Raw genomic sequence first — 57,671 nt, 5'->3', positions numbered from 1 at the left:
GCGCACGTTCTTCACGCGTTCCATCGCGTCGTGGCGGCGCCGGAGCGTGGTGTGGCAGCTGAGCATGCTGCTGTTCGCCATCGGGTACGTGGGCGTGCTGAGCGCCGCGGTGGGTCTGTACGCGGCCGGTGCGGTCACGCTGGGCACCGCGTTTCTGATGTACCAGTACATGACGCTGGTGGAAGAACCCATTGATCAGCTCACGCAGCAGCTGCAGGACCTGCAGAAGGCCGGCGCGAGCCTGGGCCGCGTGTCGGAACTGCTGGCGCTGCGCAGCGCCGTGCTGGACGGCCGCACGCCTCTCCCGGCAGGCCCGCTGGCGCTGGCCTTCCAGAACGTGAGTTTTACGTACGTGCCCGAGGTCGAGCAGGCGCGCGGCGTGCTGCGTGGCGTGAGCTTCGACCTGCCGGCCGGGCAGACCGTGGGCCTGCTGGGCCGCACCGGCAGCGGCAAGACCACCCTGACGCGCCTGATCTCCCGGCTGTACGACGCGACGGGCGGCGCCATCACGCTGGGGGGCGTGAACGTGCAGGACGCACCGCTGCACGTCCTGCGCCAGCGGGTGGCGGTCGTGACGCAGGACGTCCAGCTGTTCCAGGCGAGCGTGCGCGACAACCTGAGCTTCTTCGATCCGCGCGTCACGGACGCGCAGGTGGAAGCCGCGCTGCGCGAGGTGGGGCTGGGCCCCTGGCTTGAACGGCTGCCTGAGGGGGTCCGCACGCCGCTGCCCACCGGGAGCCTGTCGGCCGGGGAGGCGCAGCTGCTGGCGTTCGCACGCGTGATGCTGCGCGACCCCAGCCTGATCATCCTGGACGAGCCGAGCAGCCGCCTGGACCCCGCCACGGAGGCCCTGCTGACTGCCGCCATGACCCGGCTGCTCTCCGGGCGCACGGCGATCATCATCGCGCACCGTCTGGACACCGTGGCGCGCGCCGACCGCATTCTGGTCCTCGGCGACGGCGAGGTGCTCGAGAACGGGCGCCGTGAAGACCTCGCGCGCGATCCGCGCAGTCACTACGCGGCGCTGCTGCGCGCCGGGCAGCTCACTGAAAGTGAAGGAGTGCTTGCATGACCACCTCTCCCCTCCCCCAGACCCCCGTGAAGGAACGCACCTTCGCGCTTTCCCGGGAGCTGTTCCGGTACAGGCCCGGCCTGTTCGCGTTCAACCTGCTGATGTGGAGCATGGTGCACGCCAGTCCGGCCCTGCTGACCCTGGCGATCAGCGGCGTCTTCCGGGCGCTGGAACAGGCCGATACTTTCAGAACCGGCGGGGCGCCCGTAAACCCAGCCCTGGCCGCAGCGTGGGTGTCCGTGGCGTGGTTCGCGTTCGTGCGCCTGAGCCGCTTCGGGATCTTCTACGGCGCGTTCCGCGCCTGGATTGAACTGTGGTACACCCTGGACGCCCTGGTGCGCCGCAACCTGCTGGGCTACCTGCTCACCGCGCGGCGGTCCCGCCGCCTGCCCGACACGCCCGCCGAAGCGGTCAGCCGCTTCCGGGACGATGTGGAGGACGTCGCCGGCTACACCGAGGTGTGGGTGGACGGCGCAGGCTTCGTGCTGTACTCCCTGGTGGCGATCACCCTGATGGCCCGCGTGGACCCGCTGATCACGGCGCTGGTGTGCGCGCCGCTGCTGCTGATGGTGGTGTTCGTGCAGCGCCTGTCCCCCACCATCCGCACCTACCGCCGCCGCATGCGGGAGGCCACGGCGCGCGTCACGGACTTTATCGGCGAGACCTTCGGGGCGGTCAGCGCCGTGAAACTGGCCGCGCAGGAACCCAGCATGGTCGCGCACCTGCGGGCCCTGGGCGAAACGCGCCGGCACGCGGCGCTGCGTGACGTGCTGCTCACGGAACTGATTCGCGGGGTGAACACCAACATGGTGAACCTCGCCGTGGGTCTGGTGCTGCTGCTGGGCGCCAGCAAGGTCCGGGGCGGCACCCTGGACGTCGGCGACTTCGTGCTGTTCATCGGGCTGCTGCCGCGCCTGACCGGCAGCATGGGCTTCTTCGGGGACGCCATCGCCCGGCACCGCCGCACCGGCGTGAGTTACGACCGCATGACCCGCCTGCTGCAGGACGCGCCGGACACCACCATCGTGGCGCACCACGACGTGCACCTGCAGGCCGACCCGCCACCTGCCCCGGCGGCACCGGCGGCCGTCCCCCTGCAGGAACTGCGCGTGGAGGGCCTCACGGCGCTGCACCCGGGTGGACTGGGTGTTCATGACGCCAGTTTCCACGTGCGCCGCGGTGAGTTCGTGGTGATCACCGGCCGGATCGGCAGCGGGAAAAGTACCCTGCTGCGCGCCGTGCTGGGCCTGATTCCCTCGCAGTCAGGCTGCGTCTGCTGGAACGGCGAACGGCTGGAGGACCCCGCCACGTTCCTGGTGCCGCCCCGCACGGCCTATACGGCGCAGTTGCCGAACCTGTTCAGTGACACGCTGCGGGAGAACATCACCAGCGGCCAGACAGAAGCGCACCTGAACCGGGCCGTGCAGCTGGCCGTGCTGGAACCTGACCTGCAGGCCCTCCCGGGCGGGCTGGACACGCCGGTGGGGGCGCGCGGGGTGAAACTCAGCGGCGGGCAGATCCAGCGGGCGGCCGTGGCACGCATGCTCGCCCGGCCGGCCGACCTGCTGGTGTTTGATGACGTGTCGAGCGCGCTCGACGCCCGCACCGAGGCGCAGCTGTGGCGGGGCCTGGCGCAGACGGACGCCACGTGCCTGGTCGTCAGTCACCGCCGCGCGGCGCTGCTGCGGGCCGACCGGATTGTGCTGATGCAGGCGGGGCGCATCGTGGACGGCGGAACCCTGCCGGAACTGCTGGAACGCCACGAGGAGATGAGGGCCCTGTGGGCCGAGGAGGACGCCGGGGCCCTCGCGTAGGCCGGGTGCGTACGGGGCAGTCAGGCCAGGCCTGACCGCCCCGCGTTCACACTGGGCTGCGGCTCAGCGTTCCGTGTCGGCGGTGTACGTGCCGTCGGCCTGGCCGCGGAAAGTAATGGTCCCCTGGCGGTCAGTGCGGTAGACACGCGCCGCGGCCTGCTTGTACAGGTTCAGCGCCTTGCTTGTCGGGTGCCCGTAGGAATTGGGGGTGCCGACGCTGATCACCACGTTCTGCGGGCGGACGTTCGCGAGCCACGCGGCGCTGTCCCCATTGGCGGCGCCATGGTGAATGCTTTTGTACACCTGGAACGGGCCGCGCAGGTCGTCCCGGTCCTGCGCGAGCCACCCTTCGGTTTCCGGGGTTTCGCTGTCGCCGGTCATCAGCGCGCGGAACTCCCCGAACTGCAGGGCCACCCCCACGCTGTTCTCGTTCTGATCGTCACCCATGCCGGGCGGGGGGGCAATCAGGCGCAGTTTCACGCTGCCCAGGTTCACGGTCTGGTTGCTGGCCTTGGTGAAGGTGGCGTCCACATCCTGCAGGGCCTTGACCAGGCGCTCCCAGGTTTGCGTGGTGCCGCCCAGGCCGTTGTTCACGAACACCCGGGGTTTCAGGGCGGCGGCGGGCACGAGACCGGCGATGTGGTCGGCGTCGGCGTGCGAGGCGATCATCAGGTCGAGCTTCTCGAGGCCCAGCTCGGCAATATGGTCGCGCATGCGTTCCGTGCTGCGGCCCCCGTCGATCAGGGCCGTTTTTCCTTCGGGGCTCTGGATCAGGACCGAGTCGCCCTGCCCGACGTCCAGGAAGCGGATCACGACCTCCCCCCCGGGCGCGGCGGGTTTCGTGCTGGTCGCGCTGCCGCTGTCGCTGCCCCCCTGCCGCATCCAGCCGCACGCGGCGAGACTGGCCGTTCCGATCAGGACCAGCACGCCCAGCAGGTCCGAGGGGGTGGGCCCGCGCCGCGGCGCGGGCCGTTTCGGTCCGGGCCGAGCCGCACTTTTCACGCGGGGCCCGGACTCGGCGCTGCCGCGGCTGGCCTTCGCGCCGGCGTTCGGGGGGGTTTTCCGGGCCGGTGCTTTCTTTGCGGCGGGCTTGGGAGTGGCTTTGCGTTTCGGGCCGCTCATAGGTCGATCTCCCCCTCAGGCTGGGTGAGCAGCCGCTCCCGGCCGTGGGCGTTGAGGGCGTCGAGTTGCGCCTGCGCCTGGGCACGGCGTTCGGCGCTCTCGCGGGGAAGGGAGCGCAGGGTCAAGCCGTCGGGGCCGTCGTCCACGGCGAGCAGGTCGCCTTCGCGGGTGCCTGCGGGCAGGTCGCGCAGGGGACGGGTGAGGGTGCGGCCGTCCGGGCGTTCCAGCCGGGCGACGGGGCCGTGTGGGGTGTCCTCCAGGGCGTCCACCGTCCAGTGTTCCGCAGCCGGGCGGGGTTCTGTTCCAGCACGAAGCTGCTCTTCGCTCATGTCCTTAGCGTACCGCACCGCGCCCCTGAACGCGCGGCCACTCACGTTTCCTCACCTTCAAGCAGGTGCAGGCGGCGGCGTTTTGCGGCGTACATCCGCGAGTCGGCCCGGCGCACCCACTCGCTCAGGGCTTCCCCGCGGTCCGCAGCCGCCAGACCCACGTTCAGGAACGGCGCCACCGGCCATACCCGCCCCGCCACGCCCGCCAGCGCATCCCGCACGCGCGCCGTGGCCTCCGCCAGCGGGCCGGGCAGCAGCAGCGCAAACTCGTCGCCGCCCAGCCGGAACGCCTCGCCGCGGGTGGCAGTCAGGTCCAGCAGCACGTCCGCCACGCCGCGCAGCACCGCGTCGCCCACGCCGTGCCCCCACTCGTCGTTGATGGCCTTGAAATCCTGCACGTCCAGCACCGCCAGTGCCTGCGGGCCCGGCGCGCGCAGCGCCGCCTCAGCGCGCAGCGTGAACTGCCGGCGGTTCAGGAGGCCCGTCAGCGGGTCGGTGCTGGCCTCCAGTGCCAGCCGCTCGTGCAGCGCCGCGTTCTCCAGCGCGATGCCCAGGTGCACCGCCAGCAGGTCCAGGAACTCCAGGTCCTCGGGCGTGAAGGCGTTCAGTTCGTAACTCTGCACGGACAGCACGCCCGCCACCTCGCCCGACACGTGCAGCGGCACGCCCATCCACGAGAGGGTATGCGGCAGGTCCGCGCGGTAGTGCACGCGCACCACCGTGAGCCGCTCGCGCGCCAGGTACTCGGGCAGGTTGTTCTCGAGCCGCAGCCGCCCGGCCAGCACGCGCTCCAGCAGACCGTCCTCCCGGGGGCCCAGCCACTGCTCGAAGGCGTGGTGACTTTCCAGCGTCTGGCAGGTCCAGCCGCCGCCGGGCGTCAGGCGCGCGAGCAGCGTGACCGGCGAGGCGAACAGCGCCTGCACCTGCACATGCATGGTGCGCAGAAGCTCCTCGGTCCGCACATGACGGGCGAGCGCGGCCGTCACCTGAACGAGGGAACGGTAGCGGGCAATCTGCCGCTGCGCATCGGTGGTGGAAAAGGTCACCCTGACCAGATTGTGTCACACCCGCCGGCGCCGCCCGGCCGCCCCCTCCACCGGGGGCACAGGCAGTCAGGCAATTCCGGCAGAGGGACATTCCCGTGCAGGGTGCGGGCGTATCCTGCACGTATGAAATGGCTCTCGGACCCGGCGCTTGCGCCCATCGCCCAGAAGGTCGAGGCCGGGCAGCGCCTCACGTTCGAAGAAGGCATGCAGCTGTTCAGAACCCGCGACCTGAACGGCCTGATGCGCCTGGCGAACCTGCGCAAGACCGCGCTGCACGGCGACAAGGTGTACTTCGTGCACTCCATGCGCCTGGAGTTCACGAACATCTGCTACGTGGGCTGCACCTTCTGCGCTTTCGCCGCGCACAAGACCGAGGCGCGCGCCTGGGATTACAGCCCCGAGGAGGTGGTCGCGCAGGTGGGCCGCCGGTACCTGCCGGGCATCACCGAACTGCACATGAGCAGCGGCCACCACCCGAACCACCCGTGGGCGTACTACCCCGCCATGGTCCGCGCCCTGCGTGAAGCGTACCCGGACCTGCAGGTCAAGGCGTTCACCGCCGCGGAGATCGAGCACCTCAGCCGGATCAGCAAGAAACCCACCCTGGAGGTCCTGCAGGACCTGCAGGCCGCGGGCCTGAGCGCCATGCCGGGCGGCGGCGCGGAGATCTTCGCTGACCGCGTGCGCCGTCAGGTGGCGAAGAACAAGGTCAAGGCCGAGAAGTGGCTGCAGATTCACAGCGAGGCGCACTCGCTGGGCATGCGCACGAACGCCACCATGCTGTACGGGCACATCGAAACCCTGGAAGAACGCCTGGATCACATGCACCGCCTGCGTGTCGTGCAGGACGACTCACTGGCCCGTTTCGGCGGCGGCTTCCACGCGTTCATTCCGCTGGCGTTCCAGCCGCTGGGCAACACCCTCGCGCAGAACCTCGGAAAGACCGAGTACACGACCGGCCTGGACGACCTGCGCAACCTCGCCGTGGCCCGCATCTACCTTGATAACTTCCCGCACATCAAGGGGTACTGGGTGATGATCGGCTCGGAACTCACGCAGGTGAGCCTCGACTGGGGCGTGTCCGACATTGACGGCACCATCCAGGAGGAGCACATCGCGCACGCCGCCGGCGCGACCAGCCCCATGAAACTCAGCGAGCAGGGCATGATCCGCATGATCCAGCACGCCGGGCGGCTCCCGGTGCTGCGCGACGCGTACTACCACGAACTCGCCACCTTTCCCGCCACGCCCGAAGCGGCCGACTGAAGCCCCGTGACGGACCTGGACGCCCTGCTGCATGTCGACGACCGATGGAACGCCGCGTACCACCGCGGCGACCCCGACCTGCTCGGCGGCGTCCTGGCCCCCGACTGGCTGGGGTTCTTCCCCGACGGCACCGCCGTGACCCGCCCGCAGCTGCTGACGCACTTCCCCCGCGACCCCAGCCCCACCCTGCTGTTCGAGCGGCACGCCGCGCGCGTGCATGGCCACACGGGCGTCACCCGCGTGAGCCTCTACGACGGTGCCCGGCGCGTGCAGTCCGTACTGCGCGTGTACGCCTGCCGGGACGGACAGTGGCAGGCGGTCAGCGCGCAGGTCGTCGGGTGAGCGCGCCCCACCCGCAGGGGTGAGTCCTCAATCCTGAGCTCCTTCTTCCGAAAGGCTGTGCCCGCATGACGTACCGCGCCGGTTGGATTCACTTCACGAATGTCGCCCCGATTCTGGATTCCCTGGTGCTGCCGCCCGGCGTGACGGCCATCACGGGTGTGCCGACCGAGATGAACGCCGCGCTGCTGTCCGGGCAGGTGGACATCGCGAACATCAGCGCGGTGGAGTTCATCCGCCACGCGGACGTGCTCGAAGCCCTGCCGGATTTCAGTGTGGCGGTGCTGGGGCCCGTGTACTCCGTGAATCTGTTTCACACGCGTCCGCTGGAGCAGGTGAGGCGCGTGGCCCTGACCAGCCAGTCCGCGATGAGCGTGGCGCTGCTGGAGGTGCTGCTGCGCGAGCGGGGCCTGACCCCCACCCTGGAGCGGGCCGAGGGGGAAGCGCAGGTGCTGCTTTCCCGCCCGCACGAGGACGGCGGGTTCGACGGAGTGCTGCGCATCGGGGACAGCGCGCTGCGCGAGTGGTACGGCGTGGTTGGTCCCCTGACGCCGCAGACGACCATGACCAGCCTGCCGCACACGGCGCGCGGCATCACGGTCACGGACCTTGCCGAGGAGTGGTTCCGCCTGACTGGCCATCCCTTCACGTTTGCCGTGTGGGCCTACCGCAAGGCCGCGCCGCCGCCGGCGGCATTGGTGCAGGCCATGCGGGAAGCGCGCCGTGACGGGCTCGGGCACCTGGCAGCGGTCGCGGCGCGGCACGCGCAGAAGCTGGGCCTGCCGGAGCGGGTGGTGCAGCACTACCTGTGGAACTTCCGGTACCACCTTGAGGCACCGGACCGGCTGGGTCTGCACGAGTTCGCCGCAAAAGCCGTGCCTGGACATGCGCCCCTGACGTTTGGTCCCAGGCCCGGGTGAGGTCCGGGCGTCAACGGATCAGGCACGGGCAGCCCGGACCCGATGCTGGGGCTGCTCCGGGTGATCGCCTCGCTCTTCCCCGCTTGATTAATTACAGCAAGTGGGTTTACTCTAGTTAAGACATGGCCCTGACCGACACCGAAGCCGCCCTCCTCGCCCTGATCCGCGAGGCGCCCCTGTCCACCCCGGAGGAACTGGCGCGGCGACTCGGCTCCACCCGCGCGGCCGTGAACGTCCACGTCAGCAACCTCGTGAAGAAAGGCGCCCTGCTGGGCCGCGGCTACGTCCTGCCGCCCGAACGGGGCCCCGGACGGATCGTGGTGGTGGGCGGCGCGAACGTGGACGTCAAGGCCCGCACCCTGGCGCCCGCCGTACCCGGCACCAGCAACCCCGGCCTGAACACCCAGGCGCCGGGCGGCGTGGCCCGCAACGTCGCGGAGAATCTCGCCCGGCTCGGCGTGCCCACCGCCCTGATCAGCGCCGTGGGCCGCGACACGCTGGGCGACTGGCTCCTGCGGGAAACCGAAGCGGCCGGCGTGGACATCCGCGCGGTCCTGCGCACCCCGGACGTCGCGACCGGCACGTACACCGCCGTCCTGGACGACCGGGGCGAACTGCTGGTCGCAGTGGCCGCCATGAGTGCCACAGACGCCCTCACCCCGGCCGCGCTGCAGGAACGGCGCGGCGCACTCCGGGGAGCCGCGTGGGTCGTCGCCGACGGCAACCTGCCCGAGGCGACCCTCTCGCACCTCCTGACCCTGGCGGCCGAGGCGAACGCCCCCGTGGTGTTCGAGCCGGTCAGCGTGCCGAAGGCGGCGCGCCTGCGGGCCGCGCTGAACGCCGGACTCGCCCCGCACACCGTCACACCGAACGTGCCGGAACTCTCAGCCTTACTGGGCCGGGACGTGCCCGATACGCCCCACGCCCTGCGCGCCGCGGCAGCCGAGCTGCACGCCCAGGGCGTCCAGCTGGTGTGGGTGCGGCGCGGCACGCGTGGCAGCCTGCTCTCCACGCCCGGGGGCACGCACGACCTCGACGCCCTGCACGCCCGCGTGCGGGACGTCACCGGTGCCGGTGACGCGATGCTGGCGGCGTTCCTCGCCGCCCTCGGGGCGGGCCTGTCACCCGTCGACGCCGCCCGGCACGGACACGCGGCAGCGGCCCTCACGGTCGAAAGCGACCACGCCGTCTCCCCCACCCTCACCCCGGCGGCCATTCAGGCCCGACTGACCCCCCAGCCCTGAACGGCCCCCGCCGCCGCATTCGCCCTTCCCCGACCCACAGAGAGGTTCACCCATGACACAGCACATCACCCCCGCCGTCGCCGCTCACCTTGACCTGCACCCGGAAGTGGCCGCGGCCCTCCAGGCCGGGCAGGCGGTCGTGGCACTCGAAAGCACCATCATCAGCCACGGCATGCCCTTCCCGCAGAACGTGGAGATGGCGCGCGGCGTGGAAGACGTCGTGCGCGCCCACGGCGCGGTCCCCGCCACCATTGCCGTGCTGGGCGGCCGCCTGAAGGTGGGCCTCACGCCGGACGAACTGCACCTGCTTGCCACGGACAAGGGCGTGGAAAAGATCAGCACCCGCGATCTGCCCGTCACGGTCGCGCTGGGCCGGCACGGGGCGACCACCGTGGCCAGCACCATGCGCATCGCCGCGCTCGCCGGGATTCGCGTGTTCGCCACCGGCGGCACCGGCGGCGTGCACCGCGGCGCAGACCGCAGCATGGACGTCAGCGCGGACCTGCTGGAACTCGCCCGCACGGACGTGTGCGTCGTGAGTGCCGGCGTGAAAAGCATCCTGGACATCGGCCTGACGCTGGAGGTGCTCGAAACGCATGGCGTGCCGGCCATCACGCTGGGCGAAACGGAATTCCCGGCGTTCTACTCCCGTCAGAGTGGCTTCCGTGCTCCGCTGACCGTGCAGACCCCGGACGAAGCCGCGCGCGTCCTGAAGGCGAAATGGGACCTGGGCCTGTCCGGCGGCGTGATGCTCGCCAATCCGATTCCCGCGGACGCCGAAATCCCGGCCGGTGACATCACCCCGCACATCGAGCAGGCCCTGCGCGACATGGACGCTCTCGGCCTGACCGGCAAGGACACCACCCCGTACCTGCTCGGCCGCATCGTGGAGATCACCGGCGGACGCAGCCTGGAGGCGAACATCGCACTCGTGCGGCACAACGCCATGGTGGCCGCCCAGGTGGCCGTCACCTACGCCCAGCTGAACTGAAAGCGGCAGCGAGTCGTGACCCCGAACCGCTCAACGTGGTTCTGGGTCTCCTGTCACGCCCACCTCAGGCGTGGGTTCCGCTTCGGCAGCTCACAGCGCCAGTCAAGGCGAGACTCACCAGCCGGCCTTTTTTGAGCGCCAGAACATCGGGTCTGCTGGCGACCACGCCCACCAGCCCCATCGGGACACAGCGGCCACGGCCATTCAGGTCCGGAACGGTGGTGCGGCCCCGCACCGCGCCGGTCAGAGCAGGCCTGAGAGTGTCAGTGAAGGCCCTGCCTTCGCCCAGTACACCCTGCGCGGGATGGCGTTATGACGGGGCAGGTCGGCCCAGCCGATCAGATTCAGGGCGTCGTGACCGGTCTGCTCGCATTTGCTGTTCACGGGCGGCGGCCCGCAGTGTTGTGCACCAACCGGTCGTCACTGATCTTCCAGGCGCCACGTGCACTCACGTGACTGCCGCGGCTGTGGGGCAGCACGACCCCTCAAGTGCTGTCGGTGACTGGGCCGGGTTCGCCGGGCACCATCACACCCAATACGATGCCAATGGACCGTTAAGTTTGGTCTGTCAGCACTTCAGTACGCTTCATCTGAAGCGTATAGGTTTACCTCGAATGCCCTCATCATTGAGGTCAATGATTTTTTGCCTGGATTCCAGTAAACTCGATCAACGATTCGACGAGCGAATCTACAATTCTGGAGGCAGTTGCATGGTCTCCCTCATCCTCAAAATAGATCTGTAATCCACCCATTTCGTCATTGATTTCGACGACAGATCCACTCACGTTTAAACGCACCATTCCTTGACCTTCAACTTTATGGAAGGGCAGGCGCTTTGGCCTGAATGCCTTGCCCAGGTCGCCGGCTTTGAGGTCATAGAGCTCGCCATCAGCGGTCTGAACAAGAAATTCCATAATCGGAATATGTCACGATTGCCATCCCAGGCAGAACGGACAGACCAAAGTTGACGCTCTACTAGTCCACTGTCCAGCTCACTCTGACGAATCATCCGGCTCAGCAGCATGTGCATAACGTGGTGGCCCATCCGACAGAAAGCACTGGACAGCGGACTAGCCGCCTTGGCCGGGTCGCCCGGCTGTGCGCAATGACCTGACAGTGTCCTGCGGCATGGGGGCTGGGGCCGGTGCTCAGGGTGGCCTTGCTTTCAGCAGGGAGGCCCAGGGCTGGTTCTGCCGGACCAGCGGGTCTCCCGGGAATTGGGAAGGGGGGTAACAGGACTGCTCCCTGCTACCCCCTTCCTTCAGGGGTTACGCGGGCTGCGCGCTGCTCAGTGGGCGGCCTTCACCGTGCTCCTCGGCCTCCACGTCGGCGTTCACGGGCGGCAGCTGCTCTCCGTTCAGGACGCGGGTGAGGCGGAGTGTATCCAGGGCGTTCTCGCTGCGGGCGACGACCAGGGTGGCGACGCCGTTGCCGATGATGTTGGTGATGGCGCGGCCTTCGCTCATGAACCGGTCGATGCCGAGGATCAGGGCGAGCCCTGCGACGGGCACGCTGCCCAGTGCGGCGAGCGTCCCGGCCAGAACCACGAAGCCGCTGCCTGTGACGCCGGCGGCGCCTTTGCTGGTAAGGAGCAGGATGCCCAGCAGCGCGGTCTCCTGCGCGAAGCTGAGGTTGGTGTTGGTGGCCTGCGCGATGAACACCGCAGCCATGGTGAGGTAGATGCTGGTGCCGTCCAGGTTGAAGGAGTACCCGGTGGGCACGACGAGGCCCACGACGCTCTTGTTCGCGCCGGCATGCTCGAGTTTGGTCATCAGGCGCGGCAGGGCGCTCTCGCTGGAGCTGGTGCCGAGCACGAGCAGCAGCTCTTCTTTGATGTACCGCAGGAACTTCACGAGGCTGAACCCGGCCAGGCGCGCAATGACGTTCAGGACCACGAACACGAACAGGAAGCACGTGATGTAGAAAGTCCCCATCAGGTACGCGAGCTGCTGGAGGCTGCCCACGCCGTACTTGCCGATCGTGAAGGCCATGGCGCCGAACGCGCCGATGGGGGCGAGTTTCATGATGAAGCCCAGAATCTGGAAGACCAGCACGCTGAGCGCGTCGACGCCTTTGAGGAGGCGCTGACCCAGGTCACCCATGCGGATCAGGGCGAAGCCGCTCAGCAGGGCGATCAGCAGAACCTGCAGCAGGTCCCCTTCCGTGAATGCGCTGACGAAGGTGGTGGGAATGACGTGCAGCACGAAGTCGGCGACGGTCTGTTCGCCGGCCGCCTCGGTGTACTTCGTGATGCCGCTGGTGTCCAGCGTGGCGGGGTTGACGTTCATGCCGCGCCCGGGGCCCACGAGATTCACGACCGCCAGCCCGATCAGCAGGGCGAGGGTGGTGACCACTTCGAAGTACAGCAGGGCCTTGCCGCCCACCCGGCCGATCTTCTTCGTGTCGCGCATGCTGGCCACACCGCTGACGACCGTACAGAAGATGATGGGGCCGATCACGACCTTGATCAGTTTGATGAACCCGTCCCCGAGGGGCTTGAGCTGCTCACCCACGCCGGGGAAGAAATGGCCGACCGCCACGCCGATGACGATGGCCGTGAGAACCTGCACGTAGAGACTGCGGAACACTTTGGGCATGGGTTTCGCCTCCTGGGCGCTGACGGTGGGGGTGCGGGGAAATGATGCACTGGGCACTGGGGTCGGGACCTGCGCGGTTGCAGGGCAGACAGGAAGTTGTGGTGCCGGTCAGCATGCCAGCCTCCAGGGACGCCCGTCCTCCCCCGCCTGGTGGCGGCCCGGGCGGCCGCGTGATGCAGTGCGTGCCAGCGCAGTCGGCCTAGCGTTGAAAGCGCGGCGGGTATCGTGCATGGCGTGAACACAAGCCCGGATCGGCGCGCCGTACACTGGGGGGACCGTGGCGTTTCGGCTGTCTTCCGCTCCTCGCGCGCCGGCCCTGGCGCGCGAGGTGGCGCTGCCGCATACCCCGCGCCTGCTGCGCGTGCAGTCCCGGCTGTTCCTGACCACCCTGGGGGCGTTCGTGCTGCTGGGCCTGCCGGTCGCGGGCCTGGTGAGTCAGGGGGTGTACGGCGGTATCCACCGGTCCTTCGCGGAGCGGTCCCTGCGGGAGTCGCGGCTGGTGGCCAGCCTGCCGCCGGTGGTGGCGGCGCTGGAGGGCGACACGGGGCAGCGCATGAACCTCAGCCCGCTGCTCAACCGGTACCGGGAGCAGCTGGGCGCGGATTACGTGGTGATCACGGACCGGTCGGCGCGGCGTCTCACGCATCCGAACCCCGCCCGCATCGGGGAGCGGATGCAGGGGGGCGACTTCACGGCGTTCCTGCGTGGCCGGAGCGTCACGGAAACGGTGGAGGGCACGCTGGGCCGCTCGGTCCGGTCGAAAGTGCCGGTCCTGGACGGGCGGGGGCGGGTGCTGGGGCTGGCCAGCGTGGGCTTCCTGCTGCCGCGGTTGCGGGACGTGTTCCGGGACGTGCTGCGCGCCGCGCTGCCCTGGTACCTGGGGTCGCTGCTGCTGGCCCTGACGCTCGCACTGCTGGTGGCGCGGCGCGCGCGTGACGAGATGCTGGGCCTGGAACCGGAACAGATCGCCGGGGGCCTGCGGCAGTACCGCGCGGTGCTGAACACCCTGGAAGAGGGCGTGCTGGTGGCCCGGGCGGGGCAGGTGTTCGTCATGAACCCGCAGGCGCGCGCGCTGCTGGGCACGCCCGCCGAGGCGCTGCCCCTGCCGTGGCCCGCGGACCTGCCCCTGCCCCGCCCGGAGCAGGGCACCCTCACGGCGGAACTCCGCGGCCGTCCGGTGCTGCTGGCCGCGCAGGACGCCGGGGAGGGCGCGCTGGTGGTCACCCTGCGTGACCTGGCGCGCGTGCGGGCCCTAGCGGACGAACTGACGCAGTCCCAGCGGTACGCGGAGCTGCTGCGCGCGCAGACACATGAGTTCACGAACCGCCTGCACACCCTGGCGGGGCTCCTTCACCTGGGCGAGACGGCTGAGGCGCTGCGCCTGATTCACGCGCAGGCCGAGCGGCACACCGAGCACGCCGGGGCGGTCCGCAACCTGCGGCACGTGCGGCTCTCGGCGCTGCTGCTCGGCAAGTTCGACCGCGCCGCGGAACTCGGGGTGACCCTCACGCTCGATCCGCTCTCGGCCTTGGCGTCAGAGCTGCCGCCCGGCGCGCTGGACCTCCTGGAACTTGCGGCCGGCAACCTGATCGAGAACGCCCTGGAGGCCGTGATCAGCGCCCCGGGGGAGCGGCAGGTGCGGGTCCTGATTGCCGCGGACCCGGAAGGACTGGTCCTTGAGGTCCGGGACACCGGCGCGGGAGTACCACCGGACCTCGCAGTCACGCTCACCACTCGCGGCGTGAGCAGCAAGGGCCCCGGGCGGGGGGTGGGCCTCGCCCTGGTGGCCGACCGCGCGCAGGCGCTCGGGGCGCACCTGACGCACGACCGCGTCACGGACCCGGCCGGGCTCAGCTGGACGCGCTTCACCCTCGACCTGCCCCTGGAGGCCGCGCACCCATGACGTCTTCCCCGCTCTCCCCGCCCCTGCGGGTCCTGATCGTGGAGGACGATCCGCAGATTGCCGCGCTGCACTGGCGGCTGCTGGACCGCGCCGGCGGGTTCACCGTGCTGGGCCAGGCGGAGTCACTGCGCGTGGCGCGCGCCATGATCCGCACGCTGCGCCCGGACCTGCTGCTGCTGGACGTGCACCTGCCCGATGGGCGCGGCCTGGACCTGCTGCGCGAAGCGCGCGTGAGCGGTGAGCGCGTGGACGCCATCCTCGTCACCGCTGCCAGCGACGCACCCAGCGTTCAGGACGCCCTGCTGCACGGCGCGGCCGACTACCTCGTCAAGCCCGTCACGCCCGAACGGTTTCTGCTCGCCCTCGACCGTGCGCGGGAACGCGCGGCCCTCTGGGCGCAGGGCCACGTGCACCAGGGGCACCTGGACGCCCTGTTCACCCCGCCCACCCCGGACGCCGCCGGCCTGGACGGCGACACGCTGCGCCGCGTCCGCGTGGCCCTGCGCGACCACGGAGAGGTCAGTGCCGCCGAGCTCGGCGCGCAGCTCGGCCTGAGCCGCGTGACCGCCTGGCGGTACCTGGAGCACCTCGTGGACACCGGCGAGGCCAGCGTGAGCACCGCCGCGCCCACCGGGGGCCGGCCCGCCAAACGCTACCGCCGCCGCTAGGTGCCTGGTTGCGTGCATTGCGTTCCGCTGCGCCCTGTCCCTGACGGGGGAACGCGTCACGTCCGGCTTTGTGGGGCGGTGGTACGCTCAAAGCGTTATGGATTCTTACGACGTACTGGTGATCGGTGGGGGCCCGGCGGGGTATGTGGCCGCCATTCGCGCGGCGCAGCTCGGGTTCAGGACCGCCTGCGTGGACGCCTTCGAGCGGAACGGCAAAGCGTCCCTGGGCGGCACCTGCCTCAACGTGGGCTGCATTCCCAGCAAGGCCATGCTGGACTCCAGCGAGAAGTTCGAGATGATGCAGCACGATTTCGCCGAGCACGGCATCAACGTGCAGGGCGCCAGCGTGGACCTCACGAAGATGCTCGCGCGCAAAAGCACTGTCGTGGATAAACTCACGGGCGGCGTGGCGTTCCTGTTCCGCAAGAACAAGATCACCAGCTTCCACGGCCTGGGCCGCCTCGTGCGGCAGGACGGCGACAGCTGGATTGTCGACGCCGCTGGCACCGAAGTGAACGCCAAGCACGTGATCGTCGCCACTGGCAGCAGCCCCCGCGCGCTCCCCCTCGCTCCCTTCGGCGGGCATATTGTGGAGAACAGCGGCGCGCTGACCTTCACCGAGGTGCCCACCAAGCTCGGCGTGATTGGTGCGGGCGTCATCGGCCTGGAACTCGGCAGCGTCTGGCGGCGCCTGGGCGCCCAGGTGACCGTCCTGGAGGCCCTGCCGGGCTTCCTGATGGCCGCGGACGACGCCATTGCCAAGGAAGGTCTCAAGCAGTTCCAGAAGCAGGGCCTGGACTTCCACTTCGGCGTGCAGATCAGCAGAGTTGAGCAGGACGACACCGGTGTGAGCGTCACCTACACCGAGAAGGAACAGGAAGTCACGGTGCGCTTTGACAAACTCATCGTCTCCATCGGCCGTGTGCCCCACACCGCGGGCCTGGGTGCCGACGCGGTCGGGCTCGCCCTGGATGAGCGCGGCTTCGTGAAGGTCGACCATCACTACCGCACGAACCTGCCCGGCATCTACGCCATCGGGGACGTGATCGGCGGGGCGATGCTCGCCCACAAGGCCGAAGAGGAAGGTGTCGCGCTGGCGGAAATGATCGCCGGACAGGCCGGTCACGTGAACTACGACGTGATCCCCTGGGTGATCTACACCAGCCCCGAGATTGCCTGGGCCGGCGTGACCGAGAAGCAGGCCAAGGAGAAGGGCCTCCAGGTGAAGACCGGGCAGTTCCCGTTCAGCGCCAACGGCCGCGCCCTGGGTCACGGCGACACGCGCGGCTTCGTGAAGATCATCGCGGACGCCCAGACCGACAAACTGCTCGGCGTGCACATGATCGGCGGCGGCGTAAGCGAACTGATCGGCGAGGTGGTCGCGATCATGGAATTCGGCGGCAGCAGCGAGGACCTCGCCCGCACCGTGCACGCCCACCCCACCCTCTCCGAGGTCGTGAAGGAAGCCGCCCTGGCCGCCGATAAACGCGCCCTGCACATGTAATTCCAATTTTAAGGCGGGGTGTGGCCGTCCTGGCTTACCCCGCCTCAATCTTTCCTCCCACGCTCCGCTTGACGAAATCATCCTAACCCTGTATCTTTCTCTGCGTGCCGGAAACGGCGCCCCTTGAAAGGCAGGAAGCGAAGGCGCAAGCCAACGACAACTGAAGTGGTGTGGCCCCATCGTCTAACGGTTAGGACACTACCCTTTCAAGGTAGCGATACGGGTTCGAATCCCGTTGGGGTCACCACGAACGCTCGCCTCCGCCCACGCGGAGGCGAGTGCTTTTTCAAGCCCTGAGGTGGCTGCGTCCACATCTACTGATCTGTGCATAAGTGGGTAACATAAGGTGTGTCCCTCGCTCCCTGGCGGCCCAGCCGTCTGACCCGTGCCCAACAGGAAGAATGACGTCTCGCAGTCCAACCCTTGCTCGCTGATCCAACCCGGACCAATCGTGACCTCGCACAGCAGTTTGGGGTCGCAGAGGTCACCGTTCGGGTCTGGCGTGCTCGGCTTCGCCACTGAGGCGAGGAAGCGCTGCGCGCTTCCCGTTCCACTGGCCGCCCGCATCACCTGAGTGCTGAGCAGCAAGCGGTGATTCAGTCGATCATCGAAGGTGATCCCCGCGAGCATGGCTTTGAAACCAGTGCCTGGACCACCCTGCGTATTCGGGAGGTGATCGGCCTGAAGTTCGGGGTCTGGCTCAATCGTGGGCATCTCTCGCGCACACTCAGACGCTGGGGGTTCTCGTATCAGCGGCCCGCGGTGCGGGCCGTGGAACGTAACGAAGAAGAAGTGGCCACCTGGGTTCGAGTACACGGTGAGGCGCTGGGGAAAAAAAATCGCTGAGGGCGACACCGTGGCTTTCCTGGACGAGCGCGGGTTCAGGTTAAAAACGACCAGGGTGCGCACCTGGGGCCGCTGTGGGCAGACGCCAGTGGTGTCCACTCGGCTGCGGTGGGAACACCTCTCGGTCATCGGAGCGATCACCACGGTAGGACAGTTTTTCCAGCACACCCATCACGGCGCGGTTCGTTCGCCTCAGGTTGTCGCCTTCCTGAAGCACCTGTTGCGTCATATCGTGGGAGAGGTCGTCGTGGTCCTGGACCGGGCCATGATTCACCGCGCCAAAGTCGTTCAGGCGTTCGTGGCTCGTCACGAACGCCTGTCGCTGGTCCCTCTCCCGGGAGACGCGCCAGAACTCAATCCCATTGAGTTGGTCTGGGCGGACATCAAACGGAATGTCTTGAGGAACTTCTGCGCCCCGACGGTCCGTACGTTGAAAGCTCCCCTGACCTTGGGTTGGCAACAGATTCGCCGTAAATACCGCCCGCTGGCATTCATCCGGGCCACGCCTTTGACCGCTTCGTTACTGACTTAAGCACAGATGAGTAATGCCCAGCAACTCTACCGATCAGGTGTGAATTGAATGCGGTCCAGGAAGAGGTTGCGGTACCGAACCTTGCGTGCGGCAAAATTAGTGACTGAAAGCTGGACTGCGGCCGTATTGTTTAAAGGCAACCGCACTGACACGCGGCTGCGGATTTCCCGGTCTAGTAGCGTCCGGCCTCCCTGAGTTAGATGGAGCCTCGGTCCAGCCCCCTCAACCACTGGTCCACTTAATGTCATGTACAACATGCCTGTTGTGCAGGGTTCTAGCCGCTGTCCTCTCTGGTCGTACACCGCGCCGGTGGCAACATCCTGAAACTCAACACGTTCATCGCGCACTAGAGCTGATGTGCAAGTTCTGGAGCCTGAAAGTGTTAGACGTTCGATCGTCAGAATGCGGTAGAGCGCGTCAGTTTCATCATTAGGGAAAGCCAAAATCACGCGGCCACTGTGTCCAACAGGTACGGTTAACATGCGGGAGGTCCCGACCAGCATTTCAGTTTGGCCCTGATCGGTCCGCACGAACAGCAAAGGGGCGCCGCCATTATTTGATAGGTCCCCGTGCGCCTGAATCTGTAACTGCCCGGAACGGCAGTACTCCAGTTCCAGCGTTCCAGGAATGGCAAAGAAGCCATGGCTCCCGTGCCATTCTCCTGGCAACGCTGGCGGCTGCGCACTTGTGAAGTGAGCCCTGCCAGGCTGACAGCCGCCGGTCGATAGCGAGTACGCCAGTGTAGGAGCGGCAGGTAGATACACCATGGCGCTCCCCAGGAGGGCCAGTGTAGCGGCCATACCCAGCAATGGCGCCGCTGAACGACTCATGGATTCACCGTGACCTTCCAGCTTATGCTGGCCAGGGCGCGGGTCCGCCAAGGAGTGCTACGACCCGGCCAGAGTCTCAGCTCAAGTTCGTAGGGTTGACCGTCTGCCCCACCCACCTGACGGCTACTGGGTAGGGGACCCAGCAACCACTGCCACGCCCCGGCTTCACCAGTACTGGAAAACGAGTGTGAGGCGACAGTCACACAGCTCTGACGACAGGAACGCAGCTGCACTCGGTACGGGCCAGGGGGAATCCTAAACTGAGCGGCTGCTGTATAGGGTTCGTCAGAACGCCACGAGGTAGGAGAGATCAGCCCGGTCAATCTGATCTGGCGGTCCAGGTTAGACGGCAGGAAATGTGTCCAAATCGGGAACGCCATCACCAGGAGCAGCGCACCGCCCCACTTGCCGGCCGCTGACCATCTAGGGGGGTTCCTCGCTAGGGCGCCGCCAGCCGCCAGCCAGAATACGGCGCAGAAGAAGGGACCAGGCACCAGCGTAACGTTGTCCGTCAAGTCCCCCACCAGTAGGCCGCCCACCAGTGTCAGGATCAGCGGGGGGCCACCTGACGCAGCAGCCAGGACGGCGCCCAGAAGTAGGAAAAGCCCCGCCGTACCTATCAGCCCGGTTTCACCCAGCGCTTGCACCACACCGTTATGCGCGAATACCCAGGCGTTGTTCACCTGTTCTACAGCGGCTGGGCAGCCCACCCCTCGGACCTCAAGCGCTTCAAACCAAGTACAGCTGTCCCCGGGCGGCGCAATCCGCGGACCCAACAACAGCGTACCGGTGCCGGCCCAGGGGAGCGTCTGAGCTACGCTCAAGCCATCTTCCCAGATCAGGTCGCGTCCGGTCAGGTCCAGGGTAAACAGACGCTCCAGTGGCCGTTGCTGGCTGCGCTCGCCCAGCAGCAGTGCGCCCAGCGCCACAGTGCTCAAGAGCGTAATAACCAGCACTCGCCACCGCCTGCCCCTGTGCCAGCCCAACAGAAGTAACGTGCCCAGGAAGGCCACAGCGAGTGGTCCGCGGCTTCCACTGAGAACAGCAGTGAGCAAGCCCAATACGCCCAGCACCAGGCGCCAGGGGAAACCTTGGCGCCACTGTTCTTCTGGTCGCGTTTCCAGCGACAACCACAACCCCAGGGCTCCGGCCATCCCCAGCGACACAGGCGTGACATAGGGATGACTAAGCCGCAGCTGCGTAAGGTCCCATCCCTGGAGCGCCAGGCCATTGATCAGGGCTGTTAGGTACACGATTAGCAGACCCCAACGTAGAGCACGCAGCGTTGCAGGCTCGCCCAGCTGTACCCCCAGGCACAGCAGCCCGACCATCAGGGTCGTACGCAGCGCAGTGGTCGCCAAAGCCAGTAGCGGACTTGGACTGAGTAGAGCGGCAAGCAGCTGCGTGCTCAGGAAAACACCTAATAGTGCCTGCACCACACGTGGCAACCTATGCCACTGCCGCAGGCCCACGAGGCCTAACAGGAGGATGGGAGGCAAAGCCGGAAGTAAGGCCAGCCACACCAACCAGCGCCGTGGCGCCGCATTCCCCGAATCAGGAAAAGCTCTCATGCTGCACCATGCTACGAGAGATGAGTTTGGAACAATCCACGCGGCGGCAGATCACCTGTTCATGTCAGTCCACCTGACTGGCTACGAGGGGCGATTGGCATTCATCCGCACGCCGTTGCCCAGCTACCTCATCGATCATCGTCTGCCAGGTGGGCGGCTGATAGTTGAATTCCTGACGGAAACGGCTGGAATCCAGGCTACGGTCAATCACCAACTGATCGTTCGGCACGATATCAATCGGCAGCTGATAAGCTTCACGGATTAGCAATAGTAGCTGGTATTTATCGATCGGCTCACTCGAGACCTGATACAGGCCAGATGCGTCAGGATGCTGGAGCAGTAGCTTCTCAATAATGCGTGAAAGTTCCAGGGTAGTGAAACCACTGAAAATGGCTCTCTGAAAGCCTGATACCGATCCTTTCTGAGCCAGCACCCACTCCAGCAGGCTGGTCTTGCGTGAGAGTTCAGGACCGATAATCGATGTGCGCAGGGTCAGGGTGTGGCTGTCCGCCACCTCCCCCAGGTACTTGCTTCTACCGTACAGATCATCAGCGTCAGGGAAGTCAGTTTCTTGATACAGACCCTTGCGCCCGGAAAAAACACAATCGGTGCTGAGATGCACTAGCCGCGCGCCACACAGGCGGGTTAGCTCAGTTAGGCGGTGAGGTAGGAGGGCGTTGATTTCCAGACTGGGAATGCTTTCTTTGGCAGTGTGGCGCTGCTTGACGATTCCCACTGCGTTAATTACGGCCTCGGGGTGGAAATCGGCCATCACTTCCATCAGGCGGTCAGTCGAGCGGACGTCAATGCCAGTGTAAGTACGCCGCGGATCAAATAGGCCAAATGGTGCGTAGGCGCTGAAGTCTTGCCGGACGGTCACGCGAACGTCGTGCTTGTCACGCATATGGCGATAAAACTGGTGTCCGAACATGCCATCGCCGCCGAGAATCAGAAGTTTCATGCTTTGGGCTCCTTCGTGATGCCGCGTGTAGCTACGCTGCCAAGCAGCTCGATCAGTTGGTGTAGCAGGTATCCCCGCTCAAAGTTACGCAGGAAGTAACGTCTCCCTCTCTCACCCATTTCTTCACGTTGAGTTGGAGACAGCCGGATAAACTCAAGCACTGCCCTCGCCAGTTCATCTGGCCGCTCGGCGGCTACAGTGAGGCCAGCGCCAGCATCGAGAGTGACACGAGCGCCCTCACCATTGAGCGCCGCCAGCACTGGGCGTCCGCATGCCAGATAAGACTGTAGCTTAGACGGAATGGTGGCGCGAAACGCCGGATCGTCCTTAAGGCTGACCAGCAATATATCTGCCAGCGCGAAGAAGCGAGGCATGGTTTCCGCCGGGTAGCTACCAAGCAGGTGGATGCAGCTCTGCAGTTCCCGACGCCGGATCTCCTCCTCCAGCCAGGGGCGCTGACGACCATCTCCCAAAATTAGCCAGCGGACCGGCTCGTGCCGTAACTGCGCTGCAGCGTCCACTAGTGTTTCTAGATCCTGACTGACTCCCAGGTTTCCTGCGAACATCAAGTTCACGATGCCGTCCTGCGGCACCAGTTGCCGTTCAGGTGCGTCGGCCGGAATCGCTACTGGACGGTAGAACGCCTCAGCACTGTTGGGGAGATATTCGATCTTTGAGAGGCTCACGCCGTGTTTTACTAATGAACGGGAGAAGGCCCTAGACTGAACCAGAAGCAGATCACAGTGACGGTAAATCCAACGCACTATCCGGCTCACCAACGCCAGTGCGCGGCGGTTACGCAGACTGCCAGTGGCCACCAGACTCTCCGGCCAGAGATCCTGCACCCAGAAGGCTACCGGCACCTGAAACACCCGGCGCAGGACCGCAGCTGGAAAGCCCACAGTGACCGGCGACGGCTCAAAAACCAAAATGACGTCAGGCCGACGTACAAGAAAAGGGCCGAACATAGCTGCGCTCACCGCAAAGGACAAGTAGTTCAGCAATAGCCTAAGGCCTTTGCCGTTCCTGCGAGCCAGGAGTGGCACACGGTGAATCCTGACCTTACCCAGCACATCTCTGGCAGGGCGGCGCGCCTCATAACCTGCAAAGAACTGCCCGAAGGGGTAGTTCGGAAAGCCCGTCAGTACCTCAACCTGATGCCCTTGCTCCTGCAGACCCTGTGCGACATCATTAATGCGGAAACTTTCTGGCCAGAAATACTGGCTGAGAATTAACACCTTCAAAACGACGGCCAACGCTGAGACAAGTGCCACTGGACCATGGTCCTAATCTACCTGCGCGGGACTGTCAGGTACAGACCTGAAAACCGTCAAGGTCGGCCTTTTGCCAAGCGGCGGACCATCACTTCGTCGACGAGGTTCTCTGCTGTTTCGACCAGCGCCTCGTCATCTTTGGCCATGCGCCTGGATTCGCCCAGCCAGGCAGCGGTGCGCTCCACGACCCAGCGACGCCCTTGCAACACGAAACCCGTCGGCACCTCCACGGGTCGTGGAGGTGCGTCCTTTGGCGCCCAGGTGCCTTGCCAGCTTGACCAGGGATGCTTCGCGATCTCCAACGTCCAACCCAGAGACGTGTTGATGTCGCCCGCCAGTGTGCCGGTGGACCCCGCGTCGGCTCACACGAGTTACATGCGGGGAAACACGCTCGTCAAGTCCTGGTCTGCTTCCCAAAAACTGGACGGCGTGCCGGAGAGAGTCAGGCTCGCCTGCGCTGAGTCCAAAAACCTGTCCGGGTCAGGATAGAGTCTCCGGCGGGGGTGAGGTCGATGCAATCCTCGCTCGGAACGCGCCGGGCGAGAGATTTTCCAGCGAGGAATGCGGCCTGAGATCATTCGAGTCGGTCCTCCATTCTTCGATCTTCCGTGCCGCGTCATCCAGCGACAGAAACGAGTGGGTATTCAGGCATTCGTCCCTAAAGCGGTAGTTGGCTGGAACTATGGCCGACAGGGGACGCCCTGCGGCGGTGATAGCCCGTCCCGCACCTTGCAGACGTGATCGGTCAGGCCGATCGTCATGGCCGGTGTGCGCTGGAGATACTGCTGACGTCCCTTCGGGACGTCAAGCTGCCTGCGCAGACCCCGCTGAACTCGGCACCAGGTGTAGATCCCCTGCACCAGATGAGCCAGGCTCTCCCGGTGAATCCTCAGCCTCGCGAACGCGAGGCTTTTCCTCGCCAGGTGCGAGTTCGTCCGCCTCGCCGTGGCATTCTGACGCTCCACCGCCGAGGTGTTGGACTTGTGGTAGCCCAACCGCTGCAGTTCCTCGTCTACACGTGCCCGAGTCCCAGCCGCGCTCTCGGTTCGGACGCTCACGACCCGCTTCCCGGCGTACTCCTTGATGATCCGGACGTGGGCTGAGGATCGCGGGATCCGGTATGCCGTCTTCGGGAATTGCCCCCGCGTCCCCTTTCTCGCAGGCCGATACGGCTTCCCGAACACTTCTGGGAACAACGTCTGGTAGGACAGAAACCCATCGGTGAACAGCGCCAGTCCATGCGGATCGGTGAGGCGTTCTCGGGCACGCACGAGGAGCGACTGGGCCAGGGTGGCGGTGCGCTCGCCGACCTCGCCCTGCATCAGGAACTTGCTGCTGGGATCGATGACGATCGCGTCCCACACCGACTCCTTCTTGCGCCCGACACATCCGTAGCGCTCGTCTGCCTGAATGCTCGTGACCTGAAGGTCACGAGCATTCAGGTCATGGAGGTGTCGCGCGTGGCTTCCGGCAGCGCGGACGATCCGCGCGACCGTGGTTCGGTGGCACCCGACCAGGTGGGCTGTGGTGACGAAGCTGTTGCCGTGAGTGACGTGCTCGACGACGGCGTCAACGGTGTCCTGTGAGCAGCGGGCATTCCAGGAGGGCGTGCCTTTGAGTTCACTGAATTCCGCACCGCATACGGTGCACTTGAGGAGTCGTCGGCGGTGAGGGTCGTATCGTCTGCGGAGCTTGATGGTGCCTTGTTGCGCGTGATGCTGGGCTGGACAGGCGGGGTTCTGACAGACGAAACTCTCGAGTGGGCGCTCTTTTGACACGTCCGGGGATCGGCCCCGGACGCTCCCATTTCAGTGGTGTCGGGCATAGTTCCAGCCAACTACCGACACGAGCAACAAGGTCGCTATCGCCAGGACCAGCGTCAGGCGCTCTAGACAGAGCGCGTCACGAAGTTTGGAATCCTCCAGACCGAAGAGGCCGCTTTTGTCGTCCAGGAAGCCCTCTTCGATCTGGAAGCGCTCACCATACTCGTCAAAAGTGTTGATGCTTGTTGGTTCGTCGCTGACCACCTGCCACTGCTCTGGGCCGTCCGACGGACGGCCCAGAGCGACATGAACCGGGCCAAAGTGTTGCCCAGTGAGGGTGACGTTGTGAAAGCAGCGAACTTCTCGTGGATCGAGCTTGACCTCGCCGACCTTGCACAGTCGATGCCCATCGGGCGAGGCCAGGATCAGGTTGGATTTGATGCGGATCCGGTAATGCCAGTCGCAGAACCGTAGCCAGGCCATCAGGTCCGTGTCGCAGAATCCTCGGTCCGCCAGCACGCGGACCTCGCGGATCCGCAAGAAATCGAGCAACCCTTTGACCCTGGCTAGGACGGAAAGCAAGTGAGCAGTGCTGACTTGGGCGCTGGAAGGTTCAATGACACGAGAGACGAGCGGTCCCGCTCGTCCCCGAAAGAGGACAGCGACGCGGATCAAGCAGAATTTCTCGAACAGGACGCTGGTATCGAGTGCCAGGATCAGCGTGTGTTTGCCCCAGTTCCGCAAGGCGCGGGTGATCAGAGGACCATAAATCCTGATGGGGTCGATAGCTGGATTCTCCAACCATCGACGGAATCGGCGTTCCGTACTTTGCGCCAGCGTCTCTCCAGCGTTGATGTGGGAGAGCCAGTCAGAGAACGTGCTGCGCTGGGACAGCAGCGCTCAACTGACCATCCAGGCTAGGGTCCGCGCATTGCGGATGTCGTTCCAGAGCCCAGTGTGGAGATGGGCTAGCACGGCTTGGTAGAGTCGAGACGCGTCCCCGGTGGCATGTTCTGTCGTCACAAACAGAAAGTGTCCCCTACCGGGGACGCTTTCTCATAAAATTTGTCAGGCCGTCAGGGGCAGACCACTATCCCAGGCTGCCGAACTTGTTCTCTGGAATCAATCGTGCTAGAACGGCGCGGATTGCCGTATGATCCTGCTGCTCAGCATATTGCTTGAGGACCGCTAGATCGTGCTCTAACTCTGTTGGGTCCACGCTAGCCAAGCGCGCACTAAAGATCTCATAATGGCTGGTGGATTCGGTACCTTCACTGCTGGTAAGCAGTTCCTCATATAGCTTCTCCCCTGGTCGCACGCCGCTGTAGACGATACCAACGTGTTGAGCGCCTGAGAGCTGAATCACGTCATGAGCCAAGTCGGCAATCTTAACCGGCTGTCCCATGTTCAGCACATAAACTTTACCATTCTCGGCCAAGCCACCTGCCTGCAACACCAACCTGGCCGCTTCAGGAATAGTCATGAAATAACGCACCATGTCTGGGTGGGTAACTGTAATCGGTCCACCCGCCCTGATCTGATGCATGAATGTAGGAACCACACTGCCACGGCTGCCCAACACATTCCCGAAGCGAACGGATACAAACGCCTGGGCAGAAGTAGCGCGCGACGCACCAGCGGAGACAATCATCTCTGCTATGCGTTTGGAAGCTCCCATGACACTTGTGGGATTTACCGCCTTGTCAGTCGAAATGTTGACCAGACGCTTCACACCATACTTCAGGCAGAGTTCAGTGACGTTCTGCGTGCTCATAACGTTGTTCATGATGGCTTCCGAGGGAGCCATTTCCATCAGCGGCACATGCTTATGTGCTGCTGCATGAAAGACCACATCTGGACGGTAGTCATGAAATATTGCCTCCAGCCTATTTGGATCGCGGACGTCACAGATGAGACCGATGTGCTTAATGTCAATCAGCGTGTGATTCAGCTCTTGCTGAATACCGAAAATACTGTTTTCGCCACGCCCGACGAGAAGAATCAGGCGCGGTTGGTAAAGGCAGATCTGCCGAACAATTTCCGAACCGATGCTTCCACCGGCACCGGTGACAAGTATCACCTGTTCTCTGAGATACCCAGCAATCTCGGCTGTATTGAGTTGTACAGGAGGTCGGCGCAGTAGATCCTCAAGGTTGACATCACGAATCTGGTTGATCGTGACATTCCCTGAGAGGATCTCAAAAACGCCTGGAATGATACGATACCGCAACTTGGCTGCCTGTGACAGTTCAACTACACGGCGAATAAATCTACCTTCAGCTGAGGGAATCGCAATCAAGATCTCATGAGCACCTTCACGTTGTGCTACCTCAACAAGGTTGCCCACGTTGCCGAAGACTGGAAAGCCCATCAGTGACTGCCGTTGTTTGGTCGGTTCGTCATCGAGGAATCCAATCACCTGCAAACCGGATTCTGGATGCCGTTGAATCTCGCGGGCAATCAGTGCACCTGCCTCACCGGCACCAACTATCAAAACCCGTTGTCTCGCGGGCACTTGCTGCTGACGGATCCGATCCTGAAACATTCGGAACAGCAGGCGCGCACCGCCCATTAGCAGGAAGCCGAGCGCGCCTGCCAATAGGGGTACGCTGCGCGCGAGTTGAAGCCACTCACGCAGGATGAACCCTAAGGCGAACATAATAAACGTGGCTGTAGCAGCTGCACGTGCCAGCGTCAGCAGGTCAGTTACACTTACCCGTTGCCACAGTTGACGGTGTAGCCGATACTGCCGGATCACGAGCCCCATTACACTCAGGTTCAGCAGAGCATAAAGCCAAATGGTGCTTGGCGCGCCGCCCTGAATCACTGAAGGTGTACGAAAAGTATAAGCCAGCAGGGCCGCCATGAGCCACAGGACGAGATCAATCACGAACTTAATTAGGGTAGATGTCATAGATATTTCACTTCCCAATGGACCTTGATGACCTGCCTGCCCAGGCGGGGCGCACTTCCAGGGGGCTCTACTGAAGCAGGGCTCCATGATCGTCCTGGCCTCAGCGGCTTCATTCTAGAAACCCTAGTTTGCGGCTTTTGGCTTCTGCTATCCGATGTATGCCTCTGCAGAATCGTAAACCGCACACCAGCCGCAGGTGCACGGTCATGATTCTAGGCTGAGCAAGGCACCTATGATGATGGATGAATCAAACACCAGACGAGCGGCAATACACCACACCTATCTGTGCCTACCTCTCCTACCATGTGCTTTAGGACAAACCTGGAATTTCAGTGGCCCCAGAACGGCATCCAAGTGTGGTGTCAACGGTCAGCGCTCAGCACCTGACACTTTGGGGAATTGACGTGCTGGTGAGTGGAAATGGCGTACTCAGCAGCTCAAGGCAGTTCCAGAAGGCGTCGCCGCCCCACCGCACTGCCTGACTGAGGATCTGCCAACCGATCCGCACCAGACTCACCACGGCCCGCCCCCGCTTGTCCCGCCTGGGAGGGTCTTCCTGCACGGTCTGCGTGCCGACCCGTGCCATCCATGCCAGCGCAATACACAGCAGCCCGAACAGCCGGGAGATTCGTTCGGGTGCCGTCATGTGTGTAGCCTCCAGGCCCAACCCGCGGGCCTTCAACGAAGAGAATGCCGACTCGATCCCCCACCGGAGTCGATAGGTGTTCAGAACGGCCAGAACGGGCAAATCCGAAGCAACGATCACCCTATCCCCCGCGGGGGATAGGGTGATCACCACGTGCATCCACCCGCCATACACCCACGTTCGCTCAAACAGGGTTCGGATCTCTCCAGGTTGCAGGCCAGCGAACAGGTCACGGACGAGTTCGTCATCGATGCGAGTGTTTTCCCGGATGCGCAGACAATGCCGGATCCGCTTCCAGCGCAGGAAAGAACACCACTCATTCCCGATAAACTCGCGGTCGGCGATCAACACGGCCCACCGGCGGGCAGGCAGCACCTTGAGGAGACGGGCGACCAGGAGGATGCGGGCGGCGGTGCTGCTGTTGCCCTGATGCGGAAGAATTGACCAGACCAGCGGGATCACGGCCCCACCGAGGAGGGCGCCCAGAACCAAAATGTTCAGTGGGATTTGACCGTCGTGCCAGGTCGTGCGGTCCATGATCAGGGTGAGCTTGCTGTCAGGGAGCAGCGGAAGCAGGACGTCGGTGACGTCCTGCTGTGTGAGCTGAGCATCGTGGAAGACTCGGGCCACGGTCCGAGTCTTGGATTCAAGACTGGCGTCTCGGGGTAGATGGAGCGCAAGCTTGCGGTGGAGGGTGGATTCGGCCTGGAGCAGTGCCAGAAGCACTTCAGCCAGCCGCTGCAGGGCGTCTATTCGCCGTTGAGGGAGATGGGTTTTCAGATGGATGGCCAGCGTGTCAGCAGGCAGTCGGGCAGTCTCGGGGGTCGTCACAGACCCAGATACCGCCCTTTGTCATGCCCCACTGCGTTCAGGACGCCATTTCACTCAAAGTGTCAGGTGCTGAGCGGTCAGCCATTCCGTCCCTGATGGTGAGGATTAGTAGAGTGGGACCTAGTAGGTTCCATGTCCGCCCATAACGCTGCGCAGGGTGGCACGGATAATAAACAGGTCAGTCAGGGGGCCGAGATTACGCAGGTATGTGGCATCCCGCCGAACTTTCTCTTCGTCGCTCAGGTCGTCACGCCCTGTCACCTGCGCCAGACCGGTAATACCTGGTGGTAGTTGATCTACACCTTTGGCAGCACGCCCGTGAAGCACAGGGGCTTGTGTCATAAGAGCAGGTCTGGGCCCGACAAAACTCATTTCCCCGCGGAGTACGTTCAAAAGCTGTGGAAGCTCATCCAAACTGCTTCTGCGGAGGAACGCACCTAGGGGTGTAACTGCACTGATGCCCTGACGCCGCATGTCCTCCGTCGACAATTGCGGTGCGTTAGAACGCATAGTGCGGAATTTGAAAATTGTGTAGGGCTGATGCCCCTGGCCAGCCCGCAGTTGAGTGAAGAGGACAGGTCCAGAGCTGGTCAGCCGGATGGCTAGAGCCGTCAAGAGAAGAACGGGCAGAAGCAACAACAGCAGAACTCCTGCCAAGGGCCGCTCCAGACAGCGCCGCATGCGCAAGTAATGACGCTGCCTGATCGTTAGACGCCAAGGGCGCCCGTCGGTCTCCTGGTTCTGAGCTGCCACCGTCGCAGCCAGACCTGCCTGGGTGGTGAAGGGGGGCGACCAGCCTGCTTCACGCAGACGGTGTGTATCAATCTGCAGGGAACCAGTCAGGCGTCGCACCATTCCTTCGCAGCGCAGCAGTCGGCCAGCAGTGTGAAGTACTGCAGTCGGGACCGGCCATAGGCGTGGTGAGCGGCCCAGGGCGTGGGCTACCTCTTGTATCAGTCTAGGCGTGCAGAGGTCCTCGCGGTCTGCCACAAAAAAAGTCTTCCCTATAACCACAGACGAGCGCAGCGTAAACACAATTGCATCGGTCAAGTTGCCCACGTAGACCATGCTCCTGCGGTTGCGGACGGAAGCCAGTGGCAGTGGAATACCGTGCCGCACTGCAGTAATCAGCTGGAGGAAGTTTGCCTTGACTCCCGGACCGTAGACTAGCGGGGGCCGCAACACAACAACACCCAGCCCGGTCCTTACCCCTATCTGTGTGAGCGCTTGTTCTGCTTCCCACTTGGAGATGCCATAGGGGTCCGTCGGGGTAGGCAGGTCACGCTCAGTTAGCGGCTGGTCGCTCTGCTCACCGTTGACCTTGACAGAGCTCAAATAGATAAAACGTGACACTCCAGCTGCTGCGGCAGCGTGCGCCAGTGCTACAGGGGCATCAGTATTCACTGCACGGTAGGCAGCCAGCGGATCGGCATGTGTGTCGTTCATTACATGGACGCGCGCTGCAAGATATACCACGTACGTAACACCACGCAGAGCAGAACTCCAGTCGACTTCCTCGCTTAGGTTCCCGAGAAGGTGGTGACGTACGCCAAGTGGCAGCTGTTGAGGCGAGCGGGAAGCGGCCACCACATGGTAACCGTGGTCAAGCAGCACCTGACAGAGCATCTGGCCCACGAACCCAGAGGCGCCGACCACTAACACAGTTGCTTGAGTCGTCACGGCTGCTTAACCCTGATGCCACACGTATCGATTGACGTAATCAGTGTAGCTCAGGATCAGGCGCAGCACCTTGTCGGAAACGTTGGGCATGCTGTAGTCAGCAGCGAGACGAAGCTGACGCTGTTCACCGCGGGGCTGCTGATCGAGCACTGCGATCGCCTGTAGGACACGGTCAGGACTCAGGCCTGTCATAATGACTGCAGTTTCCTCCATGCCTTCGGGACGCTCATGGGTGTCACGTAGCGTCAGGGCCGGGAAATTAAGAATGGACGACTCTTCACTGATAGTGCCACTGTCGGATAGCACTGCCCTCGCCTGCATCTGCAGGTGTACGTACGCAAAGAATCCTAGCGGCTTCATGAACTCCACCAGGGGGTGGAAGCTCAACCCCGCGGCGGCGATGCGTTTCTGTGTCCGGGGATGTGTGGAGAAGATGATGCGCTGCCCGTACTGCTGCGCCAGAGCGTTCAGGGTGACGGCAAGCGCAGCCAGCCTCTCCGGAGCGTCCACGTTCTCTTCCCGATGAGCGCTTACCACGAAGTATCCACCGCGCTCTAGGCCCAGCTCGGCCAGGATGGCGGACCGCTCGATCTGCTTACGGTAATGGGCCAGCACCTCGAACATAGGGCTTCCGGTCTTGATGACGCGCGCCGGGTCAAAATTTTCTCTCAGGAGATTCTCGCGGGCGATATCACTGTAGGGTAGATTGACATCGCTCGTGTGGTCTACGATTTTGCGGTTTGTTTCTTCCGGAACGCGCTGATCGTAGCAGCGGTTACCAGCCTCCATGTGGAAGATCGGGATTCTGCGGCGCTTAGCCGGGATGGCTGCCAGGCAACTGTTGGTGTCGCCCAGCAGCAGCAACGCCTCGGGCTGGTGCTCTTGCAGCTGGAGGTCAACCTTGATCAGGACCTGCCCGATGGTCTCAGCGGCGCTGCTCCCAGCAGCGTTCAAAAACGCATCGGGCCGCCGCATGCCGAGCTCCTTGAAGAAGATGTCGTTGAGTTCATAATCGAAGTTCTGTCCCGTGTGAACCAAGACATGCTCAGTGTGTTCATCCAGCTTGGCGATCACCCGTGACAGTCGAATGATCTCGGGGCGGGTGCCCACCACGGTCATGACTTTCATGCGTTTCATCGCTGGCCTGCCAACTTAAGTTCACGCTGGACATCGGGCAGCAGGAGCAGCAGCTGCTCGATTTCGGGCACAGTTAAGCGTCGCGTATTATGCGAGGTGTAATCTTCACGAGTCTTCTCTTCCTGCTGTCCTTCCGTGAAGTACTTGGCGTAGTTGAGGTCGCGGTCGTCCATAAAGACCCGCAGGTAATCGCCCATGTCCTCAGCGCGCACCAGCTCACCAGCGGTGGTAAGGGTCTCGAAAAGTTTCTCCGCGTGCCGGGTGCCGATCACTTCAATGGGCACGTCGGAATGGAAGAGGTTCTTCAGCGCCTGAGCGAGATCCTGCACGGTACTGGCCGGCGCCTTACGCACGAAGATATCGCCCTGACGGGCGTTTTCAAAAGCAAAGAGCACCAAGTCAATTGCGCTGCGCAGCGAGAGAAGAAAGCGCGTCATATCAGGGTCGGTCACAGTCAGCGCCTGGCCCTGCTTGATTTGGTTAATGAAAAGCGGAATTACGGAGCCCCGCGAGTACATGACGTTGCCGTAGCGGACGGAACTGATTTTGGTATCACCTTCACTCAGTCCGCGTGCGGCAGCCTGCGCTACCTTCTCCATCAGGCCCTTGGTCATCCCCATGGCATTCACTGGAAGAACTGCCTTGTCAGTGCTCAGACACACCAGCGATTCAATCTGGTGGTTGATAGCGGATTCCACGACGTTATGGGAACCAATGACATTGGTCATCAGTGCCTGCATGGGAAAGAATTCGCAGGAGGGCACCTGTTTAAGCGCAGCCGCATGGAAGGCCAAGTTTACGCCCCGCATAGCCTGATCTACACTGTCCCGGTCGCGAATATCGCCGATATAGAACCGTACACGCTGGTCCTTAAGTTTCAGGCGCATCATCTCCTGCTTCAGTTCATCACGGCTGAAAACTCGGATTTCCTTCACATCGGTCTCGCGAATTACATCGAGAAGCTCATGTCCGAAAGAACCAGTACCACCGGTAATCAAGACGGTTTTGCCTGCAAAATCTTGAGTGTTCATAATTGACCTCGCTTAAAGGGTTGAGTAAAGAGGGCAATGTTCTGCTGCCGCACTTGCGGCTGCTGCTCTATAGCTTGTGCGTAAGCTTGACAGCGCGCTCCTATAGCCTCCCGCTCCTGCGGAGAATGGCCCACCAGCACTTCCACGGCAGCGACAAAGCTTTCTGGCGCCTCCAGCGGCAGCACGTATCCGACCCCAGCTTCTTCGAAGTCACGCCAGGGGGTGCGGTCGCTGAGAATGACAGGCGTTCCAGCGGACAGTGCCTCTGGAATCACGTGACCATAATTTTCTCCACCGGTCGGGAACAGAAAAGCACCGTAATGACTAAATGTGGTACGCACCTGCTCATGCGCCAGTACGCCACAATACTGTACTTGAACATGAGACGGCAGGGTCTTGATGTGAGCCTGACACTCTTCCCAGTAGCTGGTGTCCTCGATAGGTCCGTAGATGTCGAGGCTGACTGGAAAGCGAACCTTTGCCAGGCACTGCAGCGCATAATGCAGATTCTTGTTGCGGCAAATGCGTGAGAGGTAGATCAGGTCCCTGTCATGTGTCCAGGTCTTGTGGCTTTGACTCACTGAGAAAGGGTCAGGGGCCACCATGACATCGTTGCGTTCGCCGAGAATCTGCTTCAGTTCCTGAGCCTCGTAAGCGCTGGACACCTGCCAGCGCAGGCCACGCAGCAGACCCATGCGGTCGACGAGTTGCCGGTAGAGTTCTTTCTTCGCACCCTTCAAAACATAGGCAGCTCGAGAGAATTCACCACGCGGTGCAAGAATCACGTCCATCTTTATCTGTCCCAGGCGGCGCAGTAAAAGGAAACTGAAACTAAGTGGGGAGAAGAAAGAGTTAAGATAAAGGGTAGTCGCTCCCGACAGCTGCGCGTACTGTGTGAGATCGCGCAACGTGAGCTTCGAGTCGTCAAGGTAGATCACATCCGCTTTGCCGACGCGCATGATCCGACCGGCCGGCATGTGATCGTAAACCTTGCCGTCAATATCCCTGCGCCGCGTCAAGATCAGGAAGCGCATTTCGTCACCTAGTAGTTCGGTCAGGTTGACGATAGTTGTAACTGGTCCACCCGCCTTACGACTAGGGAGGTAATAGTCCAAGATGACCAGAACGTCATAGTTCAGTTGGGGCGTCATAAAATGGTGGTCTCCAAAAAGCTCAGGATACGCCGACCCTGAAATGCCCAGCTTTTATTCATCTGGGCGAATTCCTGACCCCGCTGTGCCCTTGACCGCGCGGCAGGCAGCGTACTCATCACCTGCTCAATACCGGTCGCTAGTGCGCGAGGTGACTCATCCAGCAGGAGCTCTAAAAATGGCAGGTATTCTTCAGGCAGACTGCGAAAACGGGTGGAGACCACAGGTATCCCTGCAGCGAGGTACTCGATCAGTTTCGATGGAAAAACGTACCGGCTGTCGAGTCGCTGATCACTGCGGTGATTGACTAGAAGGTCACCTTTCGCATATAGACGTCGCAGTCCGTCCATGTCCAGAAGGCCGTGGTACACGATGCGGTCATCTGCGGCTGCATAGGCCTGCACTGCCGAGCACATACGCCCCTGGCCAGCGATGTGCAAGCGAACGTGGTCGGGCAGCCAAGCCATAGCGTCCATCAGGACATCCACGCCGTTGTACTTTTCCAGCGCACCCGCAAAAACGATGTCGAAGGTCGTATCGGATGTGAAGGCCGTTGGGGCGTAAGTTTGCTGCTCCTTATTCAACCCTCCTTCGACAATCAGGGTAGGCCGACCTGGCATAAGATCGCGACCGATCAAGGCTGTGCCGGTCACCGCAGCAGGAAGCAGCGGCAGGATCCAGGTGGCCCAACGATATTCCAGCCGCTGTAACGGTCCGTCCGGGACAGTAGCTCCGGGTACATCGACGTCATATACCACAGGAACGTACGGAACGCACAGAAGACGGGACAGCAGCAGCAGTGGAGCCGAGATAAAGGTGTTGACGTTGTAGCTCATCAGCACATGAGGTTTTGTCCGCCTGATCTGGTACCAGCCTTGAAACACAAAGGCGCATGCAAGTGAAACCTGTTTCAAGTAGGGGATGTTGACAAAGGGCACGAGGCGCTGTTTATATCCACTTGAGAGCCGCTGACCACGCACCCACCACCGAAGACTTCTGGGGAAGGCTGGCACCGGCTGAAATGACAGCACGCTGATGTGAGCTCCCGCTTCAGCAATACCAGTGAGCATCCCTTGCTGGGCCAGATTACCGGCACGTGAAAATGCTGACGTGCGGTATTGAGCTGTGTCAGGGACGACACTCCCAATAAACAGAATCTTGAGGGGCTGGGACATCAGGTGGACCTCCGGCTCGATAGGGTAAACCGTATGCCATGCCGCCTAGTGATCCATATAAAGAAAATCACAAGATAGGTCCAGAGTGCCTCACCGCTTTGGCCAATCTGGTTGTTAGAAGAGAAATAAAACACGACAATAACATGAAGAGACACAAGGTTCAGCGCCCAGATGTCTCGTGTTTCAATGGTGTCACGCCAAGTTGTGTAGAGAATCATACCTAACAGCAGACAGAAGATTGGAATCCCCCAGAAGCTAAGGTCTGACGCAAGCCAAAGATACATAGAGGACCAGTAACGTTCCTTGAGCCACCCGTACTTTTCAATTCGAGCGGGATAAGTCTGTTCTTCTAAATCTCCGATCCCTGTCAATGTTTCAAATTGTCTAAGCATAAACGGAGAAGTACCTAATCCATACAAGGGAATGAACGGTTCGCGTAAAGCGAGCCCCATTGCGAAATACCCCTGAGTAATGTAGTTCGACAAACCAACTACCAGAATCTGCCCACTCTTGGGAACTGCTTGCAATATGACGTTTTGGGCATCTACTCTGGTATTTCCAGGAGGGAAATACCCTGACACAATTGAGGATCCAGCTCGCGAATTCATAGTGGCCGAGAAAAAACTCATAAACATGCCAGCCAACGCTATTATAATGATGGTTCCCACCACGACACGTTTTACGTTTAATGATATCAAACCGGCAGCCACAGCAGTCATAAGAAGTATAGGTACCGTTACTGCGTAGTCTCCAATAGCCTTATTGGTGCCCATTGCCACGAACAGCGCCATGTTTAAAACAATAAGAGTTACTGACCAGAAGCGCGCCCCATATCTTATCCTCGTCCAATAGAAGATCGCTATAGGAAAGTAGAGATAGAGCAACGGTCCTAGCAGAATACGTACGTACTCGACAGCAGCACCTGCACCGCTCTCGCGATATACCAGTGAGCGTGCATAGGCCTCTCCCGGTGCCCGTAGGCCTCCAAGAACATCTGGGAGTGGGAAGCCGGTACGGGCCAGAGAGGTAAGTGGAAAAATCAAAAAGTTTACAAGCAGTGAAGCCGTGAAGAGCTTGTGAACGTTTCCTGTACGACTGACAGGGGGCCTGTATAGCGCGTGAGCCAACAGGTAACCACCTGCTAGCGACGCTTGGTACAAGAGGGAGAAGAACAGGATCTCATTGCTGCTTTTGTTGTAATACTCCCATGGGCCAAAACGGAATAACAATACGGTGAGCAATAGATAGGCTTCGAAGAAAACCAGCGGGATCATTAGAGTTAGCAAAGAAGTCTTACGTGTCACGAGGCTCCCGCTCTTCAGGCATATGCTTCAGCATAACCAGCGCGAACCCGCTTGAAAAGGCTGCAAGCAGGAGTAGAGCCAGCCAAATGTTGATTTCTCGCCCTAAACTTACTAGCACAAGACCCACGATTACAACCCACCACTGTGAGTCTGGCACAGTCAGCTTAGCCGCATTGCGGGCAGCCATAACCATGAGACTCAAAGTAGCAACTCCCAACCCAGCTATTAGTATGCCTTTGACTCCAAATGTACGGCCCACAGTTATGACAAGTGCCAGTTTCACTATCGCTTCAATAATAAGCATGACAAAGGCGAATTGTGGAGCCACCATGGCACGGTTCATAGTATTGTGAAGATATGCTCTTGTACTTAAAAATCCCTGTAGGGCAATAAGTGTGTTAATCAGGCTGCCCAGATAAAATCCAGGACCAAGCCAAACTTGCATAAACCACTGATTGAATACAATGAAAATCCCGCCCAAGCCGAACGAGAGCAGACTATGGAGCCCAAGTAGCCTCCGGTATGATTCGCGACTGCCAGCCACGCCATCTCGTGCGAATATATGTGAAAACCCTGCAAAGTTAGCAGCACCTAAGGTCTCCACAATACTTCGAGCCACATCAGCGGTGCGGCGCATCGTATTGAACTGCGTAGCAACGTGCGGACCGAGCAGTGAGGCCATCAAAAAGTTATCGCTCTGATTGCTAACTGCATACCCTATGGCACCCAGGCCACTGTAAGGCATAATGGCTAGACCTTCACGCAAATGGCGTTTGCTGGGGATACCGACAAATACCTGTTGCTGTCGACAAAAAATTGCAAAGGCTACTGCGCCACCTGCAAAAGCTACCAGCGCTCTGACGAACATGCCGTAGGCGACCGAGCGCACGCCACCGCCGTGAGTCAGGAACCACCAGCTGATCACGATACCAAGAATACTGCCAAAAACGACAGAAACCATAGTCATCAGCGGCGCTTGTAGCGCTCGAGCAAGACCCGTAAAGGCATAACTGCCAATTGTCAGCGCCACTGCCCAAAGCCCCCAAGTAAAAGCTGATTTCAGGTCCTGCTCTGCCATAGGAGAAAGCCTAAAGGGATGGTAAATTAGATGGGCAACTAAAGGTCCAGCCACAACAATACCTACGGCCAGTGTCAGTAGAATTATAAGGGTGCTTGAAAACCAGTGGCTCAAGTCCTTGATATCCCGCTGGGCATATGCAGCACTCATTTTTTGAATAGCATAGTTGGTCAGCCCAAAGTCAAAGGCCTGCAACCATAAGAGTAGATCACTAGAACCCACCCATGCGCCATTTACCTTTATTCCTACAGTACGAATCAGAAGCGGGGTCAGAAACAACAACTGTACTGTCAGAATTCCAAAGTTTAAGAGTGTCCCTAAAAAGGTAATTCTGGATGCCAAACGCAGCTGACGGTCACTAAAGCCCATTTAACGGTCAGCCTTTGCCCTGGACGCTCATGCCCGTCCCGACTGTGTTGGGGCGCCATAGGAATAAGAGTAGTTGTAGCTGCTTTCCTCTTGAGGATTTGCTTTATTAATCACCGAGCCTATGATATTCAGTCCGGCACGCTCAGCCCGTCTAATGGCAGTAGCTGCGCCGTGAATATGGGTCTGGCCGTATTCGACCACCATGATCACCGCGTCGGTGTGACGTCCAAGCACTAACCCATCTGCTAGCGCCAAAAGTGGAGCTGTATCAATTAGGACAACGTCATAGTGTTTACGCCATATACTTAACGCCTGAGAAATGTCTGCCTGATTGAGAATGCTTAGGCTGTCAGTAATTCCTGGCCCGGCAGGAAGTATATCCACATTAGGCTCTACCTGAAGGACTTCAATCTCATGGGGCCGCATCAAAGCCTCTTGGGTAGTGCGGGCACCTCCTGCTGCCTCCAGTTTCTTCCAAGTACCCATCTCATCGTATTTCTTCCAGACTGCTGCTTGAGTGCCACGCCGTAGGTCAGCGTCAATGATTAGCACTCGTTGCCCGCTAGATGCAATGCCATCGGCTAAGGTAGCGGTGACGCTACTCTTCCCCTCTCCAGGTGCGGTACTTGTCATCATGACCACCGGATGAGGACGATTAACAAGAATCCCCAACAAATTAACCCGCAGGAAACCCACAGCCTCATAGAGGCCGGCCTCTCGCGCTGCCCTCACGATACCGCGCAAGAGCACATCGCGCTGACGTAATCGTGGCAAGGTAGCTAGTGTCGGAAGTCCCAAGGGCAGCAGATCTTCCTCAGTGCGAATAGTACGATCAGATATAGTTGCCACTGCGGCACAAGCAATAGTTAGCACAAGTCCTAAGATCACTGCCAAGACAGCATTGCGGAGGGGCTTAGGTGATACTGGTAAACGTGGAGTTTGCGCACTTACTAGAGGGGACAAAACCCCCACAGCTGAGTTTTCTAAAATTGATAATCGCACCTTGCTTTCCTGGACTCGTGCACGTCCATTTAGCAATGATTGTCGTTCTCTAGAACTTAAATTTTTCCTTGCCAGACTCTTGTCTATTTCCTTTAGTTGAGAATCAAATCCAGCTAGACCCAAACGGATAGATGCCAATCCTCTACCTCTATCCCAGCGCACCAACGCTTCACTCACCAAATTAGATAATTTCCGAGCAGCTTCTGGCTCTCGAGCCTTGCTCGTTACTGTGTATGTACCGTTTCCATTAAAGTCCAAACGTGAAGAAAGTGAAATAGTTTTTAACTTTTGATCCCTAGTCTCTTGTGTTAATTGATTAAGCAACCGTTTTTTCTCTATATCAGAAATAGAACTATTTCTTTTTAATCCCAAAATCACACCGCTTACAACTTCTTCACTCTGAAGAGCCTGCGCCATGACACCCTCTGGAAGTGGTGGCGCACTTACAGTAGCTTGATCAGAGGATCGCTCGGAAATAATGCTGGTAACATTGTTTGTGGCCAACAAAACCGCCGAAGCTTCGTAAGTTTTGGGACTTTGCCGACTCAAGGTATAAGCAGATATTCCCAAGATAACTGGACATAATATAACCCATATCCGATACCTTTTAACAGCCCTAGCTATAAATCCTAGATCAACATCTCTTATTTTAAGGTTATTTTCTTCCATTTAAAGCTCCTTATGTAGCCTATGGTAGGTTAATTATTTCTTAGATATCTTATCGCTTTTAATAAATTAAAAAGTCGCTTTTATATTTAATTTAGGAACTTTATACAAATTATAGTTAACCATATTATAAATTTGATGATCGTAAATAACCTCGAATTCTAATATCATATCTTAGAAATCTAATTAAAATATAATCTTACGCCATTACACAATAGAATTTCTTTAGTGATCTACAAAGTCACTTAAATGCGGTCTCCTTATTTCTAGGGGCTCTTAACACCTCCTCTACCATATCAGATGACGAAGGGTTTCAGCGGTTCCTCTGTACCGGCCATCTTCAGGTTGAGGCTGTGCTGGAGGAGAGATTTCTGAACGTGTGAGCGGTCGCGAACTGGCGCGACAAACGGCGGTGTTTGAGGTGTGTGAGCAGCCCAAAACCCGCCGATCCCGTATGTGATTAGCGCCCTCGGGGTATGTGATTATTGATAGCGGCGTAAGTATGTGCTGATACGCTGAAGGCATGGCCGAATGGCATCCGTCCAAGTACTCCCGTGCCCAGCTGGAAGAGCGCCGATTGGCCGCGACCCCCTGGCTTCAGAGCGGGCAGCATGCTCAACGAGAGATTGCTCAGCACTTCGGTGTCTCTGTCCACACCGTCAGCAACTGGAAGAAGCGCCTGAAGCGCACGGGCACTCTTCAGGCGACCGTGACGAGTGGCCGCCCCTCCCGACTCACGGCCACCCAGCTCGATCAGGTCCGCACCATCCTGCGGGAGGGTGCGGTGCACCATGGCTTCCCCGACCCGACGTGGAGTACCAAGCGAGTCGCGGACCTCATCGGGCGGCATTTTGACGTGTGGTACCACCCCGATCATGTCCGGAAAATCCTTCGCCAATTAGGGTTCACGCCCCAGATGCCAGATGGACAGGCCGCTGAGCGCAATGAACTCCGGATTGCATCCTGGCGGGAACAAGTGGCGCCGGAGTTGAAAAAAAAAGGTCGCTCAGGGCGCGACCCTCGTCTCCCTGGATGAGGTCGGCTTCTCGCTCAACGGCGTGCGGCGACGGACGTGAGCGACGAGGGGCGTCACGCCCCTCGTCACCTTGCCGGCGAACCGGGAGAAGCTGTCCACGATCGGAGCGATCACGTCGGAGGGACGCTTCTTCCAACACACGAAGTCGGGGGCGATTCGCAGTGGGGACGTCACCCTTTTCTTCCAGCATCTCCTGCGCCACATTCAGGGGGAGATCGTCGTCGTGCTGGAGAACGCAGGCATTCACCGCGCGAAAGTGATACAGGCGTTCGTGGACCTCCACGAACGCCTATCGTTGGTGTTTGTGCCACCGTACGCCCCGGAGTTGAACCCAATCGAGCTGGTGTGGGCATATGTGAAGCGCAATGTCCTGGGCAACTTCTGTGCCCGCTCAGTCTCCATCTTGAGGGCGAAGCTCGTGACGGCCTGGCAGCGGATCCGGTACATCCAACTCCCTCGCCAGCTTATGAATGCCAACTTATGCCGCCATCAATAGCGCGCGCCCGGTTCAGCGGTCAGGAGCAGGGTACCGTGTGAGGATGAAAGGCCGAGGTGCCGTCGGGTAGGCTCGGGTCATGTCGGAGGAGCTGACTCGCGAAGCGTTGCTCGAGCTGCTTGCTGAGCAAGCAGTTCAGATTGCCGAGCAGGGCGCGCAGATCAAGCAACTCATCAAAGAGAACGCCCGCCTGAAGAAGCGGCTCGAGCAACTGGAACAGCAGGTGAAACGGTACGTGGCGCCGCACAGCCGCGAGGCCCCTCAAGCCGATCCCCAGCCACCCGGGCGCCGAGCGGGGCAAGGGACCTTCACCTTCAAACACGCTCCAGCGCATGACTGTGTCACGTGCGTCATCGACGTGGAGCCGGCGAACACCTGCGTGTTCTGCCATCCCCCGCTGGACCGAGCCGCGTACAAGACGGATCTGGCCTGGATCACTGAGTTGCCCCCAGGGGTACCCGAGATTACCCAATACACTGTGCCCATGACCCGCTGCCCGACATGTGGCAAGGATGTTCGGGGCGAACATCCTGATCTGTGCCGCACGCAATGGGGCGCGACGGCCCACCGGTTGGGTCCCCGATTGTCTGTACCATGGACTGGGTCTCCCAGAGCGCAAAGTGCCGTATCGGATTAGCGTCTCCACGCGTCGGGTCACACCAGCTCATCGAAGAGGATGATCGGCATGACTGCGCCGTTGACGGAACAGGATCTCCACGAGATCATCCGCCGGCAGGCCGAGCAGATCGAACAGTTCCAGAAGCGTATCGAGCAGTTGGAGCGACAGCAGCGCAAGTACGCCGCGCCTCACAGCCGGGGCAGCCGAAAGGCCCACCCGAAGACTGCTGGTCGCCGCGCAGGTGAGGGGGTGTTCACATACACGCGTCCTCCTGCTCCCGAGCAGGAGGACCGCGTCATGGACGTCCCCACACCCAACACCTGCACGGCCTGCGGGGATGTCGGCGAGTTGATTTTCACGCGCCATGACCGCGCCTGGATCAGTGATCTGCCCGCTCAGACCGTGCAGATCACCGCGTATCACGTGCCGGTGATGGCCTGCCCGCAGTGCGGGCAGGCCGTGCGTGGCGCGCATGCCGATCTCCGACCGGACCAACGCGGGGCCACGGCCCACCGGTGCGGCCCCCGTCTGGCGGCCACCATCCAGGCGCTGCATCACGAGGTCGGTCTCCCGCAGCGCCGCATCGCCCGGGTGTTGCGTCTGACGACCGGGTTTCAGGTGACTCAGGGCGCCATCACCCAGGCGGCACAGCGTCTGGCGCGTGATGGGAGCCCGCGAGCAATCCTGATCACCAATACGGTTGCTACAGGAGCCGACTTTTTCATACCCTCAGGAGTTTTGACTGGTAGTCAGGTCCCAAAGACCAGAAGAAGTACTTCAGTGTCAAAAAGGGCACCCACCCCCTGAAGACCCAGGTCGCGGTCACACCCGACGGTCTGGTCGTACACCTCAGTGCGACCGCGAGCGGTTGCACCCATGATATGAAAGTCCTGAAGCAGTCCAGGTTGCTCCCGCGCGTTCCTCGCGGCGTACGACTCTGGGGGGACCGGGGGTAGACCGGCCTGGAGAAGCTCTGCCCGAAGCATGAGTTGATTGTGCCCAGGATGCGCCCCAAAGGAGGCGTGTTGGGCGAATCGGAGCGGGAGCTCAATCACCAGATCTCAAAAGTGCGTATCACGGTGGAAAACGTCGTGTGCAAGATCAAAAAGTTCCGGATCTGTAGGGAGTTTTACCGCAATGACACGGGCCGCCACGGGATGTTCTGGGGCTGTGTTGCGGGCCTGATTAATCTCCGGACGCTGAATCGGAGCCCCGAGCTGGCCTGACAGAACACAACGTGAATGGGGATGGCTGAGCCACCCCCATTCACTCATCGCACAACTGCGCAATCGGTCCTCGATCACCTTTGTCATGACGTTGCCCCGTTCGTACGCCTGGTGGCACGAGCAAGGTGAGCCCGGTAGCGTCGAGGGATGGCGCTGCATGCAGTGCCATCCGACTGGCATCCGTTCACCCGGACCTTCGCGAATGGAGATGAACGGCTGTTCTGGCGTGCAGAACTGGCTGGGGGACCCTATGATCCTGGTCGCGCGCTGCGACTGGTGGTCGTGACACCGGATCCGGTGTCACTCCCGGTCGACACCACCCAATACCTGATCACCAATCTGCGTGAGCGCGACCAGGACGTGTCCCCGGTGCGGGTGTCGACGCCCCCAGCATCCTCGCTTGAAGTGGCGCGGCTGTATGCCTGGCGTCCCCGGATCGAGCAGTCCTATCGTGAAGTCAAACAGCATCTGGGCTGGACGCATTGCCAGGCCCGCTCGGACGTGGCGTTGAGGCGCCACTGGAGTTTGGTCTGCGCGGCGTTTTGCTTTCTGCACTGGTGGGACGATAGGTCACCTGTCGATTCCGACGAAGATGCGCCTCAGGCGGGGGCTATGCCCCCGCCTGGTTGGAGTGTGCTGTTGGGCTGGCCCCAAAGTTTGGACGAATGCGAGTAGAGACTCGGCTCAGGAGAAGGGTACAGCATGGGCCTGCGTTGCTCACCCAGGAGTCGGGATGACGGCATCCTCCGCGGTGTCCTGTCCGCGGAGGGGGACGGCAGCCCGGCTCCTGGCCTGCTCGGCAAACTCGTCGGGCATGCGGTACTGCAGTGACGAATGTGGTCGTCTGGCGTTGTAAAACACTCGCCAGTCATCCAGCAGGACCTGAGCGTGCCTGGCGGAGTAGAACACCTCCTAGTTAAGGCACTCGTCGCTCAGCCGAGAGTGAAAACTCTCGGCAAAACCGTTCTGCCAGGGTTTGCCGGGTTGGATGAACCGGGTGCCGATGTCCTGGACGGCCAGCCAGATCCCCAGGTCACGGGCGATGAATTCTGGTCCGTTGTCACTGCGGATGAATCCTGGTGCACCGCGCTCTGCGATAACTTCGTGCAGGACGTTCTGCAGGTCCTTGGAGGTGAAGGATGCCGCGACTCGCACGGCTAGAGACTGCCGGGTAAATTCGTCGGTCAGGATTTTCAGGGTAGCTCGGCCCAGGGTCTGGTCGAACATGAAATCGTACGTCCAGACATGGTTCGGGTATGTGGCGCTCATCGGAACGGAAGCTCCAGTGCGGAGCTTCCTGCGGGGCTTGATCGTCAGCGCTTCTTCTCGTCAGAGGCGCCGGACCTTCTTGCGATTGATGCGGTGGCCCTCCTGGACCAGGAGGGCGTGAATGAAGCGGTAACCCCGACGAGGATGCAGCAACGCCAGTTCACGGAGACGCTGTCGGAACTCGCTGTCCTGGCGGGGCTTCGGGCGGTAATACCAGGAGGATTTGGGCAAGCCCACCAGGAAGCAGGCCCGGTCAGGCCTGACGTGTGCCGTGATCAGTTCCTGCACCACGGCACGTTTCTGGGTGGGCGTGACCGCTTTTTCCCAATCACGTCCTTCATCGCATCGATCTCCAGGCGCTGTTGGCCCACGATTCGCAACAAACGGGCATTTTCCTTCTCGAGCCGACGAAGCCTGCGGGCTTCGTCTGGTGTGGTGTCACCGTACTTTTTCTTACAGCTGTAAGAGGAGGCCGGACTGCAGCCGAACTCCCGGCACAGGTCCTCAACCGGCTTCTCGCCTTTTTTGCCGTCCTGAAGGCGTTTGATGATCTGGTCTTCGGTGAACTGACGGGTTCTCATGACATGGCCTCGCTTTCCAGCCTACGGCTGGGGGCGAGCCTGAGTCTCCAATTCATTCTGTCCAGTTTTCAGGGGGCGGACCACTGTTACGTCAGGTCAGGCTGTGGTTGGAACCTTTTGTGTGGGTGTGGCGGGCGTGGCACGCGTACACGACCATGCGACCTCCTCGACCACTCCGCCAACTCCTACAGCAGGTGGGACGCGGCTGTCCACTTCCGATGTATGTCGCGTAAACCTTGTCCAAGACATCAAACATGCCTACAGTCAACGGACTCCCGATAGTAGACAAAACGTACGCCAGCACGTCTTTCACACGCACTTTAAAGTAAAACCGTCGGGTCTGAAGATGTGAGCCGGGGACCAGCCGGGTAGAGTGCCTCCTATGAAAGCTCTTATTCCCGCGGCGGGGCTCGGTACCCGGCTTCGTCCTCTGACGTACACCCGACCTAAACCCGTGTTGCGTGTAGCGGGACAGCCGATCATCGTACATGCGCTTCACACGCTCCGGGAGGCGGGGATCACGGAGGTGGGCATCGTGGTGTCGGACATCACGCGGGAAGCGATTGAGCATGCCACCCATGACGTGCAGGGCGTGCAGATCACGCTGATCAACCAGCAGCAGCAGCTGGGGCTGGGACACGCTGTGCTGATGGCGCGGGAGTGGATTGGGCAGGATGATTTCTGCGTGTATCTGGGCGACAACCTGTTCGAGTCCGGGGCCATGCCGTTCGTGGAGCAGTTCCAGCGGGAGCGGCCGAGTGCGCTGATTGCTCTGGTGGAAGTGCCTGATCCGACTGCCTTCGGGGTCGCTCAGCTTGACGGGTCGAGAATTACGCAGCTGGTGGAGAAACCCAAAATCCCTCCCAGCAACCTTGCGGTGGCGGGGCTGTACTGTTTTACCCCTGAGATCTTCAGCATTCTGGAAGGCATGCCCCCGTCTGCGCGTGGGGAGTACGAAATCACGGACGGCATTCAGGGGTTGATTGAGCAGGGGCGCACCGTGACGGGCCAGTCGGTCGTGGGCTGGTGGAAGGACACCGGCCGCCCGGCGGATCTGCTGGACGCGAACCGGCTGCTGCTGGAGCGGGTTGAGGCGGACGTGCAGGGGGAAGTGGTGGAGTCCAGGATCACGGGGCGGGTGGTCGTTCCGGCGTCAGCCCGGGTGGTACGCAGCAAGATTGTCGGACCGGTCATCCTGGGAGAGGACGTTGTGATTGAGGACGCGTACATCGGGCCGTTCACGAGTATCGGGCGGGGGACCGTGGTGCGCGGTGCCGAGGTGGAACACAGCGTCATTGATGAGGAAGCCTGCATTGAGAACGTCAGTCAGCGCCTTCAGGATTGCCTGGTGGGGGTGCGGGCGCAGGTGCGGGGGGGCCGGACGGTGCCGCGTACGCACTCCCTGACCATCAGTGACGGCAGTCTCGTTGAACTGGCCTGAACCGGGTGAGCTGTAAGGTTCTTTGAGGTGCGCGGCAGGGTTGTGTGAGGTGCGCGGCTCTATCATGGGGGCATGACGGATTCACCTCGGATTCACCTGGGCGCCCTGTTGCGGTCCTCTTCGGAAGACGCGCACGCAGAGGGCAGTCTTGACCACCTCCAGTACGAGCAGGGCGGCGAGACGCAGATACTGCGTTTTGCTGGTCCTGCGCCGTTCGAGGTGGATATCAACGCGCTGGGCAGTAATGAGATGTACCTGCAGGGCACGTTCGAGCCGGTGCTGATCATGGAGTGCGCCCGCTGCCTGCGGGATGTCGAGGTGCCCCTGGAGCTGAACCTGGGGACCCTTATGCGTTACGACCCGTCGGTGCAGACGCCGTACCTGGAGGAGGCGGATTCCGGTGAGGAGCTGCTGGTCTTTGGGGGGCCAGAACTGGACCTGAGCGCGTTCCTGGCCGAGACGACCCTGCTGAACGCCCCACTGAGTGTGATGCATGACGAGGCCTGTAAAGGCTTGTGTCAGGTGTGCGGGCATGACCTGAATGAGGGTCCGTGTGAGCACATGGCGCAGGTGCCGGTTGAGGAGATTGATGATGACCTGGGCATTCCGGAGGGCTCCCTGCACGCGCGGCAGAATCCGTTTGCGGCGCTTGCGGATCTGAAGCTGCCGGAGGAGTGACGGTGAGTGCACCGGAACTCACGCACTTCCGTGACGGGCTGCCGCGCATGGTGGACGTCTCGGAGAAGGTCGCCACGGTCCGTGAGGCCACGGCTGAAGCCTGGGTGAAGTTACCTGTAGAGGCGCGGACTGCCCTCGAACAGGGCACGAACCCCAAAGGTGACCCGCTGGTGGTGGCCCGCCTGGCGGGGCTGGCGGGCAGCAAGCGCACCGCGGACCTGGTGACGTTGTGTCATCCCATTCCGGTGTCTGGCGCAGAGGTGCGCGTAACGCTGGAGGACGCCGGGGTGCGCGTATGGGCGCGGGTTCGTACCACGGCGCCAACAGGCGTGGAAATGGAGGCGCTGACGGCCGTGACGGTTGCGGCGCTGAACGTGTACGACATGCTGAAGGCGGCCAGCAAGGCCATTGAGATCACGGGTGTGCGGCTGCTGAGCAAGGTGGGCGGCAAGAGCGGCGCGTATGTGGCGGCCGGGACCTCCGCAGACGAGTGACGCGGGAACCCGCCGGGGCTCTTCAACGTAGAGGGAACGTATGGGCGTGGAGACTCTCAATTCGGCGGGCGGTCCGGAGTGGCTGGATCTTCTGCACCGTGAGGCCGATGGGGACCTGACGCCCACAGAGGCGGCGCGGCTCGCGGCTCTTCCTGCTGTCGCAGTGCAGGAGCAACGGGAGCGGCTGGACCGGGTTCCGGCGGCGCTCTCCCGGCGGCCGGACCTGCCACGGAGCGTGGCGGCGCCTGTGGCGCAGGAGATTGCGTGGCGGCACCAGCTGGCGCAGCAGGCGCCGACCCTGCCCCGCTCGGTGGCGGCCGCGGTCGTTGCGGACCTGCGGGTGGACCGGGCGCTGACCCTCTCCCCTGCCCCGCCCCGCAGCGTGGCGGCGCAGGTGGCCGCTGACGTTCGTCTGGCCGCGGTCCTGCAGCAGTCGCTCGTGATGCCCCGCAGTGTGGCGCGCGCAGTGGCGCAGGAGGTTGGCGTGTCGCGGGTTCTGCCTCCGGTGCTGGCGGGGCCGCAGAGTGTCGCAGCACAGGTGGCCCACCGCATCGCGGCGGACGCCACGCCAGCCGCGCTTGCCCCACAGCCCGGGGCCGCGCTGATCGGGTCGCGTCCGCGCAACCCGGCGCCGCTGGTGATGGTGGTGTCGTTGCTGCTGGCCTTGACGCTGCTGGCTGTGTCGAGCGTCTGGGGCAATCTGGCCGCGGGCGCGCTGGTCGTGCAGACCCTGCTGGCCCAGGTGTCTCCCCTGGCGGGGGCCGGCCTGGCCCTGGTGCTGCTGACCAGTGCGTTGGTAACGTGGCGTCCGGGTCCGGGGATGCAGCGTCTGGGCGGAGCGGCGTTCGCCCTGAGTGCGCTGCTGACCCTGCCGGCGCTGTACGGCGTGGCGTCCCGGGGGACGATGACCTTCGGGCAGAACGTGGTGATCAGCGGTCCGGTGGCCGGGAATGTGATCGCCGTGGGTGGGAGTGTCACGTTACGGGCGTCCGCGCAGGTGAAGGGTGAAGTGGTGACGCTGCTGGGAGATGTGTACCGCGCGCCAGGGGCACAGGTGCAGGGGCACGTGAGCGCCCTGCTGGGTTACGCGCCAGGGGACCGGGAAGCCGTTCAGGTGCGGCCGCCTCAGGGCGTCGCGGCGGTGACGGCGGCAGCGTTCCGCCCGGTGCTGGGGTGGCTGGGGAGCGCCGCATGGCCGCGGGTGTTTGTGGCCCTGACGGGTGGAGCGCTGCTGCTGCTGTTCGTGTCGGGTCTGGCGCCTCTGCTGGCGCGGCGGCAGCGGCACGCGCCGGTGCGGACGCTGGCGCTGGGGGTGCTGGCCCTGGCCGCGCTGATCGGGCCGGCTGGTGGTCTGGCACTGGCCGGTCTGCTGGGTCCCGCGCTGCTGGCAGCGGCGCTGACGGGCGTGCTGCTGGCCGTGGGCCTGAGTGTCAGCGCGTATGACGCGGGGCGGGCCGTGGCCAGCCGGGTGCACCTACCGGTGCCGGACGCGGTGGGAGCGCTGGTGGGCCTGAGTGTGGTGGCGGCCAGCCTGAGCGTGCCCCCACTGGCCTTCGCGCTGGCGCTGATAGGGGGCACGTGGGGCGCGGGAACGCTGCTGTTGACGCGTCAGGTCGGGGGGCTGGACCGCGCCCCCTGAACCCCGCAGTGACACGTGCCGCTTCCCAAAGTCGGGAGGCGGCACGTGTAATTGGGAACTGAACCTCAGTTCAGGATGCGTTTCAGGTGCAGGTAGATCTCGTACCAGTCCTGTTTGTCACGGGGACGTTTGCCGCGCAGTTCGATGCGGGACAGGGTGCGGACCCAGTCGGGCGTGATCTGCGGGCCCAGGATGGGGTCCGCGACAAGGTCAGCCAGGCCTTTGGGCAGGGCGCCCTCGGTGGACGCGCCGTAGAATTCGACCCCTTCGAGCAGGTCGTGAACGGTGATCGCGTACGCACCGGCCAGGGTCTGAAGGGTTTCCAGGCTGGGGTTGGTGCGGCCACGCTCGAGGTCGCTCAGGTACGGGACGCTGATCCCGGCCGTTTCGGCAACGTCCTTGAGCCGCAGCCCGCGTTCGCTGCGCAGTTCGCGGAGTCTTTCGTGCAGTTTCATATTTCACCTCCTCGGCTGCGGCGTGGCCTCACGTCCGGGTTGGAGCGCGTGCCGCCTGGGGCTGATTTCTGCCCGGAGGGGGTTGCCTGTGGGCAGAATCGGGCAGCCTTGGTTGGAGTGTAACACCCACCTTTGGTACGGTCAAGACAGAATGAGGGTTAATCCTTCTTGCCCTTCACGATTCGCTCTGCTAAGATCGTAATCACAAGAAGGATTCGCCCTCAACAGAATCTCACTCCGTTTTACCTCGCTGCCCGTTCCGGCAGGAAGGAGCACCACCCATGCGCGCCCTGGACACCATTGCCGAAAGCATCCGCACCGGTTACGCTCACCCCACCACCCTGCTGAACACCTTCATCCAGGTTGAAAACGAAGGCGGTCTGGGCGCCGTACGCCGTATCGAACGACAGCTGCACCTGAGCGTGCAGGGCATGCGCGACCGCCAGCACCCGCACAGCGACCTGGCCCAGACCTGGCTGAACTCCGCGCGCGCCTACCTGATCACCAGCGCCCAGCGCCGACAGGCCGTCTGAACCAGCGCCGCAACGAAGGCCGGCTTCAGCAGCCGGCCTTTCTGTTTGCGCCTCTGTCTCAGGCCTGGGGGCCGTCCCCATTCAGGCTGTAAATCTCGCCATATTTCCGGTGGAGATAGGCCACGTACGGATCAGCGGTGAGTGGCTGCCCGGTCGCCTGCACCGTCAGCTCCACTGGCGTCAGGCTGCGTCCATGCTGATGCACCTGCTGCGCCAGCCACGCCCGCAGCGGCCCGTACTCAGCCCGGTCCACGCCTGCCGCCACAGCCTCATCCCGCCGCGCGGCCTCCAGCAGCTGCACACTCAGCAGGTTCCCCAGGGTATAGGTCGGAAAGTACCCGATCAGCCCCGCTGACCAGTGAATGTCCTGCAGCACCCCGCGAGCGTCATCCGGCGGCGTCAGGCCCAGGTACTCCTGCATCCTCGCGTTCCAGGCCTCAGGCAGGTCACGCACGGCCAGGCTGCCGTCCAGCAGGGCCAGCTCCAGTTCAAAGCGCAGCATGATGTGGAAGTTGTACGTGACCTCGTCGGCTTCCACGCGGATCAGGCTGGGGTTCACGCGGTTCACTGCACGGTACAGGGCGCGCGCATCCAGACCCTCGGTTACCTGCGGCGCCGCCGCCTGCAACTCCGGGAAGTACCGCTCCCAGAAGGGCAGGCTGCGTCCCAGCAGATTCTCGAACATCCGCGACTGACTCTCATGCACGCCCAGGCTCGCGCCCCGGGACACGGGCGTGCGTTCCCAGCGGTCTGCCACGCCCCGCTCGTACATGGCGTGGCCCGCCTCATGCCACGTACCGAACAGGCACGCCGGCCAGTACGGCTCAACGCGCGTGGTAATGCGGATATCACTGCGGCTGAAATTCGACTGGAAGGGATGTGCACTCTCATCCTGCCGCGCGAACGACCCCAGCAGGCCGAACGCTTCGCCCGCCACGCGCCACGCAAACGCCTTCTGTGCTTCGGCCGGGAAGGGCCGTGTCAGCACGCTGTAGTCCGCCGCGTCACCTGCGGCCCGAATGCGTCTGAGCAGCGGCAGCGTCCGGTCACGCAGATCCGCGAAAACCGTCTTCACCTGTGACGCCCGCATGCCCGGCTCGTAATCGTCAAGTAACGCGTCGTACGGATGCTCCTCAAAGCCCATCAGGTCCGCCTGCCGCCGCGCAAGATTCAGCATGCGTTCCAGATACGGCGCAAACGCCGCAAAATCACTGCGGGCCCGGGCGTCCAGCCACGCATGGTGCGCCTCATTCTGCGCGCGGGCCTGCTTCTCCACAAACGCCGTGGGTAACTTCGTGGCCTTCTCGAAATCCCGCCGCGCCACGCGGAGCACCGCAGCGTCCGCCTCAGTGCCCGGTTGCGCTTCACCCAGCAGCTGCGCGGTCTCCGCGGCGGTGAACAGCTCATGCGACAGGCCCGCCAGGGTGGCCAGCTGCAGGCCCCGCACCCGGGCCGCCTCGGGCGGCATGAACGTCTCCTGCTCCCACGACAGCAGGCCCGCAGCGGCATTCAGGTCACTGATCTGCCCCAGACGGCGTTTAAGGTCATTAAAGGTCATGGTGACCAGCGTAGCGTCCGCCCGCGACCCCTCCGCCAGATGACGTAACGCCCTACTGCCAGCGTTCACGAGATTCGGACACCTCACCCAGCAGCAGAGGCCGCACCTCACCCAGCAGGTACAGACTGCCGCACACCAAGGCCAGGTCGCCCGGCAGAGGCCCGAGAACCTCCAGGGCCTCTGCCGGGCCGTCCGTCACCGTCACCGGGACCCCCGGAAACAGAGCCGCCAGAGCCTCTGGTGCCGCGGCCCGGGGACTCAGCCGGGCGCGGGTCAGGATCACATGGGAGGCCAGGGGACGCAGCGCCTCAGCCACCCCCAGGAGGTCCTTGTCGCCTGCCCCCCCGAACACCACCGGCAGTTGCTCCGCACCCAGGCCCCTCAAGGTGGCGCTCAGCGCCCGCGCGCCATCCGGATTGTGCGCCCCGTCGAGCACCAGCCGCCGGCCCCGCCAGCCCAGCACCTCCAGACGGCCCGGCCAGACCACCGCCTGCGCGCCCGCCTGAATGGCCGCGTCGGCCACCCCGAGCCGCTGGGCTGCCACCGCCGCCAGCGCGGCATTCACAGCCCCGTGTGATCCCAGCAGCGGCGTCTGCACGGTCAGGCGGCCAGCCGGGGTGCGGACCGTCACGTCCGACCCCTCCCAGCCCCGGGGGATCACATCCAGCCCGATGTCCTGCCCCAGGGCCCACAGGTCCGCGCGCTGCGCCCGCAGGACCGGCAACAGCGCCGCGTCCACACCCGTCACCGCCGGACGGCCCGCCCGCAGAATGCCCGCCTTCTCCCCAGCAATGGCTTCCAGGGTGCCGCCCAGAACCTCCGTGTGGTCCAGACCCACATTCGTCAGCACCGACAGCACCGGGTCCAGCACGTTCGTTGCGTCCAGGCGCCCACCCAGTCCCACTTCCATCACGGCCACGTCCACGTGCGCCTCGGCGAACACCAGCGCGCCCAGCGCCGTCACGATCTCAAAGAAGGACGCCTCCACCGCCTCCGCCTCAGGCCGCACCCGCGCGAGCGCCGCGCCCAGCACCCCCTCCGGCACCTCGTGGCCCGCCGCCACAAACCGTTCCGTAAACCGCGTCAGGTGAGGACTGGTGAACAGCCCCGGCCGCATCCCCCCGGCGTACAGCATGGCCGCCAGCGTCGCCGCAGTAGAGCCCTTCCCGTTCGTACCACCCACCAGCACCGACCGGAACGTCCGCTGAGGCGAACCCAGCCGCGCCAGCAGCGCCGCGACACGTGACAGTCCCGGATGCACTCCGAACCGCTGCCGCGCAAACAACCACTCCAGATCTGCCCGCAGGCTTCCGTCGACCGTCATCCCCTCAGCATAAAAGAAGAGGCCCAGGCGAACCTGGACCCTCCGCACTCCCAGTGTCAGGCCTGGTTGAAGTACTCCTCCAGGGCCGGCACGATCTGCTTCTTGCGGCTGATGCGCGCACCCAGATCCGCCACCTGCTCACCTGCCGAAGCGCCGAACGCCTCACGCAGCACCTTCTCCTCCGTGGCACTCAACACCAACGTCCGGTTGGTGCCGTTCAGGATGTCCACCACACTCAGCAGCACGCCGTTCAGGCCGTCCTCTGCCTTCACCGCGTCCATGGCCCGCAGCAGTTCAGCCTGACGTCCGAACACGTACGCGGGATTCGTGGTTTCAATCACGCCAATTCCCCACTGCTGAGGCGCACCCGGATGCCCGAAGGGGAACACCTTGTAATCCATGCGCAGCAGCGTTTCCGCAGGGGTGTCCCCCAGGTCACTCTTTGCCGCGAACATCGCCAGTGCATACGTCTCCACGTCCTCAATGCCTGCTACAGGCGCCAGGAACGCGACCGCGTCCTGGTCATCAGCGGTCGTCGTCGGACTGCGGAAGTGCAGCGTGTCACTCAGAATTGCGCTCAGCATCAGTCGCGCGTCCAGCACATCCACCTCCAGGCCCGCCTCACGGTGCAGCTTGAGCAGGATGGTCCCAGTGCATCCTACCGGCTCGAACCTCAGGTACGGCGGCTGGGTGGTCGTCAGGTCCCCCAGCTTGTGATGGTCTACCACCCGCGTCACGTTCAGTTCGCTCAGGTTCGGAGCAGACTGGGCGCTCTCGTTGTGGTCTACCAGGGCCACTGCCGTCCCAGCCGGCAGCTCCGGAAGCAGCGCAGGGGCCTGCATACCTGCTTCACGGAGAACGAACGCCGTTTCAAAGTTCAGTTCGCCCAAACGGTAAGCCTGCGCCTGCACCCCCTGCCGGGTCAGAAGGTGGGCGTAGACAAGGGCGGCCGTGATGGCGTCGGTGTCGGGATTCAGGTGACCGAAAACAGCAAGCATATAAGGATTCTACTCATTCACTGTCCAGGGCGCAGGATCCTGACCGCACAAGAAACCCCCGCGCTTGGCGGGGGTTTCTGGCTGAACCTGGGGGTTCAGAAGACCAGACTTTAGAAGCTGACCTTGTAGTTGATCTTGAAGACTGAACCTTTAGCACTGCGGGCAGCATCGACGCCGGTGCTGTTGCCGTTCAGAGCGCTGAGGCCCAGGGTGCCGTACCCGTAGCCAAAGGACAGGTCGTAGTAGTTGGCTTCCACGTACACCAGGTTCTGGCTGACGGTGCGGTTGCCGTTGTACTGATCAATGAATCCACCGGCAGTGTTGCTGGCGGCCACGTACGGGCTGTAGGCGCGGTTCGTGCCCTGGTAACCGGCGTAGTACACGGCCAGCTTGGTGTTGGGGAGCAGGAACTCGTTGAGCTTCACGCCCACGCGGTAGGTGACGTCCGACGCGGTGAAGTTGGGAGTGGCGGTGTCGAGGTTGTTGGTGTACTGCTTGCTGTACGCCTTGACGTAGGCTTCGAAGCTGGGCTTGAAGACCGTGTTGAGCGTGTCGGTCTTGATGTCCAGGGTGCCGTTAACACGGGTGGTGTTGCGGGCCGTGTCGGTGGCGTCGAAGGTGCTGGTTTCAAAGCCGATGTTGGTGTTGATGTTGGCCACACCCAGCTTGGTGCTGTAACTGGCGGTGCCGTACACCACGTTGTTGCTGTAGCTGTCATTCACCGTGCGGTAGCGAGCAGCGAAGCCGAGGGTCAGGTCCAGGCCCTTGACGAGCGCGGCCGGGTCCTTGCCGTTGTGCTTCACTTCGACGCCGTACTCGCTGTAGCAGGTGCTGGTGGGGCAGGTGTTGCTGTCCAGTTCGTTGGTCGCCAGACCGAACTCGTTGCTGCCGGCAGAGGTGCTGTTGCTGAACAGGCCACCGTCACTGCTGGCACGGTTGATGCCGTCCAGGGAGACGTTGCGGTAGAAGGCGCCAACGCTGAAGCCCAGGCCGGGGGTCACGTCTGCACGCACGGCGTACCGGACGCCAGCCTTGTTCTGATAGGCGGCACCGATAGGGGCCTGGGCGTTTGCCATGTACTCGTAGTAGCCGCCGCGCACGGTGACCAAGTTAAACACGTTCAGCTTGGCTGCAACGCCACGGTCCACGATGGCGGTGGGCTCAGTGGCGGTGTCCATGGGGCTCTGGCCGTACGCCACGCTGTTGTCCCAGTAGCCGCCCACGGCGACCGGGCCGAAAGCCGCGCGGGCCTTCACGCCAAAGCCGGTGCGGTTCGCGGGGTAGGGGGCAGTGCTGTTGTCAGCGGTGGGGTTGGCTTCCATGATGCCAGCCGTCGCGTCGTAGCGGGCGCTAACGGAGCGGTAGTTCAGGGTGTACACCTTGACCGGGCCGATGGTGCCGCTGGTGCGGGCGTAGAAGGCGTTCTCGACTTCCACGTCGGTGGCGGCGGCGCCGGCCAGACGGCTGGGGTAGATGCGGCTGGTGGCGTACTCGCTGTCCACCTGCCAGCCGGCGAGCGTACCGTGCAGGTCAGTGCCGAAGGCGGTCACGTCGTTGGGCTGGCCGGCGGGCTGACCGAAGGCGTCGGAGCCTTCCTGCAGCACGTGCACACCGGCGGTCAGCGTGCCCACCGGAGTGATGGTGGCGCGCACGCCGCGGTAGTACAGGTTGTCACCGTTGGCGCCGCCACGGCTGCCGTACACGCCGGTCAGGGTGGGCTTGAATGCGCCGATCACGGGCAGGGTGCTGCCGTCAACGTTCACGATGAAGCCGTCGCCGCGGCCGATCGCGTCGTTATCGCCGATGTAGTCAGCGAACTTGAACTTCAGGGCTTTGCCGAAGGTCACGGTCACGGGCGCGTTGCCAACAGTGAACTTGGTGGTGGCGTTGCTGAAGTAGAAGAACAGGGGGCGGTAGGTCACGCCGTCCTGGGTTACGTCAGGATAACGGGGATCAGCGGTAGGCAGGCCAGCGCGAATCCCGAAGTTGATGTCCACGGAGTTGACGTTCAGGCCGCCAGCCCCGGGAACGTACACGCCGGTGACGCCGCTCTTGCTCGTATCGAAGCGGCCGCTGTTGCTGAAGGTGATGCCGAAGCTGATGGTCGTGTTGCCTTCGACGCGCACCGCACCGTTGGGCAGGTTCCCAGCGCCGGAGAAGCCGTAGAAGTTCGCCGCGTCGTTCACCGCGAGCACCCGGCCGCCGGTCAGGTCGAGGTAGTCCACAGCGGTATCAACGGTAGCCGAGTCGCCATCGTCACCAGTGCCGAAGACCGTGCCGGGCAGCAGGCGGTCGAAGTCCATGTTGCGCTCGGCGCGGGCCACGTAGTAGGTGGCGCTGAGGCTGGGCTTGATGCTGAAGGCGTACTTCTCCAGCTGGGCCACGCGGTTGTCGAGGCTGGTGACTTTGGTCTCGACGGTGGTAACGCGGCCGGCGAGGGTGTCGAAGTCGGCGCGGGCGACCAGGTCGGCCTGCGCGGCTTCCACGGCGCTGACGCGGTCCTGGAGGTTCAGGATGTCCTGGTTCAGGAGGACGGTCAGGTCGTTCAGGGCGGCGATGCTGCTGGCGTTGTCGTCGACGTCGGCACGAAGGGTGTCGTAGTCGTCGGCGCGGGCCACGAGGTCGTCGATCTGGCTGGTGAGGCCGGCGAGCGCTTCGGCGTCACCGCTGGCGGCGGCGAGCATTTCGACGCGTTCTTCCAGGCGGGCAAAGTCGTCGCGGCTGACGGCATTCTCTTCGAGGTCGCTGACGCGCACGCCGAGGGCAGCGAGGTCGGCCGCGAGTTCCTGGATCGCGTTCTGCAGCGCGGTCAGGGTTTCGGGGTCGATCTCACTGGGGGCGACTTCGCCGGTCTTCATCTGGTCGAGCAGACGGGCGATGATCACGGCGGCTTCGTAGCGGGTCAGGTTCTGCGTGCCGCGGAAGGTGCCGTCGGGGTAGCCGAGCAGGATGCCCTGGGCGACCAGACGGTCGATGGCGTCCTTGGCCCAGTGACCGGCGGGGACGTCGGTCAGCGCGGGCACCTGGGGTGCGCTTGCGGGTGCGGCCGTCTGTGCGGCTGCAACGCCGAAGGACAGCGCGGCGGTGAGAACGAGCAGGCTTTTCTTCATATGAACCCCCAAAAGGTCGTCGCGCGGCGGAGCACGTTCTCGGCTCTGAAGTTGACGGTGGGGCGAGTTGCCGGGTTTCCTCTCCCAGGGTAGTTCGCCGTTCCAGTGTTCCTTCGCGCAACCTGATCTTCTTCGCCTGTCGGTTCGGAAGGGTCAGATCAGGCGGATGATACAGGCATGAAAGAGACGTGGTCAACCCTGAGAGGGGCATAAACCCGTTATTCTAGGCGATATGACGCATTCCTGATCAGGACGTGAAGAAAGACTAAGAATGTATAAGGTTAATTACTATTCATTTTAGGTGCATGGGATTCCCTAGAAACATGTGGCAGCGCCTGTTGACCATGATGCAGGGCAGTGCTGAACCAGGCTGGGACCTTCCCCTTGAAATATCGTTCACTCCACTCTGAAGCCCACGCACTGAACGTCCCCGCCACAATTGCTGCGCTGGCCCGTTCCACCAGCCGGTGCAGGTACCGCAGGTTGTGCAGCGAAAGCATTCGCGGCCCAAGCATCTCCTCTGCACGGATAAGGTGCGCGAGATACGCCCGCGTGTAATTCCGACAGGTATAGCAGTCGCAGGCCACATCAAGAGGAGTCAGCGCCGTCCGCGGAGCGCTGGAGTTCATGTTAAGGCG

At 62.7% G+C, this 57,671-nt stretch carries 48 protein-coding genes, 1 tRNA gene and 6 pseudogenes (2 of these 55 cut by a window edge); 23 read left to right on the top strand and 32 right to left on the bottom strand.

The features are described from left to right. Window positions 1-1,072, top strand: the 3' portion of a protein-coding gene (locus LAJ19_RS00455; protein WP_225476387.1) for an ABC transporter ATP-binding protein. Its footprint begins 731 nt before the window's first position; only the last 1,072 of its 1,803 coding nucleotides appear in the window; its start codon lies off the left edge, out of view; it ends in the stop codon at window positions 1,070-1,072. Beyond that, window positions 1,069-2,886 carry an ATP-binding cassette domain-containing protein gene (locus LAJ19_RS00450; RefSeq protein ID WP_225476386.1) on the top strand — a complete coding sequence of 606 codons (1,818 nt, stop codon included), beginning with the start codon at window positions 1,069-1,071 and terminating at the stop codon, window positions 2,884-2,886. The genes LAJ19_RS00455 and LAJ19_RS00450 overlap by 4 nt, the downstream gene beginning before the upstream one ends. Before the next feature lie 63 nt (window positions 2,887-2,949). Here LAJ19_RS00450 and LAJ19_RS00445 read toward each other — a convergent pair whose 3' ends face one another. Genes LAJ19_RS00445 through LAJ19_RS00435 form a run of 3 tightly spaced genes read right to left on the bottom strand, consistent with a single transcriptional unit; the run spans window position 2,950 to window position 5,383 of the window. Next, window positions 2,950-4,008 carry a ComEC/Rec2 family competence protein gene (locus LAJ19_RS00445; RefSeq protein WP_225476385.1) on the bottom strand — a complete coding sequence of 353 codons (1,059 nt, stop codon included), beginning with the start codon at window positions 4,006-4,008 and terminating at the stop codon, window positions 2,950-2,952. Beyond that, window positions 4,005-4,337 carry a DUF3006 domain-containing protein gene (locus LAJ19_RS00440; RefSeq protein ID WP_225476384.1) on the bottom strand — a complete coding sequence of 111 codons (333 nt, stop codon included), beginning with the start codon at window positions 4,335-4,337 and terminating at the stop codon, window positions 4,005-4,007. The genes LAJ19_RS00445 and LAJ19_RS00440 overlap by 4 nt, the downstream gene beginning before the upstream one ends. Before the next feature lie 41 nt (window positions 4,338-4,378). Continuing rightward, window positions 4,379-5,383 carry a GGDEF domain-containing protein gene (locus LAJ19_RS00435; protein ID WP_225476383.1) on the bottom strand — a complete coding sequence of 335 codons (1,005 nt, stop codon included), beginning with the start codon at window positions 5,381-5,383 and terminating at the stop codon, window positions 4,379-4,381. Window positions 5,384-5,506: 123 nt separating this feature from the next. On the opposite strand from LAJ19_RS00435, the gene mqnE reads away from it, so the two are divergent. The 5 genes from mqnE to LAJ19_RS00410 all read left to right on the top strand — a co-directional run bounded on the left by mqnE (window position 5,507) and on the right by LAJ19_RS00410 (window position 10,143). Beyond that, window positions 5,507-6,649, top strand: coding sequence for an aminofutalosine synthase MqnE (gene mqnE / locus LAJ19_RS00430; RefSeq protein WP_225476382.1), 1,143 nt, complete (start codon window positions 5,507-5,509; stop codon window positions 6,647-6,649). Window positions 6,650-6,655: 6 nt separating this feature from the next. Further along, a complete protein-coding gene (locus tag LAJ19_RS00425; RefSeq protein WP_225476381.1) occupies window positions 6,656-6,991 on the top strand; it encodes a nuclear transport factor 2 family protein in 336 nt (111 codons plus the stop codon). Window positions 6,992-7,056: 65 nt separating this feature from the next. Continuing rightward, window positions 7,057-7,908, top strand: coding sequence for a menaquinone biosynthetic enzyme MqnA/MqnD family protein (locus tag LAJ19_RS00420; protein ID WP_225476380.1), 852 nt, complete (start codon window positions 7,057-7,059; stop codon window positions 7,906-7,908). Between the two features lie 122 nt (window positions 7,909-8,030). Continuing rightward, a complete protein-coding gene (locus LAJ19_RS00415) occupies window positions 8,031-9,152 on the top strand; it encodes a PfkB family carbohydrate kinase (protein ID WP_225476379.1) in 1,122 nt (373 codons plus the stop codon). A 52-nt stretch (window positions 9,153-9,204) separates the two neighbouring features. Continuing rightward, complete coding sequence (locus LAJ19_RS00410; protein WP_225476378.1) at window positions 9,205-10,143, top strand: pseudouridine-5'-phosphate glycosidase; 939 nt, start codon at window positions 9,205-9,207, stop codon at window positions 10,141-10,143. 632 nt (window positions 10,144-10,775) lie between these two features. On the opposite strand, the gene LAJ19_RS00405 is transcribed toward LAJ19_RS00410, so the two are convergent. Further along, window positions 10,776-11,057 carry a hypothetical protein gene (locus tag LAJ19_RS00405; RefSeq protein WP_225476377.1) on the bottom strand — a complete coding sequence of 94 codons (282 nt, stop codon included), beginning with the start codon at window positions 11,055-11,057 and terminating at the stop codon, window positions 10,776-10,778. A 354-nt stretch (window positions 11,058-11,411) separates the two neighbouring features. Beyond that, entirely contained in the window at window positions 11,412-12,740 is a 1,329-nt protein-coding gene (locus LAJ19_RS00400; RefSeq protein WP_225476376.1) for a dicarboxylate/amino acid:cation symporter, read from the bottom strand. 277 nt (window positions 12,741-13,017) lie between these two features. Between LAJ19_RS00400 and LAJ19_RS00395 the strand changes: the two genes are divergently transcribed. From LAJ19_RS00395 to LAJ19_RS22005, 6 genes are all read left to right on the top strand, one after another. After that, complete coding sequence (locus LAJ19_RS00395) at window positions 13,018-14,643, top strand: ATP-binding protein (RefSeq protein ID WP_225476375.1); 1,626 nt, start codon at window positions 13,018-13,020, stop codon at window positions 14,641-14,643. After that, window positions 14,640-15,311 (top strand): response regulator, encoded by a 672-nt coding sequence (locus LAJ19_RS00390; protein ID WP_225476374.1) that lies wholly within the window; start codon window positions 14,640-14,642, stop codon window positions 15,309-15,311. Before LAJ19_RS00395 ends, LAJ19_RS00390 begins: the two co-directional genes overlap by 4 nt. Before the next feature lie 97 nt (window positions 15,312-15,408). Then, a complete protein-coding gene (gene lpdA / locus LAJ19_RS00385; protein ID WP_225476373.1) occupies window positions 15,409-16,815 on the top strand; it encodes a dihydrolipoyl dehydrogenase in 1,407 nt (468 codons plus the stop codon). A 172-nt stretch (window positions 16,816-16,987) separates the two neighbouring features. Next, a tRNA-Glu gene (locus tag LAJ19_RS00380) sits at window positions 16,988-17,062 on the top strand. Between the two features lie 344 nt (window positions 17,063-17,406). Then, complete coding sequence (locus tag LAJ19_RS22010) at window positions 17,407-17,661, top strand: helix-turn-helix domain-containing protein (protein ID WP_432804218.1); 255 nt, start codon at window positions 17,407-17,409, stop codon at window positions 17,659-17,661. A 10-nt stretch (window positions 17,662-17,671) separates the two neighbouring features. Further along, on the top strand, window positions 17,672-18,193 hold the full coding sequence (locus tag LAJ19_RS22005; RefSeq protein WP_432804217.1) for an IS630 family transposase: 522 nt from the start codon (window positions 17,672-17,674) through the stop codon (window positions 18,191-18,193). 826 nt (window positions 18,194-19,019) lie between these two features. Here LAJ19_RS22005 and LAJ19_RS00370 read toward each other — a convergent pair. From LAJ19_RS00370 to LAJ19_RS00285, 17 genes and pseudogenes are all read right to left on the bottom strand, one after another. Then, window positions 19,020-20,384, bottom strand: a complete 1,365-nt coding sequence (locus tag LAJ19_RS00370; protein WP_225476372.1) for an O-antigen ligase family protein — start codon at window positions 20,382-20,384, stop codon at window positions 19,020-19,022. Window positions 20,385-20,658: 274 nt separating this feature from the next. Beyond that, a complete protein-coding gene (locus tag LAJ19_RS00365; protein WP_225476371.1) occupies window positions 20,659-21,555 on the bottom strand; it encodes a dTDP-4-dehydrorhamnose reductase family protein in 897 nt (298 codons plus the stop codon). After that, window positions 21,552-22,829, bottom strand: coding sequence for a glycosyltransferase family 4 protein (locus LAJ19_RS00360; protein WP_225476370.1), 1,278 nt, complete (start codon window positions 22,827-22,829; stop codon window positions 21,552-21,554). The genes LAJ19_RS00365 and LAJ19_RS00360 overlap by 4 nt, the downstream gene beginning before the upstream one ends. A 56-nt stretch (window positions 22,830-22,885) precedes the next feature. Next, complete coding sequence (locus LAJ19_RS00355; protein ID WP_432804216.1) at window positions 22,886-23,038, bottom strand: hypothetical protein; 153 nt, start codon at window positions 23,036-23,038, stop codon at window positions 22,886-22,888. Between the two features lie 271 nt (window positions 23,039-23,309). Continuing rightward, window positions 23,310-23,501: pseudogene (locus tag LAJ19_RS00350) on the bottom strand (integrase core domain-containing protein); the annotation flags it as partial. Between the two features lie 8 nt (window positions 23,502-23,509). Then, window positions 23,510-24,607 carry an IS1 family transposase gene (locus LAJ19_RS22000; protein ID WP_432804215.1) on the bottom strand — a complete coding sequence of 366 codons (1,098 nt, stop codon included), beginning with the start codon at window positions 24,605-24,607 and terminating at the stop codon, window positions 23,510-23,512. Window positions 24,608-24,637: 30 nt separating this feature from the next. Then, window positions 24,638-25,393 (bottom strand): transposase, encoded by a 756-nt coding sequence (locus LAJ19_RS00335; RefSeq protein WP_225476367.1) that lies wholly within the window; start codon window positions 25,391-25,393, stop codon window positions 24,638-24,640. Window positions 25,394-25,682: 289 nt separating this feature from the next. Further along, window positions 25,683-27,482 (bottom strand): polysaccharide biosynthesis protein, encoded by a 1,800-nt coding sequence (locus LAJ19_RS00330; protein ID WP_349774814.1) that lies wholly within the window; start codon window positions 27,480-27,482, stop codon window positions 25,683-25,685. Window positions 27,483-27,882: 400 nt separating this feature from the next. After that, the gene (locus tag LAJ19_RS00325; protein ID WP_432804214.1) at window positions 27,883-28,983 is read right to left on the bottom strand and encodes an IS4 family transposase; all 1,101 of its coding nucleotides are present in this window, start codon (window positions 28,981-28,983) and stop codon (window positions 27,883-27,885) included. Between the two features lie 120 nt (window positions 28,984-29,103). After that, on the bottom strand, window positions 29,104-30,663 hold the full coding sequence (locus LAJ19_RS00320; RefSeq protein ID WP_225476365.1) for a hybrid nucleoside-diphosphate sugar epimerase/sugar transferase: 1,560 nt from the start codon (window positions 30,661-30,663) through the stop codon (window positions 29,104-29,106). Between the two features lie 6 nt (window positions 30,664-30,669). Further along, window positions 30,670-31,800, bottom strand: a complete 1,131-nt coding sequence (gene wecB / locus LAJ19_RS00315) for a non-hydrolyzing UDP-N-acetylglucosamine 2-epimerase (protein ID WP_225476364.1) — start codon at window positions 31,798-31,800, stop codon at window positions 30,670-30,672. Continuing rightward, window positions 31,797-32,831 (bottom strand): polysaccharide biosynthesis protein, encoded by a 1,035-nt coding sequence (locus tag LAJ19_RS00310; RefSeq protein ID WP_225476363.1) that lies wholly within the window; start codon window positions 32,829-32,831, stop codon window positions 31,797-31,799. Before LAJ19_RS00310 ends, wecB begins: the two co-directional genes overlap by 4 nt. Next, window positions 32,828-33,982: a glycosyltransferase gene (locus LAJ19_RS00305; RefSeq protein WP_225476362.1), complete on the bottom strand. Its 1,155-nt coding sequence runs from the start codon at window positions 33,980-33,982 to the stop codon at window positions 32,828-32,830. Before LAJ19_RS00305 ends, LAJ19_RS00310 begins: the two co-directional genes overlap by 4 nt. Then, window positions 33,979-35,157, bottom strand: a complete 1,179-nt coding sequence (locus tag LAJ19_RS00300; RefSeq protein WP_225476361.1) for a glycosyltransferase — start codon at window positions 35,155-35,157, stop codon at window positions 33,979-33,981. The genes LAJ19_RS00305 and LAJ19_RS00300 overlap by 4 nt, the downstream gene beginning before the upstream one ends. Continuing rightward, window positions 35,157-36,461 carry a hypothetical protein gene (locus LAJ19_RS00295; RefSeq protein WP_225476360.1) on the bottom strand — a complete coding sequence of 435 codons (1,305 nt, stop codon included), beginning with the start codon at window positions 36,459-36,461 and terminating at the stop codon, window positions 35,157-35,159. The genes LAJ19_RS00300 and LAJ19_RS00295 overlap by 1 nt, the downstream gene beginning before the upstream one ends. Beyond that, window positions 36,451-37,908 (bottom strand): lipopolysaccharide biosynthesis protein, encoded by a 1,458-nt coding sequence (locus LAJ19_RS00290; RefSeq protein WP_225476359.1) that lies wholly within the window; start codon window positions 37,906-37,908, stop codon window positions 36,451-36,453. The genes LAJ19_RS00295 and LAJ19_RS00290 overlap by 11 nt, the downstream gene beginning before the upstream one ends. 27 nt (window positions 37,909-37,935) lie before the next feature. Continuing rightward, entirely contained in the window at window positions 37,936-39,579 is a 1,644-nt protein-coding gene (locus LAJ19_RS00285) for a tyrosine-protein kinase domain-containing protein (RefSeq protein ID WP_225476358.1), read from the bottom strand. Between the two features lie 520 nt (window positions 39,580-40,099). Between LAJ19_RS00285 and LAJ19_RS00280 the strand changes: the two are divergent. Both LAJ19_RS00280 and LAJ19_RS00275 read left to right on the top strand, forming a co-directional pair. Next, window positions 40,100-41,108 (top strand): annotated as a pseudogene (locus LAJ19_RS00280) (IS630 family transposase). 79 nt (window positions 41,109-41,187) lie between these two features. Then, window positions 41,188-41,745, top strand: a complete 558-nt coding sequence (locus LAJ19_RS00275; protein ID WP_225476357.1) for a septum formation initiator family protein — start codon at window positions 41,188-41,190, stop codon at window positions 41,743-41,745. 27 nt (window positions 41,746-41,772) lie between these two features. Here LAJ19_RS00275 and LAJ19_RS00270 read toward each other — a convergent pair whose 3' ends face one another. Next, window positions 41,773-42,201 carry a hypothetical protein gene (locus tag LAJ19_RS00270; RefSeq protein ID WP_225476356.1) on the bottom strand — a complete coding sequence of 143 codons (429 nt, stop codon included), beginning with the start codon at window positions 42,199-42,201 and terminating at the stop codon, window positions 41,773-41,775. A 281-nt stretch (window positions 42,202-42,482) separates the two neighbouring features. Here LAJ19_RS00270 and LAJ19_RS00265 point away from each other — a divergent pair. Beyond that, window positions 42,483-42,953, top strand: a pseudogene (locus LAJ19_RS00265) (transposase family protein); the annotation flags it as partial. A gap of 70 nt (window positions 42,954-43,023) precedes the next feature. Next, window positions 43,024-43,595: pseudogene (locus LAJ19_RS00260) on the top strand (transposase); the annotation flags it as partial. A gap of 75 nt (window positions 43,596-43,670) precedes the next feature. On the opposite strand, the pseudogene LAJ19_RS00255 reads toward LAJ19_RS00260, so the two are convergent. The 3 genes and pseudogenes from LAJ19_RS00255 to LAJ19_RS00245 form a co-directional block, all read right to left on the bottom strand. Beyond that, window positions 43,671-44,222 (bottom strand): annotated as a pseudogene (locus LAJ19_RS00255) (integrase core domain-containing protein). Window positions 44,223-44,282: 60 nt separating this feature from the next. Then, the gene (locus tag LAJ19_RS21995) at window positions 44,283-44,459 is read right to left on the bottom strand and encodes an IS3 family transposase (protein ID WP_225477880.1); all 177 of its coding nucleotides are present in this window, start codon (window positions 44,457-44,459) and stop codon (window positions 44,283-44,285) included. 38 nt (window positions 44,460-44,497) lie between these two features. After that, entirely contained in the window at window positions 44,498-44,803 is a 306-nt protein-coding gene (locus LAJ19_RS00245; RefSeq protein WP_225476354.1) for a transposase, read from the bottom strand. Between the two features lie 83 nt (window positions 44,804-44,886). Between LAJ19_RS00245 and LAJ19_RS21990 the strand changes: the two are divergent. From LAJ19_RS21990 to LAJ19_RS00225, 5 genes and pseudogenes are all read left to right on the top strand, one after another. Then, window positions 44,887-45,036 (top strand): annotated as a pseudogene (locus LAJ19_RS21990) (IS701 family transposase); the annotation flags it as partial. A 149-nt stretch (window positions 45,037-45,185) separates the two neighbouring features. Further along, on the top strand, window positions 45,186-46,244 hold the full coding sequence (locus LAJ19_RS00240) for a glucose-1-phosphate thymidylyltransferase (protein WP_225476353.1): 1,059 nt from the start codon (window positions 45,186-45,188) through the stop codon (window positions 46,242-46,244). 72 nt (window positions 46,245-46,316) lie between these two features. Next, on the top strand, window positions 46,317-46,922 hold the full coding sequence (locus tag LAJ19_RS00235; RefSeq protein WP_225476352.1) for a DUF177 domain-containing protein: 606 nt from the start codon (window positions 46,317-46,319) through the stop codon (window positions 46,920-46,922). 2 nt (window positions 46,923-46,924) lie between these two features. Further along, entirely contained in the window at window positions 46,925-47,416 is a 492-nt protein-coding gene (moaC, locus tag LAJ19_RS00230) for a cyclic pyranopterin monophosphate synthase MoaC (protein WP_225476351.1), read from the top strand. A gap of 40 nt (window positions 47,417-47,456) precedes the next feature. Next, on the top strand, window positions 47,457-49,055 hold the full coding sequence (locus LAJ19_RS00225; protein ID WP_225476350.1) for a polymer-forming cytoskeletal protein: 1,599 nt from the start codon (window positions 47,457-47,459) through the stop codon (window positions 49,053-49,055). 65 nt (window positions 49,056-49,120) lie between these two features. Here the strand turns inward: LAJ19_RS00225 and LAJ19_RS00220 are convergent, their stop codons facing one another. Further along, entirely contained in the window at window positions 49,121-49,510 is a 390-nt protein-coding gene (locus tag LAJ19_RS00220; protein WP_225476349.1) for a helix-turn-helix domain-containing protein, read from the bottom strand. 281 nt (window positions 49,511-49,791) lie between these two features. Here LAJ19_RS00220 and LAJ19_RS00215 point away from each other — a divergent pair, with 281 nt between their 5' ends. Continuing rightward, entirely contained in the window at window positions 49,792-50,043 is a 252-nt protein-coding gene (locus tag LAJ19_RS00215; RefSeq protein WP_225476348.1) for a hypothetical protein, read from the top strand. Between the two features lie 58 nt (window positions 50,044-50,101). Here the strand turns inward: LAJ19_RS00215 and LAJ19_RS00210 are convergent, their stop codons facing one another. The 5 genes from LAJ19_RS00210 to tgt all read right to left on the bottom strand — a co-directional run. Next, window positions 50,102-51,601: a carboxypeptidase M32 gene (locus LAJ19_RS00210; protein ID WP_225476347.1), complete on the bottom strand. Its 1,500-nt coding sequence runs from the start codon at window positions 51,599-51,601 to the stop codon at window positions 50,102-50,104. Between the two features lie 52 nt (window positions 51,602-51,653). Continuing rightward, on the bottom strand, window positions 51,654-52,925 hold the full coding sequence (locus LAJ19_RS00205; protein ID WP_225476346.1) for a bifunctional folylpolyglutamate synthase/dihydrofolate synthase: 1,272 nt from the start codon (window positions 52,923-52,925) through the stop codon (window positions 51,654-51,656). Between the two features lie 56 nt (window positions 52,926-52,981). Continuing rightward, window positions 52,982-53,923 carry a manganese-dependent inorganic pyrophosphatase gene (locus tag LAJ19_RS00200; RefSeq protein ID WP_225476345.1) on the bottom strand — a complete coding sequence of 314 codons (942 nt, stop codon included), beginning with the start codon at window positions 53,921-53,923 and terminating at the stop codon, window positions 52,982-52,984. 110 nt (window positions 53,924-54,033) lie between these two features. After that, a complete protein-coding gene (locus LAJ19_RS00195) occupies window positions 54,034-57,033 on the bottom strand; it encodes an S-layer homology domain-containing protein (protein WP_225476344.1) in 3,000 nt (999 codons plus the stop codon). 281 nt (window positions 57,034-57,314) lie between these two features. Next, window positions 57,315-57,671: the end of a tRNA guanosine(34) transglycosylase Tgt gene (tgt, locus tag LAJ19_RS00190; protein ID WP_225476343.1), read on the bottom strand. 843 nt of this gene lie beyond the right edge of the window; the window shows 357 of its 1,200 coding nt (coding positions 844-1,200); the start codon falls outside the window, past its right edge; the stop codon is at window positions 57,315-57,317.

The organism is Deinococcus taeanensis, assembly GCF_020229735.1.
Classification (GTDB): domain Bacteria; phylum Deinococcota; class Deinococci; order Deinococcales; family Deinococcaceae; genus Deinococcus; species Deinococcus taeanensis.
This window is presented reverse-complemented; position numbering and strand designations above follow the sequence as displayed.

Excerpts from the sequence above, each read along its gene's own strand:
- LAJ19_RS00305 (WP_225476362.1), bottom strand. The coding sequence starts at position 33,982 with ATGACGCCCCAACTGAACTATGACGTTCTGGTCATCTTGGACTATTAC.
- LAJ19_RS00450 (WP_225476386.1), top strand. The coding sequence starts at position 1,069 with ATGACCACCTCTCCCCTCCCCCAGACCCCCGTGAAGGAACGCACCTTC.
- LAJ19_RS00410 (WP_225476378.1), top strand. The coding sequence starts at position 9,205 with ATGACACAGCACATCACCCCCGCCGTCGCCGCTCACCTTGACCTGCAC.
- LAJ19_RS00285 (WP_225476358.1), bottom strand. The coding sequence starts at position 39,579 with ATGGAAGAAAATAACCTTAAAATAAGAGATGTTGATCTAGGATTTATA.
- LAJ19_RS00220 (WP_225476349.1), bottom strand. The coding sequence starts at position 49,510 with ATGAAACTGCACGAAAGACTCCGCGAACTGCGCAGCGAACGCGGGCTG.
- LAJ19_RS00365 (WP_225476371.1), bottom strand. The coding sequence starts at position 21,555 with ATGAAACTTCTGATTCTCGGCGGCGATGGCATGTTCGGACACCAGTTT.
- LAJ19_RS00405 (WP_225476377.1), bottom strand. The coding sequence starts at position 11,057 with ATGGAATTTCTTGTTCAGACCGCTGATGGCGAGCTCTATGACCTCAAA.
- LAJ19_RS00235 (WP_225476352.1), top strand. The coding sequence starts at position 46,317 with ATGACGGATTCACCTCGGATTCACCTGGGCGCCCTGTTGCGGTCCTCT.
- lpdA (WP_225476373.1), top strand. The coding sequence starts at position 15,409 with ATGGATTCTTACGACGTACTGGTGATCGGTGGGGGCCCGGCGGGGTAT.
- LAJ19_RS00275 (WP_225476357.1), top strand. The coding sequence starts at position 41,188 with ATGTCGGAGGAGCTGACTCGCGAAGCGTTGCTCGAGCTGCTTGCTGAG.
- LAJ19_RS00400 (WP_225476376.1), bottom strand. The coding sequence starts at position 12,740 with ATGCCCAAAGTGTTCCGCAGTCTCTACGTGCAGGTTCTCACGGCCATC.
- LAJ19_RS00245 (WP_225476354.1), bottom strand. The coding sequence starts at position 44,803 with ATGAGAACCCGTCAGTTCACCGAAGACCAGATCATCAAACGCCTTCAG.
- LAJ19_RS00225 (WP_225476350.1), top strand. The coding sequence starts at position 47,457 with ATGGGCGTGGAGACTCTCAATTCGGCGGGCGGTCCGGAGTGGCTGGAT.
- LAJ19_RS00210 (WP_225476347.1), bottom strand. The coding sequence starts at position 51,601 with ATGACCTTTAATGACCTTAAACGCCGTCTGGGGCAGATCAGTGACCTG.
- mqnE (WP_225476382.1), top strand. The coding sequence starts at position 5,507 with ATGAAATGGCTCTCGGACCCGGCGCTTGCGCCCATCGCCCAGAAGGTC.
- LAJ19_RS00240 (WP_225476353.1), top strand. The coding sequence starts at position 45,186 with ATGAAAGCTCTTATTCCCGCGGCGGGGCTCGGTACCCGGCTTCGTCCT.
- LAJ19_RS00440 (WP_225476384.1), bottom strand. The coding sequence starts at position 4,337 with ATGAGCGAAGAGCAGCTTCGTGCTGGAACAGAACCCCGCCCGGCTGCG.
- wecB (WP_225476364.1), bottom strand. The coding sequence starts at position 31,800 with ATGAAACGCATGAAAGTCATGACCGTGGTGGGCACCCGCCCCGAGATC.
- LAJ19_RS00420 (WP_225476380.1), top strand. The coding sequence starts at position 7,057 with ATGACGTACCGCGCCGGTTGGATTCACTTCACGAATGTCGCCCCGATT.
- LAJ19_RS00195 (WP_225476344.1), bottom strand. The coding sequence starts at position 57,033 with ATGAAGAAAAGCCTGCTCGTTCTCACCGCCGCGCTGTCCTTCGGCGTT.
- LAJ19_RS00310 (WP_225476363.1), bottom strand. The coding sequence starts at position 32,831 with ATGAACACTCAAGATTTTGCAGGCAAAACCGTCTTGATTACCGGTGGT.
- LAJ19_RS00215 (WP_225476348.1), top strand. The coding sequence starts at position 49,792 with ATGCGCGCCCTGGACACCATTGCCGAAAGCATCCGCACCGGTTACGCT.
- LAJ19_RS00270 (WP_225476356.1), bottom strand. The coding sequence starts at position 42,201 with ATGCGCGCCACGCACGGCCTGCCCGCACTGCGGGCAGGCCATCACCGG.
- LAJ19_RS00300 (WP_225476361.1), bottom strand. The coding sequence starts at position 35,157 with ATGTCCCAGCCCCTCAAGATTCTGTTTATTGGGAGTGTCGTCCCTGAC.
- LAJ19_RS00415 (WP_225476379.1), top strand. The coding sequence starts at position 8,031 with ATGGCCCTGACCGACACCGAAGCCGCCCTCCTCGCCCTGATCCGCGAG.
- LAJ19_RS00290 (WP_225476359.1), bottom strand. The coding sequence starts at position 37,908 with ATGGGCTTTAGTGACCGTCAGCTGCGTTTGGCATCCAGAATTACCTTT.
- LAJ19_RS00200 (WP_225476345.1), bottom strand. The coding sequence starts at position 53,923 with ATGCTTGCTGTTTTCGGTCACCTGAATCCCGACACCGACGCCATCACG.
- LAJ19_RS00445 (WP_225476385.1), bottom strand. The coding sequence starts at position 4,008 with ATGAGCGGCCCGAAACGCAAAGCCACTCCCAAGCCCGCCGCAAAGAAA.
- LAJ19_RS00390 (WP_225476374.1), top strand. The coding sequence starts at position 14,640 with ATGACGTCTTCCCCGCTCTCCCCGCCCCTGCGGGTCCTGATCGTGGAG.
- LAJ19_RS00205 (WP_225476346.1), bottom strand. The coding sequence starts at position 52,925 with ATGACGGTCGACGGAAGCCTGCGGGCAGATCTGGAGTGGTTGTTTGCG.